46 protein-coding genes and 2 tRNA genes are annotated in these 44,063 nt (G+C 67.1%); 11 read left to right on the top strand and 37 right to left on the bottom strand.

All coding sequences use genetic code 11. From position 1 onward, the window contains the following. The 7 genes from KJ554_15350 to KJ554_15320 all read right to left on the bottom strand — a co-directional run. The coding region (locus tag KJ554_15350) for a flagellar basal body protein (protein ID MBU0743706.1) at positions 1–196 on the bottom strand (196 nt) is incomplete at its 3' end. Between the two features lie 15 nt (positions 197–211). Next, positions 212–625, bottom strand: a complete 414-nt coding sequence (gene flgB / locus KJ554_15345) for a flagellar basal body rod protein FlgB (GenBank protein MBU0743705.1) — start codon at positions 623–625, stop codon at positions 212–214. Positions 626–757: 132 nt separating this feature from the next. Then, positions 758–1,147: a hypothetical protein gene (locus KJ554_15340; GenBank protein MBU0743704.1), complete on the bottom strand. Its 390-nt coding sequence runs from the start codon at positions 1,145–1,147 to the stop codon at positions 758–760. Continuing rightward, positions 1,119–2,186, bottom strand: coding sequence for a hypothetical protein (locus KJ554_15335; GenBank protein MBU0743703.1), 1,068 nt, complete (start codon positions 2,184–2,186; stop codon positions 1,119–1,121). Before KJ554_15335 ends, KJ554_15340 begins: the two co-directional genes overlap by 29 nt. Positions 2,187–2,336: 150 nt before the next feature. Continuing rightward, on the bottom strand, positions 2,337–3,770 hold the full coding sequence (locus tag KJ554_15330) for a sigma-54 dependent transcriptional regulator (protein ID MBU0743702.1): 1,434 nt from the start codon (positions 3,768–3,770) through the stop codon (positions 2,337–2,339). Continuing rightward, a complete protein-coding gene (locus tag KJ554_15325) occupies positions 3,767–6,022 on the bottom strand; it encodes a hypothetical protein (protein ID MBU0743701.1) in 2,256 nt (751 codons plus the stop codon). The genes KJ554_15330 and KJ554_15325 overlap by 4 nt, the downstream gene beginning before the upstream one ends. Before the next feature lie 154 nt (positions 6,023–6,176). Beyond that, complete coding sequence (locus tag KJ554_15320) at positions 6,177–6,551, bottom strand: flagellar biosynthesis anti-sigma factor FlgM (protein MBU0743700.1); 375 nt, start codon at positions 6,549–6,551, stop codon at positions 6,177–6,179. Positions 6,552–6,983: 432 nt separating this feature from the next. Between KJ554_15320 and KJ554_15315 the strand changes: the two genes are divergently transcribed. From KJ554_15315 to KJ554_15300, 4 genes are all read left to right on the top strand, one after another. Beyond that, the gene (locus tag KJ554_15315) at positions 6,984–7,814 is read left to right on the top strand and encodes a flagellin FliC (protein ID MBU0743699.1); all 831 of its coding nucleotides are present in this window, start codon (positions 6,984–6,986) and stop codon (positions 7,812–7,814) included. 76 nt (positions 7,815–7,890) lie between these two features. Beyond that, positions 7,891–9,192, top strand: coding sequence for a flagellar filament capping protein FliD (gene fliD, locus KJ554_15310; protein ID MBU0743698.1), 1,302 nt, complete (start codon positions 7,891–7,893; stop codon positions 9,190–9,192). A gap of 27 nt (positions 9,193–9,219) precedes the next feature. Then, positions 9,220–9,732 carry a flagellar export chaperone FliS gene (gene fliS / locus KJ554_15305; protein ID MBU0743697.1) on the top strand — a complete coding sequence of 171 codons (513 nt, stop codon included), beginning with the start codon at positions 9,220–9,222 and terminating at the stop codon, positions 9,730–9,732. A 1-nt stretch (position 9,733) separates the two neighbouring features. Continuing rightward, positions 9,734–10,063 (top strand): hypothetical protein, encoded by a 330-nt coding sequence (locus KJ554_15300; protein MBU0743696.1) that lies wholly within the window; start codon positions 9,734–9,736, stop codon positions 10,061–10,063. A 12-nt stretch (positions 10,064–10,075) separates the two neighbouring features. Here the strand turns inward: KJ554_15300 and csrA are convergent, their stop codons facing one another. From csrA to KJ554_15225, 15 genes are all read right to left on the bottom strand, one after another. Continuing rightward, entirely contained in the window at positions 10,076–10,342 is a 267-nt protein-coding gene (gene csrA / locus KJ554_15295) for a carbon storage regulator CsrA (protein MBU0743695.1), read from the bottom strand. 66 nt (positions 10,343–10,408) lie between these two features. Then, entirely contained in the window at positions 10,409–10,981 is a 573-nt protein-coding gene (locus KJ554_15290) for a flagellar assembly protein FliW (GenBank protein ID MBU0743694.1), read from the bottom strand. A gap of 30 nt (positions 10,982–11,011) precedes the next feature. Beyond that, a complete protein-coding gene (locus KJ554_15285; protein MBU0743693.1) occupies positions 11,012–12,562 on the bottom strand; it encodes a hypothetical protein in 1,551 nt (516 codons plus the stop codon). A 14-nt stretch (positions 12,563–12,576) separates the two neighbouring features. Continuing rightward, complete coding sequence (gene flgK, locus KJ554_15280) at positions 12,577–13,950, bottom strand: flagellar hook-associated protein FlgK (protein ID MBU0743692.1); 1,374 nt, start codon at positions 13,948–13,950, stop codon at positions 12,577–12,579. A gap of 11 nt (positions 13,951–13,961) precedes the next feature. Then, positions 13,962–14,489: a flagellar protein FlgN gene (locus tag KJ554_15275; protein ID MBU0743691.1), complete on the bottom strand. Its 528-nt coding sequence runs from the start codon at positions 14,487–14,489 to the stop codon at positions 13,962–13,964. A 31-nt stretch (positions 14,490–14,520) separates the two neighbouring features. Then, on the bottom strand, positions 14,521–15,453 hold the full coding sequence (locus tag KJ554_15270) for a transglycosylase SLT domain-containing protein (GenBank protein ID MBU0743690.1): 933 nt from the start codon (positions 15,451–15,453) through the stop codon (positions 14,521–14,523). An 8-nt stretch (positions 15,454–15,461) separates the two neighbouring features. After that, complete coding sequence (locus tag KJ554_15265; protein MBU0743689.1) at positions 15,462–16,577, bottom strand: flagellar basal body P-ring protein FlgI; 1,116 nt, start codon at positions 16,575–16,577, stop codon at positions 15,462–15,464. Between the two features lie 10 nt (positions 16,578–16,587). Beyond that, positions 16,588–17,172, bottom strand: coding sequence for a flagellar basal body L-ring protein FlgH (locus tag KJ554_15260; GenBank protein MBU0743688.1), 585 nt, complete (start codon positions 17,170–17,172; stop codon positions 16,588–16,590). 5 nt (positions 17,173–17,177) lie between these two features. Next, a complete protein-coding gene (gene flgA, locus KJ554_15255) occupies positions 17,178–18,116 on the bottom strand; it encodes a flagellar basal body P-ring formation chaperone FlgA (protein ID MBU0743687.1) in 939 nt (312 codons plus the stop codon). Between the two features lie 3 nt (positions 18,117–18,119). Then, positions 18,120–18,905, bottom strand: coding sequence for a flagellar basal-body rod protein FlgG (gene flgG / locus KJ554_15250; protein MBU0743686.1), 786 nt, complete (start codon positions 18,903–18,905; stop codon positions 18,120–18,122). A gap of 18 nt (positions 18,906–18,923) precedes the next feature. Then, the gene (locus KJ554_15245) at positions 18,924–19,670 is read right to left on the bottom strand and encodes a flagellar hook-basal body protein (protein ID MBU0743685.1); all 747 of its coding nucleotides are present in this window, start codon (positions 19,668–19,670) and stop codon (positions 18,924–18,926) included. Between the two features lie 302 nt (positions 19,671–19,972). Next, positions 19,973–20,368 (bottom strand): PilZ domain-containing protein, encoded by a 396-nt coding sequence (locus KJ554_15240; protein MBU0743684.1) that lies wholly within the window; start codon positions 20,366–20,368, stop codon positions 19,973–19,975. A gap of 362 nt (positions 20,369–20,730) precedes the next feature. After that, a complete protein-coding gene (locus tag KJ554_15235) occupies positions 20,731–21,039 on the bottom strand; it encodes an integration host factor subunit beta (GenBank protein ID MBU0743683.1) in 309 nt (102 codons plus the stop codon). A gap of 498 nt (positions 21,040–21,537) precedes the next feature. After that, positions 21,538–22,941, bottom strand: coding sequence for a hypothetical protein (locus tag KJ554_15230; GenBank protein ID MBU0743682.1), 1,404 nt, complete (start codon positions 22,939–22,941; stop codon positions 21,538–21,540). A gap of 13 nt (positions 22,942–22,954) precedes the next feature. Beyond that, complete coding sequence (locus KJ554_15225) at positions 22,955–23,311, bottom strand: hypothetical protein (protein ID MBU0743681.1); 357 nt, start codon at positions 23,309–23,311, stop codon at positions 22,955–22,957. Positions 23,312–23,531: 220 nt separating this feature from the next. On the opposite strand from KJ554_15225, the gene KJ554_15220 reads away from it, so the two are divergent. The 5 genes from KJ554_15220 (at position 23,532) to KJ554_15200 (ending at position 28,876) form a co-directional block, all read left to right on the top strand. Beyond that, the gene (locus tag KJ554_15220) at positions 23,532–24,029 is read left to right on the top strand and encodes a DUF4402 domain-containing protein (protein ID MBU0743680.1); all 498 of its coding nucleotides are present in this window, start codon (positions 23,532–23,534) and stop codon (positions 24,027–24,029) included. A 179-nt stretch (positions 24,030–24,208) separates the two neighbouring features. Further along, positions 24,209–24,643 (top strand): DUF4402 domain-containing protein, encoded by a 435-nt coding sequence (locus KJ554_15215; protein ID MBU0743679.1) that lies wholly within the window; start codon positions 24,209–24,211, stop codon positions 24,641–24,643. Between the two features lie 128 nt (positions 24,644–24,771). Further along, positions 24,772–25,638: a fimbria/pilus periplasmic chaperone gene (locus KJ554_15210; GenBank protein MBU0743678.1), complete on the top strand. Its 867-nt coding sequence runs from the start codon at positions 24,772–24,774 to the stop codon at positions 25,636–25,638. After that, positions 25,638–28,349 carry a carboxypeptidase-like regulatory domain-containing protein gene (locus tag KJ554_15205; GenBank protein MBU0743677.1) on the top strand — a complete coding sequence of 904 codons (2,712 nt, stop codon included), beginning with the start codon at positions 25,638–25,640 and terminating at the stop codon, positions 28,347–28,349. Before KJ554_15210 ends, KJ554_15205 begins: the two co-directional genes overlap by 1 nt. A gap of 149 nt (positions 28,350–28,498) precedes the next feature. After that, the gene (locus KJ554_15200; GenBank protein MBU0743676.1) at positions 28,499–28,876 is read left to right on the top strand and encodes a hypothetical protein; all 378 of its coding nucleotides are present in this window, start codon (positions 28,499–28,501) and stop codon (positions 28,874–28,876) included. 91 nt (positions 28,877–28,967) lie between these two features. Here KJ554_15200 and KJ554_15195 read toward each other — a convergent pair. Further along, a tRNA-Ala gene (locus KJ554_15195) sits at positions 28,968–29,043 on the bottom strand. A gap of 106 nt (positions 29,044–29,149) precedes the next feature. Between KJ554_15195 and KJ554_15190 the strand changes: the two genes are divergently transcribed. Further along, positions 29,150–29,236, top strand: a tRNA-Leu gene (locus KJ554_15190). A gap of 66 nt (positions 29,237–29,302) precedes the next feature. Here KJ554_15190 and pruA read toward each other — a convergent pair. Then, positions 29,303–30,937, bottom strand: a complete 1,635-nt coding sequence (pruA, locus tag KJ554_15185; GenBank protein MBU0743675.1) for an L-glutamate gamma-semialdehyde dehydrogenase — start codon at positions 30,935–30,937, stop codon at positions 29,303–29,305. A gap of 214 nt (positions 30,938–31,151) precedes the next feature. Between pruA and fbp the strand changes: the two genes are divergently transcribed. Then, on the top strand, positions 31,152–32,180 hold the full coding sequence (gene fbp / locus KJ554_15180) for a class 1 fructose-bisphosphatase (protein ID MBU0743674.1): 1,029 nt from the start codon (positions 31,152–31,154) through the stop codon (positions 32,178–32,180). A gap of 27 nt (positions 32,181–32,207) precedes the next feature. Here fbp and KJ554_15175 read toward each other — a convergent pair whose 3' ends face one another. The 13 genes from KJ554_15175 to lpxK form a co-directional block, all read right to left on the bottom strand. Then, the gene (locus tag KJ554_15175; protein ID MBU0743673.1) at positions 32,208–32,531 is read right to left on the bottom strand and encodes a cupin domain-containing protein; all 324 of its coding nucleotides are present in this window, start codon (positions 32,529–32,531) and stop codon (positions 32,208–32,210) included. Between the two features lie 22 nt (positions 32,532–32,553). Next, positions 32,554–33,330: a tetratricopeptide repeat protein gene (locus KJ554_15170; protein ID MBU0743672.1), complete on the bottom strand. Its 777-nt coding sequence runs from the start codon at positions 33,328–33,330 to the stop codon at positions 32,554–32,556. Between the two features lie 9 nt (positions 33,331–33,339). Continuing rightward, positions 33,340–33,879, bottom strand: a complete 540-nt coding sequence (locus tag KJ554_15165) for an OmpA family protein (GenBank protein MBU0743671.1) — start codon at positions 33,877–33,879, stop codon at positions 33,340–33,342. Positions 33,880–33,950: 71 nt separating this feature from the next. Next, positions 33,951–35,246, bottom strand: a complete 1,296-nt coding sequence (locus tag KJ554_15160; protein MBU0743670.1) for a hypothetical protein — start codon at positions 35,244–35,246, stop codon at positions 33,951–33,953. Positions 35,247–35,250: 4 nt separating this feature from the next. Continuing rightward, the gene (locus tag KJ554_15155; protein ID MBU0743669.1) at positions 35,251–35,955 is read right to left on the bottom strand and encodes a TonB family protein; all 705 of its coding nucleotides are present in this window, start codon (positions 35,953–35,955) and stop codon (positions 35,251–35,253) included. Further along, on the bottom strand, positions 35,952–36,368 hold the full coding sequence (locus tag KJ554_15150) for a biopolymer transporter ExbD (protein ID MBU0743668.1): 417 nt from the start codon (positions 36,366–36,368) through the stop codon (positions 35,952–35,954). The genes KJ554_15155 and KJ554_15150 overlap by 4 nt, the downstream gene beginning before the upstream one ends. After that, on the bottom strand, positions 36,365–37,087 hold the full coding sequence (locus KJ554_15145; protein MBU0743667.1) for a MotA/TolQ/ExbB proton channel family protein: 723 nt from the start codon (positions 37,085–37,087) through the stop codon (positions 36,365–36,367). Before KJ554_15145 ends, KJ554_15150 begins: the two co-directional genes overlap by 4 nt. Before the next feature lie 135 nt (positions 37,088–37,222). After that, a complete protein-coding gene (gene bshA, locus KJ554_15140; GenBank protein MBU0743666.1) occupies positions 37,223–38,353 on the bottom strand; it encodes an N-acetyl-alpha-D-glucosaminyl L-malate synthase BshA in 1,131 nt (376 codons plus the stop codon). 5 nt (positions 38,354–38,358) lie between these two features. Beyond that, positions 38,359–39,126: a PIG-L family deacetylase gene (locus tag KJ554_15135; GenBank protein MBU0743665.1), complete on the bottom strand. Its 768-nt coding sequence runs from the start codon at positions 39,124–39,126 to the stop codon at positions 38,359–38,361. Continuing rightward, positions 39,123–40,682: a bacillithiol biosynthesis BshC gene (gene bshC / locus KJ554_15130; GenBank protein MBU0743664.1), complete on the bottom strand. Its 1,560-nt coding sequence runs from the start codon at positions 40,680–40,682 to the stop codon at positions 39,123–39,125. The genes KJ554_15135 and bshC overlap by 4 nt, the downstream gene beginning before the upstream one ends. 10 nt (positions 40,683–40,692) lie before the next feature. After that, positions 40,693–41,487: a methyltransferase domain-containing protein gene (locus KJ554_15125; protein ID MBU0743663.1), complete on the bottom strand. Its 795-nt coding sequence runs from the start codon at positions 41,485–41,487 to the stop codon at positions 40,693–40,695. Then, positions 41,484–43,217, bottom strand: a complete 1,734-nt coding sequence (nadB, locus tag KJ554_15120; GenBank protein MBU0743662.1) for an L-aspartate oxidase — start codon at positions 43,215–43,217, stop codon at positions 41,484–41,486. The genes KJ554_15125 and nadB overlap by 4 nt, the downstream gene beginning before the upstream one ends. After that, on the bottom strand, positions 43,141–44,063 hold a 923-nt coding region (gene lpxK, locus KJ554_15115), incomplete at its 5' end, for a tetraacyldisaccharide 4'-kinase (protein MBU0743661.1). The genes lpxK and nadB, both read right to left, overlap by 77 nt.

The following is a 44,063-nucleotide window of genomic DNA, read 5'->3' as shown; positions in this document are numbered from 1 at the left end:
GGGGCAGGGCCCGCAGTCCCAGCTTCTCGGCGAGGGTCTGGGAGAACACCACCCGCTCCCGCCGGTAGGGCGTTCCCTCGGTGGTGCGCGTGGTCTCGGCGTTGGCCAGATTCTTGGCAACCGTGTCCATTTTCGTCCGCATGCCCGACAGGCCGGACGCGCTGATCTTGATGGAACCGAACAGGCCGTCACCCATCACCATCCTCCTTCACTAGCGAACGCGGCCCGACACGGCCTCGCGGAGCTGGTTGTATTTCATGCTCAGGACGCGGGTGGCGAGCCGGTACGAGAGCTCCGTGGTGGCCAGGCTCGTCATTTCCGAATCGACGTCCACGTCGTTGATCCCGTTGTCGTAGCCGCCGTCCTGCGCAGCCGTCTCGCCTTCCGTGTCGCGGAGGCTCCGTGCGCCGATGGGCATATGTGCGGCATGGGTTTGCGTTCCCCGCAGCCCTCCCCGGCCGGCCTTGCGCAGGAGTTCCTCGAAGCGGTATTCCTGGGCGCGGTAGCCCGCCGTTTCCACGTTGGCGATGTTCTCGGACACGACGCGGTGACGCCGGGTATATACCGTGAGCGCTTTCTTGAGATGGTCGAGGTGGGCATGGTCAAAGATGGTGATGTCGAACATGATCCCGCCGTAGCCTCCGTGCTGGGTTCGTCGCGATCGGATGGCCCCGGCCCTGGCGGAGCTCCTTCCCCACCGACCGGGTCTTTTTCACCATCAAGAATCATTCCAGTCCGGCCGTACCCGGTCGCAGGTTCAGCGGGCCATCGACATGAACAGCCGGTCGTTCTCCGCCTCGACCTGCAGGATCTTCTCGATGAGCGCCCCGACCGCCTGCAGGGATTGCTGCAGCCGGGCCGGTTGAGTCCCGCCGGGTCCCAGTCGCCGCTGTTCCCACGCGTCGCGCGCCGCCGTGCTGACGCTCTCCAGACGGGAGATCTCGTCGAGCCGCTCCCGCTTGGCATCCAGGATGAGGCGGATTCCGGCCAGCCCTTCGCCCCTGCGCACCAGCTCCGCCTGTTCGCGCGACAGCTGCAGCACTTCCTGATACAGGACCCGCTCGCGACCGTAGATATCGATCAGGCCTTCCAGGAGGTCGGGGCCCCCGGCAGGCGCCTCAACGGGCATGGATGTCGCCGGTGTCATACCGATCACCCTCCTTCCGGATCTCGTCCAGGGCAGCCGCCGTTTCCGCCAGCGCGCAGGACCGGATCTGCCAGAAGACCGGCTCGGTCGCCTCGCACGCTTCCGCGAACAGGGGCATCGCCTGTGCGTAGTTCCCGTCCAGCAGATAGGCGGTGGCGAGCTGGTAACGCGCCCAGCTGCCGGCCGCGGTCTCGGGCAGGGCGCCCAGCAGCCGGTAGAGGCGCAGCGCGTCCCGGACCCTGTCCAGCAGCAGCAGGTTGTCGGGCAGCGCCTGTACGAACCAGGCCACCTGCTCGCGGTTCAGGGTCGCGGCCAGGCGGCCGTTGCGGGCCAGCTGCTCCAGTAGCGGCCCGGCCTCGGCGCGGCGTCCGAGATGGATCAGGGCGAAGGCGTGCCAGTAGACGATCTCCGCCGGCATCTGCCCCAGTTGCGACGCCACCTTCTCCATCAGCAGGCCGAGATTGATCGCGTCCCGCTCGTGCAGGTAGTGGCGATAGGCCAGCACGACGGCCTCGGCCCTGTCCTTCAGGTCCGTCCCGCCGACCACGTTCAGCAGCTGCTCCAGCACCAGCAGCGAGTCGCCCGACATGACGGCGGTGGCGAAGATCTCGCGGGCGAGCATTCCGTCGGCAGCGACGGGCTCGCGCGCGCGCAGGGCGGTCCGGTACCACTGCATGGCCCCCGCGAAATCCAGGATCTCCCGGGAGCCGCGCGCGTGGTTGAGGGACTGAAACTCGCTCGTGAAGTCGACGGCGTTCCAGGCGCGGATCGTCGTCTCGTCATAGTCGATCAGGGCCCGCGCGGCGGTCAGGCGCCTGTCGAAGCTGTCGGCGACGATCTCTGCTTCGGTCTTGCCGAGGGGATACAAGCGCGGCGTCTCATCTTCCTGGGCCATCGCCTGCAGCCACTGCGTGTACCCGATCATCTCGGAGCGCGACAGCCCATCGGCCGCCCGGACCACTCCGACCCGGAAGACGGCGAGAAAGGCGATCCAGACCCAGATCACCGGCAGCAGGCCATTTTCTTGTCGCGTGCGCATGTTTTCCTTGCTCCTCGGGGTCCCTTCACCGGGTTCCGGGGACAGGTCGCAATGCGCATGCCGATGGGACCGCCGCCGGCTGCGCGACACGAAAAACCGGGAGGCGCTCGGCCCCCCGGTCTTCCGCACGCGTTCTGCGACGCCGGCCCGCTAGGATTCGGCCTCATCGCTGTCGAGATCCGTAGCCTCCTCGTATTGCCGCAGTTTCTCGCGCAGGGTCTGGCGCGAGATGCCCAGGATCCTGGCGGCCTTCGACTTGTTGTTGCTCGTCTTGTCGAGCGTGTAGACGATCTGGCGCTTTTCGACCTCCGACAGCGAGACCAGGCCGACGGCCGCGCCGTGGGTTGCTTCGGCCGCCGCGCGCGGATCGCGTCCTTCGGCGATGTGCAGCGGGAAATGCTCCAGCTTCAGCACGGACGGTTCCTCCAGGATCATGATCCGTTTCAGCACGTTCTTCAGCTCGCGCACGTTGCCCGGCCAGGGATAGCGCTGCAGGGCCGCCACCAGCTTCGCGTCCGGCGGCGCCGTGGCGAGGCCCAGCTTGGCGTTCAGATCGGCCACGAAATGTTCCAGCAGCACGCCGACGTCGTCGGGTCGCTCGCGCAGCGGCGGTATGTGTACCTCGACCACCTGCAGGCGGTAGTAGAGATCGTTGCGGAAGGCGCCGGCCTGGATCGCGGCGTCCAGGTCGCGGTTGGTTGCTGCCACGATCCGGGCGCTCACGCTGAGCTCCTCCTTGCCGCCCACGCGACGGAAGGTGCGGTTGTCGATGACCCTCAGCAGGCGGCTCTGCAGCAGGATGCCCATCTCGCCGATCTCGTCCAGGAAAATCGTGCCCTGTCCCGCCAGTTCGAAGAGGCCTTCCTTGCGGGCCTTGGCGTCCGTGAAGGCGCCTTTCTCGTGACCCATCAACTCGCTCTCGAGGAGGGTCTCGGGCACGGCGGCGCAGTTGATCTCCATGAACGGTTCGCCGTGCCGGTCGCTGGCCTCGTGGATGGCCCGGGCGATGATCTCCTTGCCGCTCCCGGACTCGCCCTGTATGAGCACGGAGGTGTCGTTGCCGGCGCGGCTCGAGCCGACCTTGTCCAGCAGATCCGCGATCCCCGTCAGGCCGGGACAGGCTTGGATCAGGCTCATGTAATAGGCCCCGCCGGAACGGGATGCGGGCCTGGGGTGCCGCGGGGCGGGCCGTGCGTCGCCGGCGTCGGTGTCCGGGACCGTGGTGGCGCGCAGCGCGGCCGAGACCTGCCTGCGCATGTCGCTGAGCTTGAAGGGCTTCTGGATGAAGTCGTACGCGCCCAGTCTCATGGACTCCACGGCGGTATCCACGTCGCCGTACGCGGTCATCATGATGACCGGGGTCTGGCGGTCCTGGTGGCGCAGGGCCTGGAGCAGCTCGAGTCCCGAGACGTTCGGCATCTTCAGGTCGGTGACCACGAGGTCGTAGGTCCCGGTGTTGAGCTTGGCCAGGGCCTCTTCACCGGTCTCGGCCGAGTCCGTGTCGAAACCCTCGTCGGCCAGGGATTCGGCGAGCGACTGGCGAATGGCCGCCTCGTCGTCGACGATGAGGATGCGTTGCGTCATGACATCTCCTGTTCACGGTCGCATGTTGCGGTCCTCGCCGGGTCGGGCAACAGGACGGCGAAGACGGTGCCCTCCGCATCGCAATCGACGTGGATGCTGCCGGCGTGTGCCGCCACGATCTTGCGGCTTATCGAAAGCCCCAACCCCGTGCCGGCGCTCTTGGTGGTGTAGAAGGGACGGAAGATGCGGTCCAGCTCGGCGGGATCTATCCCGGGCCCCCGGTCGGTGACGGCGATGCGGAAACCCGGCTGCACGCGTGCCGAGCCGCTGTCGGGATCGCTGATCACCAGGTCGTGCTCGCGCGTGAGCGATACCGATACGGTGGTCGATTCCGGCGCGGCGTCGATGGCGTTCAGCAGCAGGTTGAGCACGACCTGTTTCAGCTGGGTGCCGTCGGCGAGGGTCATCCCCGCGACGCCGCGCGGGGCGTCCGACTCCAACCCCAGGCGGACGTTCTTCGCGTCGGCGCGGGGACGCGCCAGCATCAGGCAGTCGCGCACCAGCTCGCCCAGAGCGAGCGGCGCGCGCTGCGGTTCGTAGGGACGCACGAACTGGAGCATGCGCGTGATGGTATCGTTGATGCGGTCCACCTCGCCGGTGATCACGTCGATGTAGCGGCGCCGGTCGTCGGAGGAGTCCAGGCTCTCGCTCAGCAGTTCGGCCTGGGCGCTGAGCCCCATCAGCGGATTGCGTATCTCGTGGGCCAGCGTAGCCGACATCTCGACCAGGCTCTGCAGGTTGTCGGCGCGACGCTTCTCCTCGACAAGGCGCTTGGCGGGGCGCAGGTCTTCGAGCACCACCACGCGCCACATCTCGTCGCGGCCGCGGCCGGGCATCAGGGAGGATTGCACCATGACCGGAACGGCTTTCCCGTCGGCGCGCACCAGGCGCCCTTCCCCGTAGAAGGGGTCGGGATCGACGCGGGTCAGGGCACTCAGCGCCGGCCCCTGGATGTCCTCGAGCCGCAGGATGGCGTCCAGCAGGAGTTCGGGCAGACCCTCGAGATGGAAGGTGTCGCACCTGAAAAACGAGGCCGAGGGACCGGTCGCGCCGGAACTGCGGCCGCGACCGATTATCGACGAGGGTTCGGTCACGATCTGCGGCGACTGCTTGCGGCCGGTCAGCATCTCGCGGCCGCCGCGATTGCAGTAGATGGTGCGCCCCATCTCGTCCAGCACCCAGATGCCGCTGCCCACCGATTCCAGCACACGCGAATTGAACGTGCCGAGTTCGCGCATGCGGTCGAGCATCTGGGCGGAGGCCACTTCCTCGGCGAGGATGATCTGGGCCGTGCGCAGAAAGGCCAGCTGGCCGCTCGAGGCCTGCCGGGGCGGGAAATCGAGCAACAGCAGGTAGCCGAGACACGTGTGCATGTGTTCGAGCGTCAGCGCAGCCACCACCGGGAGCGCGCCGCTCTCGGTGGGCGCGTCAGGCTCCAGGGTGATGATGGCGGACTCCTCGGACTCGACGGCGCAGCGCCGGCGTTCCTCTTCGAGCCGGGCGAGGACCTTGTCCCAGGCCTCCTCGCGCCAGTGGAAGGTCTGGCGGGGCGCGAAAGGCGCGCCGGGAGCCGGCCGCAGCACCAGGGCCGCCCCCTGGGCGCCGACGAAATCCGCCATGGTCCCGAGCAGCGATTCGAGCGTGCTGTCCCAGTTGGGTGACGTGCTCAATTCCCGGCCGATGGTGTAGAGGAGCGACAGCTGGTCCATGTGCTCGGTCAGGGCCAGGTTGACCTGTTCGAGACGCTCGTGGGATCGGGCCAGGTCGTCGCCCGCGCGCGCCAGCTGTTCCTGCAGACGGCGTTTGTGCTCGCGCAGACGCGAGGTCGTCTCGCGTTGCTGGAGGCCCAGCCGCGTCGTCTCGGTGAAGACCCGCAACCTCTCGGCGGCCCGGGCCCGCATCTTCGCCCAACCCTGCGCATCGCCGATGCGCACGGCGTCGAAGAGACCGGCGCGAAAACCATCGGTCAGCAGGTCGTCGTCACAACCGTCGTGCAGCAGGACCGGCAGGGCTCCGGAATTCACGCCCCGCAACGCACGCACCAGGCCGGGCAGATCGCTGACGTCTCCCCCCGTCGCAGGGGCGACCGGCAGGACGACCAGGACGCCCACGGGCGAGCGGTCGCGCTCCGGCGTGACCGCGCTCAGCAGATCCGCGCAGGTCGGATGGAACGTGATCCCGGTGGGTGCGGCCAGCCCATGGCCCTGCCAGGACGGATCCGCGACCATGAGAATGGGATAGCTCTTCGACACGCCGTCCCCCGGAACGAGAAGGGTCCATGCGGGCTAGCGGACACGGTGCGGCACATAGAATAATGGCCGGAGTGTAAAGTTTCTTACCAGCGGCCACAAGTCAATAGATATCTAAAAAGAAACGCGAAGCACAAGAGTGCGCGCGGCGGCGCGGTCATTCGAGCAGTGTATCGAGACCTCGCATCAGACCCGTCAGCTTGCCGGCGACCTGGTTCCTTATCTCCACCGAGGTGTAGACGCCCGACTGCAAGCGCTGCCTGACGGTCGCCAGCTTCTCGGTCCTCTCGGGCGTCTCTTCCGCCAGCTTGGCCCTCCCCGCCTGTATCAGATCCCGCAATTGAGCCAGCTTGCGGGCCGAGGCAGAGATCTCGAGCTTCTCGCCGGTCGGCACGGCAGCCTGTCCGTCGACGGCCTTCCCTTCGATCTTGGCGCCACGCTCGTCGTTGGGCGCGGTCGCCCGCGACTGCTGGAAACGGGCCAGGACCCTGGGATCTCCGAGCAGGCTGCGATCGATCTTGTTGGCGCTCATGGAAGACGCTCTCCTCGCGTGACGTATCTGGTGTGTTCTCTCGCCGGATTCAGGCTAGCAAAGCGGATACCACTCGGCAAGCGATGCCCATCCGACGCTTTTTAATAATTTCGACCGCAGTCAGAAAGATCTTTAATAAAAAATGATGTATCGTGCCTATTGATGACCTTATTATGTTCGACCTGCACTCAGAATCGCCGCGGCCGCTACGTACTGGGGCGCCTCGTTTCTCCTGCATAAATGCGGGCTAAAGGTTTCCGGGGGCCGGGCCGATAACTCACGCACATGCAATTCGTGTCAGGCGGAAGAAAGGGCCGGGGGCCAGTTCGAGGAGGGATGGCGAAGGCCGATTTTCCACCGAAGCAGCGGGAGGTTGACGACTCCCGCGGGTCAGGCAAGGACGTCTGACAGTACCAATGGAAGGAGCTAGACATGACTCTGCGCATCAACACCAACGTCGCTTCGCTCAACGCCCAACGGAACCTCTACAACACCACCATGAAGCTGAACAAGTCGCTGGAGCGGCTGAGCTCGGGTCTGCGCATCAACCGCGCGGGCGACGACGCGGCCGGCCTGGCGATCAGCGAGAGCCTGAAGTCCGACATCCGCGCTCTCGAGCAGTCCTCGCGTAACGCGGCCGACGGCATCTCCATGGTCCAGGTGGCGGAGGGGGCCATGAGCGAGGTGAGCGACATCCTCATCCGCATGCGTGAGCTGGCCCAGCAGGCCGCGAACGAGACCCTGGGTGCCTCGGAGCGGGGCTACCTGGACGACGAGTTCCAGACCCTCGAGGCCGAGATCAACCGTATTTCCGACTTCACCGAATTCAACGGGTCCAACCTGTTGGACGGAACGGATACGGCTGCCCGCGAGATCCAGGTGGGTCTGGTTGCCACCGATGTCATCACGATCGACTTCACCGACGACATCGACTCGACAGGGTTGGGAATCAACGCCGATGTTCTGACCGGCGCTGACAATACCAACGCTTCGGCCGCCATCGCCAACATCGAGGCCGCGATCAGCGACCTGAGCAGCTACCGCGCTGGCTACGGCGCCTCCCAGAACCGCCTCGAATCCGCGGTCCGGAGCATCAACAACGCCGTCGAGAACCTCTCGGCGGCAAACTCCCGCATCCGGGACGTGGACATCGCCGCGGAAACGTCGTCGATGACCAGCTACCAGATCCTGCAGCAGGCCGGCGTGTCGGTCCTGATGCAGGCCAACATGACGCCGCAGATGGCGCTCATGCTGCTGCAGTAACCCTGACGGCAGATCCGGCGGGGCCCAATCCCGGGCCCCGCCGGTTTCAACGACGCGAACGGGAGGGCGTCTTGACATGATCACCTTCAGCGGACTGGCCTCGGGTCTGGACACCGGTTCCATCATCGCCCAGCTGCTCGAGTTGCGCCGGCAACCCATCTATGCCCTCGAGCAGAAGAAAACCCAATACAACCAGCAGAACACCGCCTTGTCCGGCGTGGAAAGCCGGCTGTCGGATCTGCTCGGCGCGATCCAGGGGCTGGACTCCAACCACGAATTCGCCTCGTTGAGCGCTACCTCGTCCGACGAGGACTACCTGACCGCCACCGCCGGCGCCCTGGCCGCGCAGGGCAGTTTCGACATCACGGTCAACGCCCTGGCCTACGCCCAAAAGTCCATGACCCAGGGCTACGACACCGCCAGCACCAGCATCGGCACCGGCACCTTCTCGATCACCGTCGGCGGCGAGACCACCGACATCACCATGGTCGAGGGCGCGAGCGGCCTGGGCGACCTGGCCACGGCCATCAACGGTTCCAGCGCCGGCGTCACCGCGACCGTGCTGTTCGACGGGTCCGAGACCGGCGGCTTCCATCTGGTGATCTCCGCCGAGGAGACAGGCACCGAATCCGCCTTCACCGTCGACGCCAGCGGCCTGAGCGGCGGCACCGCCCCCGTCTTCACCACGACCCAGGCGGCCGCCAACGCCCAGTTCGTCATCGACACCCTGACCGTGTACTCCCAGACCAACGAGGTGTCCAACGCCATCCAGGGCGTGACGCTGAACCTGGAGCAGGCGGACGCGGGCGTCACCGTCAACCTGGAGATCGGCGTCGACGGCGAGGCCCTGCAGGGAAAGGTGCAGACCTTCGTCGACGCGTACAACGCGCTGTTCAACTACATGAACGAACAGTCGGCAGACGGCAAGGTGCTGCAGGGGGATTCCCTCGTCCGCAACATCTCTTCCCGCGTGCGCATGGCGCTCACGTCCAGCCTGGGTTCCGGGGATATCACCACGCTGTACCAGATCGGCATCCGCCAGGAGAAGGACGGCATCCTCAGCTTCGACACCTCCGCCTTCCAGGCTCAGGTGGCCGAGGACTACACCGGCGTGCGCGATCTCTTCGTCGGCACCGACACCCACTCCGGTATCGTGTATCTGCTGGGCCTGTCGCTCGACGACATGACCGACTCGGTGGACGGGATCTTCAAGCTGCGCAGCGACTCCCTCGAGGACCGCATCGAACACATCGACGACCGGATCGCGAGATACGAACGCAGCATCGAGAGCTACGAGACGACCCTGAACAGGAAGTTCACGGCCATGGAGCAGCTGATCGCCGCCATGCAGGCGCAGAGCGGCTTCCTGTCCGGCTAGAGGCTTCGCCAAGCCCGGGAGTGCCAGATGTACAACGACGGGATCCGCAAGTACCAGGAGACCATGATCCGCACCATGGGCCCGGAAAGAATGATCGTGATGCTCTACGAGGGCGTCGTCCGGCATCTGCAGGGCGCCAGGGCCGACCTGGCCGGAGGAGACATCGCCGGCAAGGCCACGCACCTCCAGAAGGCCCAGGCCATCGTCACGGAACTCAACCACAGCCTCGATCACGAGAGAAACGCAGAGATAGCCGCCAATCTGTCATCAATTTACACCTACATCTTCAACGAATTGATAAACGCGCAGATCGGCGGCGACGTCAAGCACATCGACGATGTCCTGCGGGTGCTCGCACCCCTGATGCAGGCCTGGCAATCCATCCAGCCGGGCACGGCCGAGAGCGCCCGGAGATCCGCACGCACTAGCGGTGCAGAAACTGGCCCCGAACCTGCACGCACACCGGCTGCGGCCGTGCCCAGCGGGAGTGCGGCGGCCCCGGCGTCGGACGAATCCCGCGACCTGTGCGTGGCGGTCTGAAATGGAACATGACATCGCTGAATTGATGCGGCTCACGCGCGGGATGTCGGACGCCCTGGACCGGGACGCCCTGGATCTCTGCGCCGACTTGCTGGCCGAGCGAGGGGATCTGCTCGCAACCCTGGCGGTGAGGTACGGGTCCGGCGACGAGGCGGTCATGCCCGACGACCTGCGTGAGGCGCTGACGAGCGTCCGGGCGCAGGACGACGCGCTGGAGGCGCGGCTGGCGGGCGCCATGAAACGCCTCGGCCGTCAAATCGGTGGCCTGAAAGAAAAAACCCGCCAAAACCATGGCGGGAACTCACCAATATGCCTCAACAGGCGCGTCTGATGGCGGTTGGGCCTATTCCTTCTCCTTGTCCTCTTCTTTCTTGTCCTTCTTGTCCTTCTCTTCCTTCGGCGCGAATTTCGAGGGGTCCGGCTGTTCCGAGTCGGCGGCTCTCATGGTGATGTTCTTGATCTCCTCGTATATCTCGTGGCGGTGGACGGGTATGGCCCGGGGGGCGTCGATGCCGATCTGAACCTGATCACCCCGAATATCGACGATCATGATCGAGATGTCGTCCCCGATCATGATCCTTTCGTTTCGCTTCCGGCTCAGGATTAGCACGGGACCTCCATGTCTCCACGGTCCGCCGCGGTGCCCGGTCGTGGCGTACGGAAACCATCGCCAGCCCTAGCGGGCGTCGATCAGTTCTTCATCCAGCTCCCGCTCGCGCGGATCCGCCGCACGTGCTTGATCATAGCTGGCCTGCATCACCTTGTCTACCGCTGTTCCAACCACGTTTTCCGGATGCCCGGCGGCGTAGGCCAGGCACGCATCCCCGAAGCGCTGGCTGTGTATCTCCTGGCGTAGACTGTAGTTACCGATTTCCAGTACGCACTGGACACCGATCCGATTGGTCACGTTGACCACCAGTGGGGCCGACAGGTTGCCCGTCACGCGGCTGCCGCCCGCATGCACGGTGGAGATGATCATCACCACGACGTCGTCGATCCCCTCTGCCTGCACCACCTTCTGGGAGGCATCGTCGATCTCGAAACTGTATTGCTCGGTAAAGAAGCCGGGGTCGGTGACCGGCACCCTGAATCCTTCCCGATCCAGGGATTTCAGCCATTTCATGGGCAATGGCGGCTCCATGTCAACGAGAATCCAGCGCCGCATCTCCGGTAGCCCCACCAGCCCGGACGGAAAGGTCAAGACCTCGCTTTCGCCCGGCACCCGGTTTTCAACGTAAGGTTGCTGCATGTCCACTCCTTTTCGGACGATGTCCCGACATCAGAGGTAATCGAAGAGAGTCATCTTCAGCATCTCGCTGGAAACCAGCAAACTCGCCTGATACGTGACCTCGGCCTGCTTCAGGTCCGATGTCACCTGGAAGAGATCGGCGTCGCGCACGTCCGACAGATTGCGGTTCAGGTTGTAATCGCGATCGGTATTCAGGCCTTCCATCCAGTCCAGCAGGTTCTCCCGCGCGCCGATCGTCATTTCCAACTCGAGCAGGTGGTCCTCGATGGCCAGGAGCTCGGCTGCCGCCCGACGCATGCCGGTCTCGTCCGTGGCCTGCAGCGCGTCGCCCAGGTTCTGCAGGACGTCGAACAGACGGTGCGGCGCACCCGTACCGACGAGGCCCAGCGCGCGCGCGGTGTCGTCTCCGGGCAGCTGCCGGATCTCGAAGACATCGGCGTTGTCGGAGAGAATCTGCAACGTGTTCCCCCCCAATTCCATGGTCAGGGGCGGCAGGCCGGCCGCCGCGACCGCCGCCTCGAAGTCGTTCTTGAGATCGTTGAGGGTCACCGCCCCGGACAGATCGATGGAGATGGCCGTGCCGTCTATCGACAGCTCGAGCGAACCCAGCGGCAAGCTGCCGACGAGGCTCTCGATCTCGGTCAGGTTGACCGTCCAGTCCGGCGAGACGCGTATGTCGCTGCCGACGATCGAACCTTCGGCCGATGTGCCGACAAGGCCCAGCGAGAGGGCGGTGTCTCCCCCCGCGGGGTCGGATATCGTCAGGGGGCCTCCGCCGGGATCGGTCACGGTGAGGCCGCTGCCGTCCGCCGAGATGGCGGCGTTCAGACCGGCCGCGTTCAGGATGTCGATCACGTCCGAGACGGTGCCCGCCCCGGACAGATCCACTTCCAGGGGCACGCCGACGCTGTCCGTCCAGTTTATGATGCCCGGCTGCCAGCCAGCCCCGTAGCCGATGCCGGAGAGCGCGTCGGCGAGGGTCAGGCGCGGGGCCAGATCGGCGTATCCGTAGAGGCTCGAGACGTTCGAGCCCATCAGTTCGCTGCCCGGGATGTTCACCGCCATGTTCGTGTTCGGTCCGATCTGCGCGTTCATCACGCCCAGATCGCCCTGGTAGATGATCTCGTCGCCGCTCTCCACGAAGGCCTGCAGATCGGTGCGATAACCCGCGAAGACGGAGTTGCCCTCGAGACTCTGGTTCATGATCGCCAGGGCGTGCTCGATCATCGCGTTGATCTCGGCGGCGCCGATCCTGTTGGTGAGATCCGAGGCCGAGGCGTTCAACTCGCGCTGCACCACCTGGCGCGCGTCCCGGACCAGTTCCACGAGGTCGAGCAAGGCCACGTCGGTCTGCAGGACCATCGTCCGGGCCCTGTCGATGTTCGAGAGATACTGGTTGTTCTCCTCGATCAGGAGCTCGTAGCGCTGCATGAGCCCGACGGCCTGCGGATCGTCCGCGTAGCTGTTCACGCGCCGGCCCGTCGAGGCCATCTCCTGCAACTCGCTCATGCGCCCCAGGTTGGAGTGCGTATGCTGGTAGATCAGGCTGGCGATCTGGTTCTGGGTGACTCTGGTCAGCATCTGCTCTCCTCGGATCAGACCATGGTCAGGACGGATTCGAACATGTCCTGGACGGCGGCGATCACCCTGGCGTTCGCCTGGTAGGCGTTCTGGTAAAGCGCGATGTTCGCTGCTTCCTCGTCCAGACTGACGCCGCGTATGCTCTCCAGCCGCGAAGCCAGCGTGTTGACCATCTGCTGCTGACCGTCGACCCGGTAGCGGCTGGCGGCGCTATCCGAGGCGATCCCGACCACCAGGGCGGTGAACAGCTCCGTCATGCTCCGGCCAGCGGCGACGTCGGTGCCGGATTGGCCCAGCGCGGCGATCTCCGCGGCGATGTCCGAGTCGCCGGGCAGATTCGAGCGCGAGGTGGCGATGTACGCCGGGTTCTCGGTCAAGGCCGTGTTGATGGCGATGTCGGCGGCGGATCCGCCGGTGAAGAAGACCATGCCCCGTCCGCCGTCGCTGCGCCCCTGGACATGGAGCTCGTTGACCCGATCGATCAGGGTGCGGGCCAGCTCGTCCAGCTGCTCCCGGTTGTGCACCACCTGCTCCTCGCGAGCGCGCTGCAGCCCGAGCAGTTCGCCCGGGGGCAGCTCCAGATCGTAACGACCGCCGTGCACGGTGACCCGGGCGCCGCCCGGCCTGCCGTCCGTGCTTTCCTGGCGCGTCACATCGAGGTGCTGGACGTGGTCGCGCGTGAGCAGCGTCCGGCCGGAGATGATCACGTCCACGGTGCCGTCCTCGCGCTCGATGACGTCAGTGCGGGCCAGGCTCGCGATCTGGGCGAGGACGATGTCCCGCTGATCGCGCAGATCGTTCGCCGAGGTCTGCGCGGACTCGCCGAGCAGGATCTGCCGGTTCAGGTCCGCCACGGCCGACAGCATCATGTTCAGGTCGCCCACGCGCGCCGATATCTGCTCGTCCAGATCGTTCGCCAGGTCCTCCAGCGCGTCGGACATGGCCTGCAGATCGAGGGCCAGGCGCTCCGCGCTGCCCAGTACGTCCAGCCGGAGGGCGTCCGTGTGCGGGGGCGTGGCCAGGCTGCTCCAGGCGTTGAAGAACTCGGAGATGGCGTCGCCGAGGTGGTTGTTTCCCACCGAACCGAAGATCGCCTCCACGCTGCCCAGGGTCATGTCCGCGGTCTCGTACTGGGTGAGCAGCGACGTCTGGTCGTTCAGCCTGCCGACGAGGAACTGGTCAGTCTGGCGGCGGATGTCCAACACCTGCGTGCCGCTGCCCAGCACGCCGAATCCCATGTTCACGCCGCGCCCGCTGCCCGTGATGGCACGCTGGCGCGAGAAGCCAGGCGTGCTGGCGTTCGCGATGTTGTGGCTGGCCGTCTGCATGGACGCACCCGCGGCGAACATGCCGGTCAGGCCGATGTGCATAATGCTGGATAGACCCATCACATCTCCAATCAGGCCTTGCGTATGATGACACCCGCGCAGGCGCCCTTCCGTTCGCCTCCGCGCGCGTCGTAGCAACCGTCCCGGCCGGTCATGCCGCGGCACAGGATCGCCGTCTCCTCGTCCACCAGACCGAGGCAGAATCGCGCGAGCATGCCGTTCAGCGAGTTCTGGCGCATCAATTCGCCGGTCGTCTCCTCCCAGACGCGCAGACCGTCGCGCAGATCGCGGCCGTGATCGCCCCGGGTGTTCCGGGCCAGCCGACTCATGCTCAGCCAGCTCCGGCCGATATCGTGCCGCTCGCCGAGCCCGACCAGGTAGCTCTCGCGCGACGCGCGCGCCGTCTCTGCGCGCGGCAGGAACCGGCGCCATTCCGCGGCGTTCGCTTCGAGCCGAACGAGGTCCTGCTGGCGCAGATAGCGGTTCTGGCGCACCGCCAGCCTGAGCAGACGGCGGTAGGCCCCCTCCTCCTCGGCGAGCAGGGCCTGGAGGGAGCTCGCCTCAGCGGGCTCGAGTCCCGGCGGCTTTCGGTTGCTCATCATGCGGACTCCTTGCAGACCTCTCGGTCGATCAGGGACTGAACCCGAGCGTCGACGAACCGTCCAGGTCACCGTACAGGGCGCTCACCTTCCGGACGTATTCCCTCGTCTCCGGGAAGGGCGGGACGGCGTTGCCGGTTCGGGTCACGATGCCGGGACCGGCGTTGTAAGCCGCCAGCACGAGTTCGAGGTCGCCGGCGAAGCGCTCCCGCAGCTTCGCCAGGTAACGCGCGCCGCCCTCGATGTTCTGGCCGGGATCCAGGGGATCGGCCACGCCGACCTCGTGCGCGGTCCCGGGCATCAGCTGCATCAGACCGGTGGCGCCCCGCGGGGAAACCGCATCCGCGCGACCGGCCGACTCCTGGACGATGACCGCCAGCAGCAATTCGGGCGCCAGATCGTTCGCCCGGGCCGACGTTTCGATCCGGTCGCCCCAGCGCTGGACCGTATCCGCGGCGGCCCCGCCCAGGTAGGCCGCCCTGGATCCGAAGCTCGGACGCGCGCCACCGGCTTCCGCGTAGGCCGCGAGAGCCCTGTTCAGCGCGGTCGCCGGCCGGCGCGCGGCGCCCGGCGTCAGGGTCCTCATCTCCGCGGGCGTCGCTGCGCCGCCCCGCGAGGCGGGCAGCGGCGCCATGCCCGGCGAGCCTCTGGTGTCCGGGGGCCCCTCCCCGTTCACATGGGGCAGGTACTGCCGTGTGATCTTCTCCGCGATGCCCAAGCCGCCGCCGCTGCCGATCCGCTCGGCCATGGCCTCGTCGAGCATCTGGCGGTAGGTATCGATCTCGCCGCTCTTGGTCAGTTCGGACTGCGGAACCGTCTGTCGCATGGCCTTCATGAGCGTCTGGACGAACAGGGACTCGAACTGCTCGGCCGCGGCCCGCAGCTTGAGCTCCCCTTCCGACGGCTGTCGCGGCGCGCCCGCGGGGTGCGCCGGCTCGTTGCGGATCTGACCTGACAGCTCCACGGCGCCTCCTACATGATGATCAGTTCGGCCTGCAGGGCGCCCGCTTGCTTGAGGGCCTGCAGGATGGCGATGATGTCGCGGGGGCTAGCCCCCACCTCGTTCAGCACGGCCACGACGTCCGCCACGGTGCCGGTGCTCGGCACGTGGATCACCGACGCCTCCTTCTCCTGGACATCCGTGATGACCGAGGGCGTGACCACCGTGCGTCCGCTCTCGTTGAAGGAGTTCGGCTGCGAGACGTCGTAGCTGGTCTTGATCACGACCTTCAGATTGCCGTGGGCCACCGCCGCTTCCTTCAGGACGACGCCCTCGCCCACGATGATCGTGCCGGTCCGCTCGTTGATGACGACGCGCGCCGCCTGGTCGCTGACGGCCGCCAGTTCTCCCATGCGGGCGATGAAGTCTACCGGCTGCTCGTGGAACGAGACGGGTACGTTCACGTCCACGCGCTGGGAGCTGACCGCGCGTGCGGTGCTGCCGCCGAAGACGAGGTTGATGGCGTCAGAGACCCGCTGCGCGGTGGCGAAATCGGGGTTGTGGAGCAGCCACGCCATCCGGCCGTCGCTGTAGAAGCCGCCGGGCAGGGGGACCTCGATCTTGGCGCCGTTGGGTATCAGCCCCACCGTCGCGTGGTTCTTGCGGAAGGAATTGTTGGCGCCGCCCGCGACGTTGAAGCCGCCGATCGATACGGGACCCTGGGCGATCGCATAGGCGCGCCCGTCGGCCCCCTTCAGGGGGCTCATGATGAGCATGCCCCCTTCGAGGCTGGAGGCGTCGCCCAGGGACGAGACCGTCACGTCGATGCGCGCGCCCGGGGACATGCCCGGCTCCGCGCTGGCCGTCAACAGCACCGCCGCCACGTTCTTGAGCTTGATCAGAGAGGGATCGACGGTCACGTCCAGCCGCTCCAGCATGGCGACGAGGGAGTTGGTGGTGAAGGCCGCGCTCTGGCCGTCGCCGGTGCCGTTCAGCCCCACCACCAGGCCGTAGCCCAGCAGCGGTTCGCGCTCGGCGCCGGCCAGGGTGGCCAGATCCTTGATGCGGGAGGATTGTCCGGCCGCGGCGACGCCCGCCTGGAGCAGCAGGAGTATCGTTACCGTCGTGCGAATTGCCAGCTGCCTCATGCCCGTACTCCTAGAACAGCCAGTTGACCAGCTTCGTGATCACGCCAGGTTCGCTGGCGGCGTTCACCACGCCCGTGCCGTTGTAGGCGATGCGGGCGTCGGCGATGTAGGTCGAATAGATGGTGTTGTCGGGGCGGATGTCGCGGCCACGGCAGATGCCGCTGATCTCGATCAGCTGGCGCTCGCCGTTGATGTCGACCATGCGCGTGCCGGCCAGGCGGTAATCGCCGTTGTGCATGACCTCGACGACCCGCGCGGTGATCTCGGCGTTCAGGTTGCCGGTGCGCTGGGTGCGGCCGTCCCCTGTGTACTTGTTCTCCGAGTTGATGCCCCAGTTGGTGAGGACGTCCAGGAAGCCGAGCCCCGGACCGCCTTTCACCTCGGACTTGTTGTTGGCGTCGGTCTTGGCCGTGGCGTTGGCCGTGGACTCCTCGACGATCAGGATCGTGATGATGTCGCCGACGCGATGGGCCTTGTAGTTCGAGACCAGGGAACCGCCGCTCTCCAGGTCGATCAAGGGCTCACCGGCTGCGCAAAGCGCGGCCAGCGCCAGCGCGGCCAGCGCGATCAACCACCCGTACTTGCTCATGCGCATGACACTCACCTGCTCCAGGACACCCGGCCCTGCCCGGTGACCCGGGCGCGTATCAGCCGGCCGTCCAATTCGTTGCGTACGTAGACCATTGCTCCCTGGACGCCGTCCTCGCGCGCCGTCCCGCGCAAGGTCACGGCGACACCGCCGCGGTCCAGGCACAGTTCCACGGTCTCCCCCTGCCGGACCAGCGGCTCGGAGTGGATGTCCGCCAGGCGCAGGGGCTCGCCGGCGGCGAGGTGACCGCGAGCCGACATGCCGGCGACGGCGCCGCGTCCCACGACCCGGCCTGGCGCCACCTGCGTGAGATCCCGCCACTCCCAGACGAACAGCCCCTCGGCGAGGGGATCGTCCTCGTTCACGTTGGTCAGCACCCGCGCCACCTCGCCGTAGATATGACAGGTCACGGTGGCCGTGAAACGGATCACCCGGCCGCCGCCGACGATGCGGCAACGGACCAGGTTGCGGCCGGGGTCCAGGCGGGCCGGCTCGACGAGCTCCAGCCGCCAATCGCCGTCCATCGTGGCACCCGGCAACTCGCTGTTCACCTCGACCCAGCCGGCCGGGGCGCGGTCGGGATCGCTCGGGAGCCAGTTGCCGAGCTCGGCCAGCAGGCACTTCTCCAGTTCTGCGACTGCGATCTGCCGGCCGGCGAAGGTGATCCTGCAGCTCTCCGGTCCCCGGCAGACGACGTCCCCGGCCAGGCGTTCCGACACCAACCTGCGCAGTATCGCGGCGCGGCTGATCTCGACGACCTCGCCCGGTTTGCCGCCGGTGCGCAGCACCAGGGCGCCGGCGGTCGTCGGCGCCTCCGCGGCCAGCACGTCCGCCAGGCGGACGACGGGCCGGTCCAGCGTCACGTGCGGCGCCAGTTCCAGCACCCACGCCTGCGCGGTCTGGGCTGTCAGCAGGCTCGCTGAAAAGAGAAATATGAACAGGCGCAACACTGCCTACCTCTTCATCTGGTTGACCGTCTGCATCATCTCGTCGGCCATCGAGATGGTGCGCGCGTTCAGCTCGTAAGCCCTCTGTGCGGTGATCATCTTGACCAGTTCCTCGACCGTTTCCACGTTGCTCATCTCCAGGAATCCGGAGGCGATCTCGCCCAGACCATCGCTGCCGGCGCGGCTTACCAGTGCCTTGCCGCTGTTGGGCGACTCCTGGTAGATGTTGCCGCCTCGGCTGGACAAGCCCGCGGCGTTGGCGAACTTGGCCAGTTCGATTTGCGCCAGGTCCTGCACCGTCGAGGTGTCACCGGCCAGCAGCACCGACACGGTGCCGTCGCGCGCCACGTAGATGTCCGTGGCGTCCAGCGGCACCTGGACGGCCGGTTCCAGCCGGTAGCCGGTCGAGGTCACGACGTTGCGGTCCGCGTCCAGCTTGAAGGAGCCGTCGCGCGAGTAGCCGATGGAGCCGTCGGGCAGCCGCACCTGGAAGAAGCCGTCGCCCTCGATCATCAGGTCGAGCGGGTTCTGGGTCTGGGAGATCAATCCCTGGGTGAAGATCTTGTTGGTCGCCACGAGCTTCACGCCGTGGCCCACTTCCACGCGCGTCGGTTCCGATTCACCCGAGCCGCGTCCCGCCGGCACCACGGATTCGTAGAGCAGGTCCTGGAATTCGGCATGGCTGCGCTTGTAGCCCACGGTGTTGACGTTGGCCAGGTTGTTGGCGATGGCGTCGATGTTGGTCTGTTGCGCCTTCATGCCCGACGCCGCGCTGGTCATGGCTCTCAACATACGTGCCCACCCTTCCTTCTATGCCTTGCGGCTGAGTTCATTGACGGCCTTGTCCAGGGTGCGGTCGGCGGCCTGCAGGACCTTGGCTTCGAGCTCAAAGGCGCGTTGCGCGGCGATCATGCCGATCATGGTGTCGATCGCGTTGGCGTTGCTGCCCTCGATCGCGCCCTGCACGACTTCCACCGCGTCCGCGGCGAGCGCCCGCGCCGGCATGTCCGGCGGCGCGGCGAACAACGAACCGCCCACGTGCCGCAACAGGCCGCTGTCCGCGAAGTCGACGACGGCCAGCCGGTCGGTTTCCGCGCCGTCCACGAGCACCAGGCCGTCCCTGCGCACGAGCACTTCACCCTCGGGGATCTCGAGCGGCCCCCCGGCGCCGAGCACTTCCGCGCCGTCCGACGTAGTCAAGCGCCGCTGCGCGTTCAGGGAAAAGGAGCCGTTGCGCGTGTAGTACTCGCGGCCGTCCTTGCTGACCTTGAAGAGGCCCGCGCCCCGCAGGGCCACGTCCAGGGGCCGCCCCGTCTCGCGCAGCGTGCCCTGGGTCATGTCGAGGGGAGAGCGCAGATCCAGGATCTGATCGATGATGCCGCGCGCGGCGAAGGAGCGCGTCGGCGACCCGGCCCCGGCAGCGCCCTTTTCGGTGACCTGGGTCAGCACCTGTTTGAACCCGGCCGTATCGACATTGGCCAGGTTGTTGGCCAAGACGTTGGTCTTGGTCAACTGGATGTTCATGGCGGTCTCTGCCGCCCGCAGCCCCTTGAGCACGAGGACTCCTCACGGTCTGGGTACTTCGTCGCGCCGAACCCATCCGCAAGCGACATGCCATACCCGGCGCCGGCAGCCACCGTCGGAGGACGGAGCGCGCGAATACGCCGCGTTGCATGCCGGCCGTGTCGGCCCACGCAATGCCTGGTTCGGGAAGCCGGGATCGGCGATCGCGCAGCGGGACGGGGGATCTACGGGGATTGGAAGAAACGTTGGCAACACTGTCCAGGTATCGACCGCAGCCTGTCGGCTGACGCGGCCGAGTGAGGCCGCGTCAAACGGTCCGGGGATTCGATTGCCGGCTAACCGACGGCCAGCAGCATGTTGATATGATCCGACAGGTGGCTCAAGCCCTCTTCGTTGATCTGCGTGAAGAAGACGGCCACCTCGTAGTGGGCGACATCGGGTCGATCGGTCTCCGGCAGCACACGCACGACGATGCCTTCGCAGCGGGCGGTCGCGATCTGGTCCGTGCGGCCCTTTTCGTCCTTGTGGGTGGGGAGTTCGAGAACCATGTCCAGCTTGGTCATGGGCTCGATGAAATGGTCGGACCTGAAGTAGATGCCCGATGAACTGATGTTCAGGGTCTCCATGGACACGGGCGCCTGGCTGCCGTCAGGCCGGGGAATGCTGACCTCCAGCTTGAGGTTGGCCTCTACTCGCTGGCCCTTGCGCCTCTCGTGCGTCGCATCGTTCATCTGGACTCCTTTCCCCCGGGGTTGTCCGGCGCCCTTGGGCGGCGGGAACGATCTGCTGGTGCACGGTCCATGCCAGCCCCAGTGCGCAGGCGGACATGAAAAACCGGCACTCCGTGAAGTGCCGGTTCAGGCATCACTTCTTCTTGTGCCTGTTCTTGCGCAGGCGCTTCTTGCGCTTGTGCGTCGCAATCTTCTTGCGCTTGCGCTTCCGTCCATTTGGCATCTCTCATCGCCTTTCCGCTCGTGCCGTTGACGCCGCCGATGGTTATGCGCAGACATCCAGGCGGTACGGAGGCCGCCTGGCCTGCCGATATATCCGCGATACTGGCGAGACGGCAATATAACAGAGAGTGGGGCGACAATCAAATGCCGGTGGTCGCTTCCACGTCTGCCGATGTCACGTTGAGCTTCGATTTAAGCTCGTTCGAAGCCTTGAAATAAGGCACCTGCTTCGACGGGACCTGCACCGCCTCACCCGTACGGGGATTCCTGGCCAGGCGGGCGCGGCGGTTCTTGACCTTGAAACTGCCGAAGCCTCGCAACTCGACCTTGTCACCAGCCTCGAGCGCCTGTCCGATGTTCTCGAGGATCAGGTTCACGACGATCCCCGTGTCCTTCTTGCTGACTCCGGTCCTTCCGGCGATCATCTCGACCAGCTCGGCCTTGGTCATCGTCACACCCCTATCTAGCGCATATTTGGCAACTTAATGCGATACAACCCTTTAAGATCTAGCATAGGGAACGGGGCCTGACAAGTCTTTTTTATGCAAACGACTGCGGTCAAAGACGATGCGGAAAAGCTGTGCCGGGCCGGGGAAAGAGGTCGGAGCAGGAAAGAGGAAATGTTTCCCGCGTTTGCCGCGTGCCGCTTCCACCTGGGATCTACAACACGGAGAGCGTAGTAGGTCGATCGGCAAGGCGCCAGCAGCGCAGGAAACATTATCTGCTGGTATCCCATCAAGACGGGTGCCAGGGCCTGGGCGCCGCACGCCTATGAGAATGAGCGCTGGTTATCGTGTTATCAGGGATAAGGATAGGTGATTATATTGAACTGAATACTCAACACCGGGACGGTCGTGTCGCGCCCGTCCGGCATTGCAAGTTGACATGGTCGCGTTGCAATCGGGCCGTCCTGCCGATCCTTCGCTCCGCCATGGGCCCGCGGCGGATCACGCGCCCGGCGCCGGGGCGGCCCCTCCGGCGAGTGAGAGGAAGAGCGCGGCCTGTGCCTCGGTGAAACGGCAGCCGCGGCGGGACATCACGATGCGCGCCACTTCCAGGGCCCGCTCGACCTCGTAGACGCGCCGGCCACGACCGTCCCCCCAGGTGAAATTCGCCAGGTACGTGCGGGGGAACCCGGCCGCGAAGACGTTGCTGGAGAAACCCACCGTCGTACCCGTGTTGAAGGTGGTGCCGATGGCGCTCTTGGCGTGCTCACCCACCATCAGGCCCACGAATCTCGATCCGGTCTCGATCGGACCGTGACCATAGTTCACCTTGATCTCGCCGTAGTTGTTCTTCAGATCGCTGTTGGTCGTGTCGGCGCCGAGATTGACCCAGCTCCCCACGATACTGTGCCCCAGGAAACCGGCGTGCTGCTTGTTCATGTAGGGCAGCAGCTGGGACTCTGCGATCTCGCCGGCCACCCGACACCCCGCACCCACGGCGGTCTCGCCGTAGAGGGTGGCGCCGGCCTTGACGCGCACGTCGCTGCCCAGGTACAGCGGACCCTCCAGGTAGACGTGGGGCAGGACCCGGACGCTGCGGTCGATGACCACGGGGCCGGCCGTGGCGTCGATCACCACGCCGGGGCCGAGGCGGATGTCCTCGCCCAGCCAGAGATTGCCGGGCGCCGCGACGGTCACGCCCGCCGGCGGGCACGCCCCGGCATGCGTAAGCACGACGCGCTCGCCCCGGTCGGTTTCGTCCGCGAGGGGGCGGACGCCGAAGAAGCTGCGGGACGGCAGGGTCAACCCGGCGCTGTTCATCAGCGCCTCCGTGTCGTCGCGGATCGCCGTGCCGATGCCGTGCACCAGATCCCAGAGATAGCCGAAGGCGGCGGACGTGTCGCCCGGTACGCCGGATCCGGGAGTCCAGACGGGGGCCGCGGCTGTGGGCGACGTCCAGACGTCTTCCCGCGCGCACGCCTCGTCCCAGCGCCGCCAGGAGTCCAACACGGTCCGGGCATTCGCGGCGCCGGTGCGCCAGGCGACCAGCCCGTGCGCGTCCTCCCGCGATGCGTCGAGGGGGAGGTCGTGCAGCAGGTCCTGCAGATCGGACCACCGGGGCGACACCCGCGCGGCAAGGAAGAGGACGTCCGAGGCCGCGGCGTCCAGACAGGCGCGGAGACCCACCTGGATGCCGGGCGGCGCGAATTCACGCTGCAGGTCGGTGAGCAGTCCGCGCGGCAGCAAGGCGATCCTGAACGGATCCCGGTCGGCGGTGGCCAGATGCTGCACACGTTCGCGCAGATTGAAGAGACCGCAGGGGATCTCGTAGACGGGCAGGCTCCAGGACAAGGGACGGAACTGTTGGGCTGTGTGATCCTCGAAGAGGATGACCGATCGAGCCAAAGCGGCGCCTCGCTCAGTTCAGGGTGATCTGCACCGTCGTGCCGGCCGGTGCGCGGTGGGTAAGCATCGAGACGGTTGCTCGTCCCCGGCCGTCGAGGCGGAACGGTGACGATGTCGGAGCGTCGTCCGGCGAGGCCGTCGGGTCGATGGCAGTCCCGGCTCCGTCAAGCCACCGCACATCCAGGCACCGATCTTGCGTACCGGACATCGCCAGAGTCGCTTGTGCGGATGCCGGATCCCCGGCGGGAGCTGCGGAAACGGATAGCGACGGCAACATCGAGACCCGGGCGGCGAAGAGGAAATCGGCGCCCATGGCCGGCGTAGACGCCAGAACTGCGCAAAAGAGCACCAGGCTAGATTTGCGGAACATGTTGCGAACTCCTCCGGTGGAAGGCGCTCCGCTGCATGGACGGCAGATCGGACACATCACCAGTTTGGCTCATGCGAAGGCAAATTGCACCCAAAAAACTGTAAAGCGGGGGGCCGCACGGTCGATGACAACCTCGAGCGAGACATCCGGAGCCAAGGCACATCACCGTCTCGACAGTTTTTCCGGGTAAGGAGACCACCGTTTCACAAGGAGTTGTATCATGCGGAAACATCTCATCCTGACCTTGGCGGCTCTGCTGGTCGCCTTCCCCTTCACTCAGGTCATGGCCCTGGATTCGCCCCAGGACGGCCGGGTCGACGTCTTCGTCGCACTGACCGTGGCCGAGACTGTCGAGATGGACTTCGGTGCCGTGATCGATGCCGACGGTACCGTGACCCTGGACGTCACCGACACCATCGCCTCCGACCCGAACGGGATCCACCAGGGCGGCACGGTCGCCAGCGGTCTGTACACGATCAACGGCCAGCCGAGCACGGCCATCGATGTGAGTATCTCGGCTCAGAACGCCAACGGTCTGCTGCTGTCGAACTTCACCACGGACGCTGGCGGCGGTGTGTTTCCGCTGGTCGGCGTCCTGATCGACGGCGTGGGCAACCTGGCCATGGCCCTCGGCGCGGACCTCCAGGTCCAGAGCGGTGTCGCCGCTCCCGGCGCCAACCAGCCCCTGAACTTCACCATCACCGTCACCTACAACTAGTCTCCACCCGGGACTGGCGGGGAGGCCTTCGGGCCTCCCCTTTTTCATGCGCACCACATACGTGTCGTCTGGCACGCCCCTTGCCGCACCCCGTTCGAGACAGCAGTATGAACTGGGGAGACCCATCGATGGATCAGCTTGTAAGACAAGCGGTTCGCCCTTTACGAGTGTGGATCGCCTTGGGCTCGGTTATCATCGCTCTGATACAAGGCGGACCGGCCAGCGGCGTGGATCTGAGCATCATCGAGACGGTGGCGCTGGACTTCGGCGCCATCATCGACGACGATGGCGTGGTCGTGCTCGGCTTGGCCGACGCCATCACCGCCGACCCGGCCGGCATCCACGTCGGCGGGGCCGTCTTCACCGGTCAGTACACCATCAGCGGCGACCCCTTCGCCGCCTTCAGCCTGTCGATCGTCGGTTCGACCGCCGCCGGGCTGACCATCGACACGTTCACCACCAGCGAAGGTGTTCCCCCCTTGCTCAGCGTGGCCCTTAACGGCGGCGGCGAGCTTGATCTCCGCCTGGGCGCGACGCTCACCATCGATTCCGGCGTAGCTGCGCCGGGCCTCGACCAGCTCCTCTCCTACGTCATCACCATCGACTACAACTAGCGGCCATCGTTGATCTTCCGTTCGCCGGGGGATGGCATGGGCGTTGCGTTGTACTTCGCCTGGAGGCCCATGCGGCTCGTCGATCGACGGGAATGCGCCCCGATATTTGCCTGCAAGGAGGATGGCTTATGGTTTGGTCGTGGTTGCGGCGTTCGACACTGCTCCTGCTGTGGTCGGCAATCGTCCTGTGTGGCGGCGTTCTGGACACTTTGGCCAACGGCCTGTCCATCGCTCCCATCAGGCTCGTCTTCGACGGACGTTCGCGCGTGGCCACCGTGTACCTGACCAACAAGAGCGATGCCGAGGCCACCTACCGCATCCTGGTGCGCGACAAGCGGATGCTGGAGACGGGTCAGATCGTCGATGCCGCCGAGGCGCTGCCCGGCGAGCGCTTCGCCAGCGACCTGCTGCGCTTCTCGCCCAGACGCGTCGTGCTGGGCCCGGGCGCGAGCCAGACCGTGCGCGTCATGCTCCGCAATCCCAGCGAAGGACGGCTCGAACACGGGGAATACCGCACCCACCTGGTGTTCCAGTCGGTACCAAACGCGCCGACACCGGAAGAGCTGGCCCAGCAGGACGGTCACACCGTCGCCCAGGCCATCATCGAGACCAGCATCCCCGTGATCATCCGGCGCGACAACCCCGACGCCGCCATCAGTTTCACGTCGGCCGCCCTGGACACCGCCCTGACCAAGGACGGTCGGCCCCAGCTCGAACTCGTGCTGGCACGCGAGGGCGAGCGCTCGGTCTACGGCGACATCACCGTCGACTGGATCGACGGCCGCGGCCGCGCCAAGACCATCGCCAGGGCCGTGGGCATCGCCGTCTACCACCCCACGCCCCGGCGCCACATCCGTTTGCCGCTGAACGTGCCTGGCCTGGAAGCCCTGTCCGATGGCCGCCTGTACGTACGCTTCGAGGAGAGCGCCCTGGGACGGGGCGACCTGTGGAGCGACACCACGGTGGACCTGGTCGCCGAGAGGATCTTCCGCTGATGGAGCACCTGCGGTACTGGACGGGTTCTCTGCGCAACATGATGTGGCTGTTGACCACTCTGCTGTGCACACTGCTCTGTCTGGCCGGAGCCTCAGACGCCCAGTCCACGAACGCGGCCGACTATCTCGGCGACGAGAACCTCATTATCCTCGAGCTGCGGATCGGCAGCGCGGTCGTCAGTCCGGGCATGATCGCCTTCCAGCATCCCGGGGGCGTCCTGATGCCCCTGGGCGCCTTGACGGATGTCCTGGAGTTCGCCATCGAGGTCTCCCCCGCACAGGGGCGGGCCGCAGGCTGGTTCATCAGCGAGTCGCGCCGCTTCTCCCTCGATCTCGCCTCGCGTGTGGTTGTCAGCGACGGCCAGACGCACGCCTGCCCGCCGGGCGTGGCGGCCTCGGACAACGACGACATCTACATCGACACCGCCCAGCTCTCGGCCTGGTTCCCCTTCACGATCGAGGTGAAGGTGGGACAGCTCCTGGCCAAGCTCACGCCCCGCGAGACGCTCCCCCTGCAGAGCCGCCTCAAGCGCGAGGCCATCCGCACGCGCCACCTGGACCGGGGCGCGCTTGCGGAACGTCTGCCGCTGCAGGTGGCGGAGTATCGCCTGTTCACGTGGCCGCTCGTGGACGCCAACTTCGAGTACCGCGGGCGCGAGCCGGACATGACGCCGCGCTTCTCGATCCAGAGCAGCGGCGACGTCGGGACCCTCGCGACAGACGTGTTCGTGACGCACACCGAGGGGGCCAAGGTCATCAACGCGACGCGGCTCCGCGCCGGCCGCACCGACGCCTACGGCGCGCTGCTGGGGCCGCTGCAGGCCACCGAATTCTCCTTCGGCGACCTCTACGCGCCCAGCACGCCGCTGGTCCTGCGGGGCAAGCTGGGACGGGGCCTGCTGCTGTCCAACCGTCCCCTGCGCCGGCCCGACCGCTTCGACAGCACGGAGATCAGCGGCGACGGGCCGCCCGGCTGGGAGGCCGAGCTCTACGGCAACAACACGCTGCTGGACTTCGGCACGATCGACGAGACGGGCCGCTACCTGTTCACCGAGGTACCGCTGGTCTTCGGCCTGAACACGTTCAGGACCGTCCTCTACGGTCCCCAGGGCCAAATGCGCGAATACACGCGCGACATGAACGTCGGCGCGAGCATGATCGCCCCGGGTCGGCTAGAGTACCGTCTGTTCGGCGTCCAGGACGAGCGCTTCCTCGTCACGGGCGACGATCTCCTGGACGACACGCCCGACCGGGGGCGCTGGACCGGGCATCTCGAGGCGGGGTACGGGCTCGGCAAACCGCTGTCGCTGCAGGGCGGCTGGACGCGCCAGCCGCTGGAGGGCGTGGAACACGACTACCTGAGTCTGAACGCCAGCGGCTGTCTGGCGGGTTACTACCTGCAGGCCGTCGGCGTGAACGCCCTCGACGGCGGCAGCGCGGGCAGCTTCTCCCTGCGGGGACGGCTGTTCGCCCGCTCGCTGACGGCCGAGCAGTTCCTCTACCGGGATTTCGTGAGCGACGCCAATCCCGTCACCCAGCAACGAACCGACGAGACCCGCGTCCGCCTCGGCGGATCCACCACCTGGGGCAACCGCAATCTCGCCTACGATCTGCAGGTACAGACGACCGGATACACCGGCCGGGGCATCACCCGCCAGGACCAGATGCAACTGCGGGCGGCCACCCTGTGGCGCGGCCTGCAGATGAGCACCAAGCTCGAGTATCGCAACAGCCGGTCTTCGCTAGGGGACTACGACCAGATCTTCCTGGATCAACTCGCGCGGGGCATCTGGGGTCCACTGCTGCTGCGGGGATCGTTGAGCAGCCGTCTGCGGCCCACCACGTCACTCAAATCGGTCTCCGGCAGCGCCTACTGGAATCCCCTGGGCAGGTTGCGGCTGGGCGCACACGCCACGCACCGTTTCGACGGCGCCATCCCCACCACCCTCGGCGGCTCGCTCGGGCTGTTGATGGACACCTTCAGCGTCGCCTTCAGCGCCAACGCCGCGGGCGAGCAGAAGCCCTACCTGAGCCTCGCCATCTCGACGTCGGTGACGAAGGTGCCAGAGACCATGCGCATGCACGTGCAGCGGCAACGCATGTCCGAGGGTTACGGCGCCTCGGCCCGCGTCTTCCTGGATCGCAACGCCAACGGCCTGTACGACGACCAGGACGCCCCCCTGCCCGAGGTCCGCATCACCGGCGCCGGCGCCTGGAACGAGGCGGTCACGGGCTCGAACGGCATCGCCTATCTTGCCGGCCTGCCCGCGCATCGCGAGCGTGATCTCTCGCTGGACCTGACGTCCCTGCAGGATCCCTTCCTGCTGCCCTCGGGCGAGGGGGTGCGCGCCACAGGGCATCCGGGCGGCCACGTCGTGCTGGAGTTTCCGGTCACATATTCCGGCGACATCGAGGGCACCGTCTACGCCCGCACCCCGGGCGGGGACATACCCCTGCGCAACATCGGCCTGGAACTCGTCGACCTGGCGCAACGCTCGGTGCGCAAGACTGTCAGCGAGTTCGACGGCTACTACCTCTTCCAGGAGATCCCCCCGGGGTGGTACGAGATCCACGTCATCCCGGAGACGATCGCGCGCAAGAACCTGCGCCTGCCGCCGCCCGTGGCCGCCGCCGTACCTCCCGAGGGCGGCGTCTCCGCCGGCAACGATTTCATCCTGCGCGCCACGGAGGTGCGCCGCGCTTCCCGATGAGGGGGCATCGTATCCTTCAGTATCTCAAATAGTTAAAGCATTTGTTGCCTCGTCTGCTATTCTATAGTTAATTGGTAGGTATTCCATGCTCCGGCGTCGCCATTTGAGGTGCGCGCCGGCGACACCTCGTGCGGCGAAGGAGATCCACCATGAACAGACGGACAACGATCCTGACGATGCTGGCGCTGGCGGCCGTGGCGCTGATCTGGGCGGCCCAGGCCTCCGCCTACTCCCGTTACAGCGGCTCCAACAACTGCAACCAGTGCCATCCGGCTTTCGAGGGCGGACCTGGCGCTCAACTGCACAACTTCCATACGTCGTTCGCCGATTGCTCCGAATGCCACGTATCGATCGGCGACAACCCCCGGACCTCCGCCTGCGCAGCATGCCACATCCCCGACCCCCTGTGGAACTTCCACCGCGTCAACGCGCCGTCCGACGGGAACGGCTTTACCTGCTCCACGTGCCACGAATTCGTGGGCAACGACGTCATGAGCTGGAGCGCGACGAAGCAGGCGTTCAGATAGAGTGGTAGTCAAGCAGCCAGGCATCAGATCCGACACCGAAACGCGAGGGGAGTTGGCAATATCACCAACTCCCCTTCTTGATGCTGATTTCTGGTGGAGCCAAGGGGGATCGAACCCCTGACCTCATGACTGCCAGTCATGCGCTCTCCCAGCTGAGCTATGGCCCCACCGAAGAGGCCATAATATGGGTCAACCGCTGCGGACTGTCAAATGGGTTTCGGCTGGCGGCCGCCTTGACGCCGTCGGCCCTGCGACTTATCATGGCCGCCCGGTGCCGGAGTGGTGGAACTGGTAGACGCGTCGGACTCAAAATCCGGTGACCTTCGGGTCGTGTGGGTTCAAGTCCCACCTCCGGCACCAGGCAGGTGAAACCAAGGGGCGGTCCGCACGGACCGCCCCTTTTCGCACTCGCTCGCCCGCCGACGGTTACTTCTTCGCCATGAAGGGGTAACGGTAGTCCCGGGGCGGATCGAAGGTCTCCTTGATCGTCCGCGGGCTGACCCAGCGGGTGAGATTCAGGTAGGAGCCGGCCTTGTCGTTGGTGCCCGAGGCGCGCGAGCCGCCGAAGGGCTGCTGACCGACCACGGCGCCCGTGGGCTTGTCGTTGACGTAGAAGTTGCCGGCGGCGCCCTCGAGCTCGGCGCGGGCCTGTTCGATGGCTGCACGGTCCCGGGCGAAGACGGCCCCGGTCAGGGCGTAGGCCGAGCCCCTGTCGCAGAGGCGCAGCGTCTTGAGCCAGTCCTGCTCGTCGTAGACGTAGACGGTCAGCACGGGACCGAAGAGCTCCTCGCGCATGGTCACGAAGTCCGGCCGGTCGGCCATGATGACCGTGGGTTCGATGAAGTAGCCCAGCGCGTCTTCGCAGCCGCCGCCGGCGATGATCTTGGCGCCGCTGTTGCGCTTGCGGGCGGTGTCGATGTAGCCCTTGATGTTCTCGAAGGCGGCGCGGTCGATCACCGCGGCCATGAAATTGCTGAAGTCCGTGACGTCGCCCATCTTGATGCTCTTGATCTCGTCGAGCAACCGGGGCCGGATCGTCTTCCACAGCTCATTGGGGATGTAGGCGCGGCTCGCCGCGGAGCACTTCTGCCCCTGGTACTCGAAGGCGCCGCGCACCAGGGCGGTCACCAGGGCCTGCGGGTCGGCCGACGCGTGCGCGAACACGAAGTCCTTGCCGCCGGTCTCGCCGACGATGCGCGGATAGCAGCCGTAGGTGCCGATGTTCCTGCCGATGGTTTCCCACATGCCGTTGAAGACCGCGGTGCTGCCGGTGAAGTGGACGCCGGCCAGCTCCGGGTGCGCCAGGACCGGGTCGCCCACCTGACCGCCGCTGCCGGGAATCATGTTGATGACGCCGTCGGGCAGGCCGGCTTCCTCGAGCAGCTGCATCAGCAGGTAAGCGGAATAGACGGCGCTCGAGGCCGGCTTCCACAGTACGGTGTTGCCCATCAGGGCGGGCGCGGTGGGCAGGTTGCCGGCGATGCTCGTGAAGTTGAACGGGGTCACGGCGAAGACGAACCCGTCCAGCGGCCTCTGCTCCAGCATGTTCCACACGCCGGGCGCCGACTCCGGCTGTTCGCCCATGATGTCGTAGGCGAAGGACACGTTGAAGCGCCAGAAGTCGATCAGCTCGCAGGCGGCGTCGATCTCGGCCTGGAAGCAGGTCTTGGACTGGCCGAGCATGGTGGCGGCGTTGACGGCGCTGCGCCAGGGGCCGGCCAGCAGCTCGGCGGCCTTGAGGAAGATGGCGGCGCGGGCCTGCCAGGGCATGGCGGCCCAGCCCTTCTTCGCCTTGCGGGCGGCGGCGGCGGCGGCCTTCACTTCCCCGGCGCCGGCCTTGTGGTAGGTGCCCAGCAGGTGCGCGTGCTTGTGGGGCATGCGGCACTCCCCCAGATCGCCGGTGTGGATGTCCCGGCCATCGATCACCACGGGGATCTCGACGATCTGCGCGGCCATCTCCGCGAGCTTGGCCTTCAATTCCGCGCGCTCCGGCGAACCGGGCAAGAAGCCGAGTACCGGCTCGTTGTAGGGCAGCGGGGGTATGGGCAGCATATTGGACATGGCTCTCCTCCAGGGATCCGGCGTACCGGGGATGGGTGGCGCGTGTCTGCGGACCACTTCGCGTCGCGGCCTCGAGAGGTCCGTCCGACGCACAGGCGAACAATGCGAAACCGGGCCCGTCTTGGCAACCCCAATCCGGCTCATCCGAACTCGCCAGACCCCGCCGAACCTGCTAGATTAGTCGGTCGGAGCCATATCACAGAGGAGCGTCCCCATGACACCAGCCGGCAACCTCATGAACGTCGAATCGCATATCCTGGACCTGCAGCGCATGCACCCCAGCGCCAGCGGCGACTTCACGAGCCTGCTCAACGACATCTCCTTCGCCGCCAAGATCATCTCCCGCGAGGTGGGCCGCGCCGGACTGGTGGAGGATATCCTGGGTTCCACCGGCGAGGAGAACGTGCAGGGCGAGATCGTCCAGAAACTCGACGAGTACGCCAACCGCATCATGCTGCGCTGCCTGGGGCGACGCGGGCAGGCCTGCATGCTGGCCTCGGAGGAGCTCGAGGAACCGGTCGTGAAGGAGGTGGGCAGCGGCAGCGGCAACTACGTAGTGATCTTCGATCCCCTCGACGGATCCAGCAACATCGACGCGAACGTGAGCATCGGCACCATCTTTTCCATCTACCGGCGGCGCTCCCTGAGTGGCGTGCCGGGAGACGCGGACCTGCTGCAGCCCGGCAGCGCGTTGTTGGCGGCCGGCTACGTCATCTACGGCTCCTCGACCATGTTCGTCTACACGACGGGCCACGGCGTGCACGGTTTCACCCTGGATCCGGGCATCGGCGAGTTCCTGCTCAGCCACGAGAACATACGCATGCCCTTCGCCGCGCAGATGTATTCCGTCAACGAGGGCTACGAGTCGCGCTGGCCGCCCGTCGTGCGCGAGATCGTGCGCCGGCTCAAGTACGGGCGCGACGACGACACGCCGGGACTTACCGCCCGTTACATCGGCTCGCTCGTGGCCGACTTCCACCGCAACCTGCTGTACGGCGGCGTGTTCCTCTATCCGGCGCACGAGGGACGCCCTGACGGCAAGCTGAGGCTCCTGTACGAGGCCGCCCCCCTGGCCATGATCGCCGAGCAGGCGGGCGGCTATGCGAGCAACGGCCAGGGTCCCATCCTCGAGATCCAGCCCACAGCTCTGCACCAGCGCGTGCCCCTTTTCGTCGGCAGCCGCGAGACCGTGCTCTGGATCGAGAAGAAGATGGCCGACCCCGCGAGCGAGGCCGGCCTCTGAGGATGATCGAGGCAGGGGCGAACGGACCTATTCACGTCCTTCGATCTGCAGGCCCTTGGTCTCGGTGACCAGCGCGAGGGCCATGTTCTTGCAGCGCGGCCGATGCGGCGTGCCGGCGGGGATCAGGATCGCCTCGCCCTGCTTCACGGTCACCGTCTTGTCGTTCAGCTCGACGTCGATCATGCCCTCCATGATGTAGATGAACTCGTCGGCCGAATGGCTGTGGGCGATGTAGTCGCCGCTGTAGCGGACGATGAAGGCGTGATAGGCGCCGTCGAGTTCCGTGATCTCCACCGGACGGAAGGGTTGGGACAGGTCGCGCGCCATCTTCAGGACTGGGATCTTGTTCATCTCGCCTCCGTTCCAAATTTCCTCACGGCCTCGACATCTCCGCCTCGGCCAGGGCGGCTTGTTCCGAATCGGGGAAATCCCTCCGCAGCGTCTCCAGGAAGCTCCGGGCCGCCGCTTCGTCGCCCTTGGCCTGGGCGGCGAAGACGGCCTTGAGCAGGGCGTCGGCCCGCCGGTCTGCGTCGCGCGGGCCGTCGATCACGCCTTGCAGGTGTGCCAGGGCCTGCTGGTACTCGCCGTCCGCGTAGGCCATCTCGCCCAGCCAGTAGCCGGCGTCGTCGGTCAACTCGGAGCGGCCGTAGCGCTCCCGGAACTCCCGGAAGCCCTCGGCGGCCGCGGCCATGTTCCCGCGGTCGCGGTCCAGCAGGGCGGCGTTGAAGAGGGCGCGTCCCTCCTCCGGCAGCACGTCCAGTTCGGCGGCATCGCCCGAGACGGTCTTGTACTCGCCGAGAGTCGGCAGGCCGAGACGGGTGGCCAGCAGGTCGACCCGGGCGGAGAGGCTGCGCATGAACTCGTTGTTGTCGTCAAGCTTGCGATCGACCCGGTCCAGCTTGCTCAGCATCTGCGAGATCTTGGCCTGCAGGATCGCCGAGGACTCCAGGCCGGTGCCCTGGTCCGAGCGCAGCACCGCGTTGAGGCTCTCCACCTCCCGGCGGATGATCATCTGCTCGTCGCGCACGAGACGAATCTCGTCGCGGTTGCGCTCGACCGCGGATTCGATGTGTTCGAACTGCGGGCTGCAGCCTGCTGCCAGTAACAGAATCGGCAGCAGGCCCAATGCCCGGCGGTAGCCTCTGCCCATCACGGACTCCTAGGGACGCGAGAAGTGGCCCCGGCGATTCAGCGCCCAGGCGCTCTCGTTGCTGCCGAACGCGAAGGGGCGTTCCTCGCCGTAGGAGGTGATCCGCAGCTGGCGGGCCGGCATGCCCAGCGAGACCAGGTAATCACGGACGGCGACGGCGCGTCTCTCGCCCAGCGCCAGGTTGTATTCCACGGTGCCGCGCTCGTCGCAGTGGCCCTCGATCATGTAGACCAGGTCGGAGTGCTCCCGCATGATCCTGGACGCGGCGTTCAACGTCCTCATGGCTTCGTCCGTCAGGCTGTACTCGTCGAAGGCGAAGAACACGTCTTCGATCCCGTACTCCTGGGGCGTCATGCTCGCGTAGTCGATCGGCGCGGGTGCGGGAGGCACCTTGTCGGTGGGCTCCTCGACGACGGGTTCCGCCACGATAGGCTCGGTGACGACCGGCGTGGTATCGGTCACCACGGGGGGTTCTTCCTTGGAGCCGCAGCCCGCGAACACGAGCAGGGCGACCAGCATGACACTCACCATCAATAATGTCCGGTACATGATGACGAGACTCCTTTCCAGCAATCGCTGTCTTGGTCGGTTCAAGTACCCGCGAAATCTAACACGCAATGTCAAGGAGACCAATCAGGAGTTTTATCCGACTCGGCGCCAAAGGTCAACTGGCGACTCGCGCCGTCCCGGACATCCATGACGTAGAGCTTGAAGACGCCCGTCCGGTCGGAAGCGAAGACGATGTGGCGTCCGTCGGGAGCCCAGCTCGGATCCTCGCAATTCCGCCACGACGTGTCCGTCAGGACACGCCTGTTCTCCCCGTGGGCCTCGATCAAAACGATCTGCGTGATGTCGTCATCGCGGCAGGCGTAGATGATCTGTTCGCCGCTCGGGGACCAGTCCGCGGCGTCGTTGTAGCGGCCCTCGAAGGTGAGGCGACGACGACCGGAACCGTCTGCGTCCATTATATATAGCTGGGGAGAACCGGTCCTGTCGCTGGTGAAGACCACGTCCCGGCCCGTGGGGGACCACGACGGTGAGATCTCGATGGCCGGCGAGACCGTCAGGCGGCGGATGATCTTGCCGGCGAGGTCCATGCGGTAGATCTCGTGCTGTCCCACCTTCGACAGCGACACCAGCACCTCCTCCCCTTCCGGGTGCCAGGCGGGCGCCAGGTTGGAACCGATCGTCTCGTTCACCAGCCGGACCTTGCCCGTGCCGGTGTCCAGCAGGTAGATGCCCTGTTGTCCATCCCGGTAGGACATGAAGGCCACGCGGTCGTTGTCGGGCGCCCAGGCGGGAAACAGGTTGAGGGTGCGGTTGGCCGTCAGGCGCAGCAGGTTCTCGCCGTCGTAGTCGACGCAGTAGATGTCGCGCCGCTCGCCGGTGCCCCGCGCGAAGACCACCTTGGTCAGGCTGATCCCCGCCTCCATGTTCAGGAACAGGTGCAACTCGTTGACGAAGTGATGCGCGGTGGCGCGCAGTCGGTCCCAGGTCGGACGGTAGCGCTTGCTCAGCAGGAGCTGCCGCCCGGGATACGCCACGAGCTTCAGGGTCAGCAGGGGGGCGCGCTCCTGCGCGGTGACGCCCGTCCCCGGCAACCGCCCCTCCAGCAGTCCTTCCACGGCGTACTGGACCTGGGTGGTGTCGCTCATGTCCTCGACCGACAGGGCCCGGAAGAAACCGCTGTAGTCCAGGTCGATGCGGATGACCGACTCGACCAGCCAGGCCGCCTCCTGGGCCTCGGTCCCGCCCGAGACCACCTCCAGGGGCTGCACCAGCATGTCGAGCCGGTCGATCGAGGCCCGTGTGGTGCCGAGGTTGATTTCCGGATCTCCCGCCCGGGCCGGCGCCGCGACCAGGACCAGCGCAGCGGTCAGCATCATCTGCAGGGACATCATGTCGTGTCGGGTCATGGAGTCAATTCCCTGAAGTGAGGGTGAAGGTATAGGTCACGCCCAGCGCGTTGTCGGCCAGACCGCGCGGCAGGGGCATGAAATGTCCGACGGATCTGACCGCCTTGAGGGATTCGCGGTCCATCAGCGGGACGCCCGAGGACTGGACGATGGTCTCGCGGGTGATCAAGCCGTTCTGCTCCACATGGAAATGGATCTTGCAGACGCGGGCCGAGGCCTCCCGGAAACCGAGCTGCTTGGGATGCCAGTTGCGCGCGATGCGGGACTCGAGCAGATCGATGTAGTACGCGAAACGTGGCGGGATGGCCACGTCCGTGCCCACCACGGGTTGCGGCGCCCTGGTTTCCGGTTGCGTCACAGGCGCGGCGGCGTCGCTCACGTCCGGTGCGGGATCGTTCCGCCGCGCCGCGGGCTCGGGCTCCTTGGTCTCGGCCACGACCCGCCGCTCAGGTTCCTCGGGCACGACGGCCGGTGTCTCTCTCCGTTCCTGCTGGACGACCGGCTCGGGGATCTGATCCTCCTCCTGCAGCGGCGGCTGCACTGGCTCGTCGCGCGCGACCTCGGGCCGGGGCTGCGGCAGCCTGGCCAGGCGGACGGAGATGTTGTGCTGGCGCGGCAGCACCTGACGTGTGACGTGCGATCCGAACCAGACTATCGTCGCCAGGACCAGGAAGTGGCAGAGCAGCGAGACCGGGAAGGCGCGAGTCACGGCAGGGCCGCCTGCGCGAGTTCCTGGTCGGCAACCAGGCTGAGGTTGGAGAAGCCGAGACGTTCGATCGCCGCCATCACCTGCAGGGCGAAGCCGTAGGGCACTTCGGCATCGGCGCGCAGGTAAACGGGCAGTTCGTCGCGCCGGTCCAGGAAGGCGGACAGCCGGTCCGCCAGACCGTCCATGTCCACGGGATCCTCGTCGAAGTAGATCTCGCGGTTCTTGGTCACGGTGACGATCGGCCCCTCCTCCACCACGACCTCGCGCGTCTCCGTGCGGGGCAGGTTCACCTCCACGCCGCCCTGGATATAGGGCGCGGTCAGCATGAAGATGATCAACAGGCAGAGCGTGACGTCCACCAGCGAGGTGATGTTGATCTCCGAGAGGCTGCGGTACGCCGACCGCCTTTTCATCGGATCCGCTCCTTCTCGTGGGTCTCGGGCCGGCGGGGAGCATGGTCGCGTTCCGTGTTTCGCGCGGTTTGCGGCGCGGCTTCCTCGAGCAGGGTGCGCAGGCGCTCCAGCTCGTTCCCGATCAGGTCGATCTTGCGCACGAACAGGTTGTAGAAGACCACGGCCGGAATGGCCGCCGAGAGCCCGGCGATGGTCGTGATCAGCGCCTCGGCGATGCCGGGCGCCACCACGGTGAGATTGGCGCTGCGCATGGCCGCCATGTCCCAGAAGGCCTGCATGATGCCCCAGACGGTGCCCATGAGGCCCAGGAACGGCGCGATGGTGACCGTGGTCGACAGGACGATCAGGTAACGCTCGAGCGCCTCGATCTCGGCGTAGGCCACGCGTTCGGCGGCGCGGCGCACGGCGGCGGGGGACTGCTGGCTGCGCCCCTCCAGCCAGAGGTTGGCCAGGGGCAGATCCTCGCGCCCGCGGCACCATCCGTCGAGGTCGGCGGAGCCCCCGCCGCGCTCGAGCCATGTTTCGCAAAGACGCCAGAACTTGGCGTGCCCCTTGCGGATCGCGGACAGGGTGCGGGCCTTGTCGATCATGACCGCCCACGACATGACCGACAGCAGGAACAGGATGAGCAAGATGGTCTTGCCCAGCAGGGTCGTGTCGCGCAGCAGGCCCATCATCTCCGAGGCTCCCAGCGCGGCCAGGAAAGCGGTATGAACCATGTCAGCTCCTTCTGGCAGGGACGACCGTTGCACCGGTCCGTCCCCAGCAATGTACCACCCCGGCCCCCGGCGGCAAGGCCGGATTGCGCGGCCGTCGCGGTGAAACGGGAGCGGCCGCCGGGAGTTCCCTGCGGCTCAGGCGCCCCGCTGCGCGAGCAATCTATCGTAGAGCTGAACGTAGAGCTTGATCACGCAGGGTGTTCCGAAACGCGCCACCGCGTCGCGCAGCCCGTCGTCGGCGATCTGCCGGTACAGCGCGTCGTCCCGCAGCAGCCGCGTCGCCGTGGCGACCCAGAGATCGATCTCGTCCGGGTCGCACAGGAAGCTGTTGTGCCCATCCTCGATGAACTCGCTTGTGCCGCCGACGTTCGTCGCGATGACGGGCGTGCCGCAGGCCATCGACTCCAGCGCCACCAGGCCGAAGGACTCGTGCCGCGAGGGCAGCAGGGTCAGATCGGCCACTGCCAGCAGATCCTCCAGGTTCTCGAGCTGGCCCAGGAAGGTGACCCGGTCCCTCACGCCCAGTTCCACCGCCAGCCGCTCGGCCGGGCCCCGCTCGGGTCCCTCGCCCAGCAACAGCAGCCGGCTGGGCACCTTGGCGGTGATCCCGGCGAAGACGCGCAGCACGTTGGGAATGTTCTTCACCGGGCGGAAATTCGAAGCGTGCAGGATAAGCTTCTCGTCCCGGGAGGCGTACGCGCCGCGATCGAGGTCGAGGCGGGGCCTGAAGCGCCGCGGGTCGACGAAGTTGGGAATGACCTCGATCTCGCGCGCGCAACCGAAAATGCGGGCGGTCTCTTCCCTCAGCGAGGTGCTCACGGCGGTCACCGCGTCGCTCTCGGCGATCAGGAAGCGGGTCATCTCGAAATAGGACGGCTCCTGGCCGACCAGGGTGATGTCGGTACCGTGCAGCGTCGTGATGATGGCGATGTTCTCCCGGCCGAGCATGCAGCGGGCCAGGTAGGCGCTGGCGGCGTGGGGGATGGCGTAATGGACGTGCAGGATGTCCAGGCCGTGGTGACGGGCCACCTCGCACATCTTGGTCGCCAGGGCCAGGGTGTAGGGCGTGTGCCGGAAGACCGGGTAGGAGACCGCTTCCACCTGGTGGAAGAAGATGTTCCGCTCGTACCGCTGCAGCCGGACCGGCATGGCGTCGGTGATGAAGTGCACCTCGTAGCCGCGGCGGGCGAGGTTGAGCCCCAGCTCGCTGGCGACGATGCCGCTGCCGCCTGCGGACGGATAGCAGGTGATTCCGATCACCGGCAAGCGGTTCACGACCAGCGCTCCGTCGGCAGGTCCCTGTACACGGGAGCGGCTTCGACGCGCAGGGCCTCCGCCAGTTCGACGCCCGCACGGAAGCCCCACCCGCGCGCCCAACGCTCGACCTCCTGCAGGAACGCGGGATCGTTGATCAGGGTGGTGCGAGCGCCCGCTCCGGGCTCGAACTGGCTGGCGTAGCAACGCAGGGCCGCGATCTTGGCCTCCCACACGCCGCTCACGTCGAAATAGGCGTCGGGTCTGTCCCCGGGGGGACAGACCGTGCAGACAGCCTCGCATTCCCAACGCCCTGCCGGTTCCGGCAGAGGCGTCCCCTCCGGCCAGACCCGAGCCCCGGACCCGGCGGGCAGCCAGGCGGCCAGGCGCGCCATGAAGGCCCCCTTGCGCACCAGGCCGGGAACCGCCCGGTGGTCCGGGTGGCGGTTGGGCATGGGGGCGGCCACCACCCAGCGCGGGCGCAGCCTGCGGATCACGTCCGTCACGACCGCCACCTGTGACGCGTCGTGTTCCGAGATGAAACCGTCGGGCAGGTCGTACTGGAGACGCCCGGCGACGCCCAGGATCTCCGCGGCGGCGGTCGCCTCGCGCCATCTGAGCTCCGGCGTGCCGTTGGAACCCAGTTCGCCGCGCGTCAGATCGCAGAGCCAAACCGCTCGGCCGGCGTCGGCCAGACGGCGCACGGTCCCGCCCAGAGCGATCTCGGCGTCGTCGCTGTGCGGTGAGATGCAGAGCAGATCGCAACGTGCCGCGACATCGTTCATGTCTCGTTCCTTTCGCTTCCGGCGGCGCCGACGACGATTCGCCAGTCCGCCCACTCCCCTGCCGCCCCGGAGGCCAGATGAGCCTGCGCCGCCGCCAGCACGGCATCCGTCAGCGTCTCCCCCCAGAGGGCCGTGGCCCAGTGCATGGCCAGCACGCGTTCCTGGCGTCGCGCACCGGGCGCGACCCACGCCGGGCGCCCGTCCGGTCCGTCGCCCGTCCCGGCGAGCCGGTCGAACAGTGCGCTGTTGCGCGCGGACCAACGCTTCAGGTTCGGCGCTGCGACGTCCCGGGCCTCGGCCGCGGTGAGACCGAACGTCTCGCGCAACACGTCCGTGAGAGACTCCGCCGCCACGCCGTCCACGCGTGTGAGCGCGGCCGCCGAGGCGGCCCCGTGGACCGGCGCGTCGGAACGGGATCCCGCCGCCGCATCCTGGGTCAGTGTACAGAAGAGACGCGGCACCAGCGGCGGCCGTGGCATTTCCAGCGCCTCGTACACGGGCTCCGTCTGCTTCAGGTACGACAATTCGCCGGGCCCCACCACGACGCCCGCCGGACGGAAGAGCCAGTCCTGTACGGGAGAGCGGAACAGCACGCCTGGTCGCAGCGACGCCGGGTCCGAGGGGCGGGCGTTCTTATCGCCCAGGCGCCGGCGTTGCCCGTCGACGGCAACGCTGAACGGTCTCGCCAGGGACCCCTCTGCGATCTGGGCGTGGTATCCGTCCGCGACGAGCCGATCTCCCCTCTGCGCGGCGCGGGCCGCCAAGCCGGCCTCGTCCTGCAGGATCCGTGCGTACAGTGGTGCCGCCGCGGCATGGAGGCGGGCGTCGCCGCCGGAAAGCGCCAGCATGCCGCTGCGACCGAACAGCAGCAGCAGGGCGCGCCGGTGGAGACGGCCCCAGGTTTGTCGGCCGGCGATGGCCGACTGCCAGATCCCGGCGAGACGGCGGGCCAGCGGTTCATGCGCGGCCCGTTCCGCGAGCCACGCGGCCTCCCCGGCGCCGGCCAGCGAGGCCGGCAGGGCGCCCACCGACAGGGACGCCGCCGGGATCGGCGCGACCGGACGCAGGATGGCCCGGCGACGGGGATCGTAGAGACGTGGCGCGAACGCCTCGCGCAGATCGTCGTCGTCGTCGCCGGACCAGAAGAGCGGCACGGTGGGGCGTCCGGCGGCACTGCGCGCCTCGGCTGCGGCTATGCATGCCGCCGCCTTGTACAGCGTGTAGAGCGGCCCGCCCAGAAAACCGGGTTGCTGCCCGGTGACGATCACGTCGGCCGCGCCGGCGGCCAGCGCCGCCACGTTGCTGCGGCAGATCGACACGGCTTCGTCGTCGGGCAGATCGGCCGCGAAATCGTCCCACCAGGCGTCTCGCCACGCTGTGTCGGACCAGGCCGGCGCCGGAGTGGACGGCGATGGGGATTCCAGACAGGTGCGCCACTCCGCGGTCGCACCGACTAAAGAGGCGGCGCCCGTCACCCAGTCGATCATCAGGCTCGGCAAGTCCGGCACTGCCGCGAGCGGGGCGCCGCGCGCGACGGGATAAGTCCGGCCGGTCATGTACTCATCCTCACGACAGACGGTCCTTTCCGTAGACCAGGATCCAGCGCGCCGCCGCATCGGGCGCGAAGGCGCGGCCGTCGTAGCCGCCTAGGGCACCGCACCGCTCCAGGCCGACGCTCGAAGCCAGGGCGTCCAGCTCCTCGGGCTCGAAGAGCGCGACCGCCTCGGTGTATGCGAGGCCCGTTTCCGGAATGCCCAGGGCGGCGGCCTGGTCCCGCCGGCCAGGCAAGGGGGCGATCTCGACACGCTTGAGGATGCGGTCGCCGTCCGGGTCCAGGCGCTTGGTCTCGGTCACCCGGCAGGGTCCCGCCTCGCGCACGGTGGCGGTCCGCGGCTCCGCCATGTCCCGCCGCACCTGGCGGCAGTTCAGGTAATCCAGGCACCAGCGCCCGCCCGGTGCGAGGACGCGGGCGATGCCGGCGAGCAGGTCCCGGTGATCTTCGAGACCTCCGAAATAACCGAACGATGTGAACAGGGACACCACCGTCCGGAAGACGCCGCCGCCGAAGGGCAGGCTCCGCATGTCGGCACGTATCAGGCCCAGAGGCGGCGCGCCGACCGTCAGCGCCCGGGCGTTGCGCAGCAGCGCGGGCGAAAGATCGACGCCGACGGCCCCGCGCGGGCAGCGTTGCCCCAGCGGGGCGAGATGGCGGCCTTCCCCGCAGCCCAGGTCCAGCACGATCCCCTCTGCCAGCGGCAGGATCCCGGCCAGGGCGTCGATGCAGGCCGCCGCCTCCGCCGCATCGCGGTGGGCGTAGAGCCAGGCGTAGTGGCTCCCGAATGCTGTCTCGTGCCAGCTCATCCCGGCGTGGTCCCGTCGCAGGCCATGGCCTGCAAGGCGGTACCGGCGCCCACGAGCGTATCCGCGGCGACGTCCGACTTGCCCGGATGATCCAGCGTGTAATGCAGCCCGCGGCTCTCCTGCCGTGACAGCGCGCTGATCACGATCAACTCGGCGTTCAGCGCGATGTTCCGCAGCTCGACCAGGTCCGGGCTGGGCAGGGCGGCGCGGTACACCGCCTCCACCGTGGCCCGGATGTTGCGGATCCGGTCCAGCGCGATGTCGAGCCGGTTGCGGGAGCGTACGATACCCACATAGTCCCACATGACCCGCCGGACCACGTCCCAGTCGTGTTCTAGGACCATGGCTTCCGGCCCTTTTTCGACCCCGAGGCTTCCGTCCACGCGCACGGAGCGGGCACCGGATGACGCTGTGACGTCCGCTGCGATCTCCACCGCCGCCCGGGAAGCCCGCTCGGCGAAGTAGACGGCTTCCAGCAGTGAATTGCTGGCCAGACGGTTGGCGCCGTGGACGCCCGAACAGGCCACCTCGCCGATGGCCAGCAGACCCGTCAGGCTCGTCCGGCCGTCGGGGTCGATCCTGACGCCCCCGCACATGTAATGGGCGGCCGGCACGACCGGCACGGGCTCTCCAGCCATGTCGATGCCGAAGCGGCGGCAGGTCCGGGTCAGATTCGGGAATCTCCCGTTCACGAAATCCCTGTCCAGGTGGCGCAGGTCCAGGTACACGCAGGGTTCGCCGGTCAGCTTGAGCTCCTGGTCGATCGAGCGCGCCACGACGTCCCGGGGCGCCAGTTCCTGCCGGGGATCGTAGCGGGACATGAACCGCTCGCCGCGGCTGTTGACCAGATGGGCGCCTTCCCCCCGGACGGCCTCGGAGATCAGGAAGCTCTTGGCTTCGGGGTGATAGAGACAGGTCGGATGGAATTGCACGAACTCCAGGTTGGACAGGACGGCGCCGGCGCGATAGGCCATGGCCATGCCGTCGCCGGTGGCGATGTCCGGATTCGACGTATAGGCGTAGACCTTGCCGCAGCCGCCGGTAGCGAGCGTGATCACATCAGACAGGTAGGGCGTCGAGGTCAGGGACTGACGGTCCAGCACCCAGCAGCCCGCCACCCGATCCGCCGGCAGTCCCGTGCCGGCCAGGTCGCTTCCCATGATCAGGTCGAGACCCACGTGGTTCTCGTCCAGCTTGATACGGGGATGATTGCGGCAGGCTTCGAGCAGGCACTTCTCCAGCTCGCGGCCGGTGAGATCGGCGGCGTGGACGATGCGGTTGCGGGAATGGCCGCCCTCGCGGCCCAGCGCGTAGGAAGCGCCCCCCTCCGTCCGGGTGAAGCGTACGCCGTACTCCAGCAACCGCTCGATGAGCCGCGGCGCGGCGTTCACCATGGCGCGCACGACCGCCTCGTCGCACAGGCCGTCCCCGGCGACGAGGGTGTCCTGGACATGGAGCTCGAAATCGTCGAGGGGGGAGAGCACGGCGGCGATCCCGCCCTGGGCGTAGTTGGTGTTGCTCTCGAAGGATTCCTTCTTGGTCACGACACGCACCTCGCCCTGCTCGGCGGCGAGCAGGGCGAACTGCAGGCCCGCGATGCCGGACCCGATCACCAGATGTCGCGAGATGACGGGTTCGCAGCGCTGCACGGTATCAAGCCTCCAGTCGCGACAGGACCGTTTCGACGAGGATGGACGGGCTGCGCCAGACCAGCTCCAGCGCCACGACATGCAGCTGCGGAGCTCGCAGAGGCCAGAGCGGGGACAGCTTCACGCGGTCCTTGGCCGTGGTCAGCCAGCAACGTGCGCCGGCCCCTGCCCCGACCGCGAGCAGATCGTCGACATCGCCGCCGGAAAATGCGGCGTGATCGTCGTATCTCGCGATCACCGCCGGCTCCCCTCCGCACAGGAACGCGCAATCCGCCTCGAAACGCTCCGGCGCGGCAATCCCGCTCACCACACCGTACGGCATCTCCGCCGGCGTCGCTACGCCTCCCGGCAGCGACGCGCGGCGGACGAAACCCAGCATGTCCGGACCACCTTCAGGCTGCGCGGGGGACGCCTCGCCTTCCCGCAGGGACAACAGCCAGACGGCCGCCCGGGCTGCGCCGGTCGCATCCTCCCGGTAGGGTCCCCAGGGTAGACGCAAGCCGGTTTCTGGCACGAGCCCGCGCCCCACCGTGCGCCAGCGGTCCAGGATCAACACGTCCAGATGGCGCCCCGCGCCGGCGCACTGGTGGCCGTCCTCGAGCACCACGATCTCGGTGTCCGGCCGCCGTTGCCGCAGCATACGCAGTCCCGCAGCCATGTCGCGCGCCTGCACGACGGTGCAGCCGGACAGGCTGCCGGCGAGCATGCGGGCCTCGTCCCCGCAGCTCGGGTCCGCGGCGTCGACGATCAGCGGCCCGGCCGCGCCGGAACCGTATCCCCGGGAAACGATCGCGGTACGATATCCGCGTGCCAGCAGGCCCTCCGCCAGGGACAGCACGACGGGCGTCTTGCCGCTGCCGCCGGCGGTGAGCGCGCCCACGGAGACCACCCGAGGCCGCGCCGGCGGCGCCTCGCGGCTCACCGGCC

The sequence above is a fragment of the bacterium genome (genome assembly GCA_018814885.1).
In the GTDB taxonomy this organism is placed as follows: domain Bacteria; phylum Krumholzibacteriota; class Krumholzibacteriia; order LZORAL124-64-63; family LZORAL124-64-63; genus JAHIYU01.
This window is presented reverse-complemented; position numbering and strand designations above follow the sequence as displayed.

Bases quoted from the DNA above. Each gene is read 5' to 3' on its own strand.
- KJ554_15205 (MBU0743677.1), top strand. From the start codon at position 25,638: ATGGAGCACCTGCGGTACTGGACGGGTTCTCTGCGCAACATGATGTGG.
- KJ554_15285 (MBU0743693.1), bottom strand. From the start codon at position 12,562: ATGCTGACCAGAGTCACCCAGAACCAGATCGCCAGCCTGATCTACCAG.
- KJ554_15160 (MBU0743670.1), bottom strand. From the start codon at position 35,246: ATGACCCGACACGACATGATGTCCCTGCAGATGATGCTGACCGCTGCG.
- KJ554_15225 (MBU0743681.1), bottom strand. From the start codon at position 23,311: ATGTTCCGCAAATCTAGCCTGGTGCTCTTTTGCGCAGTTCTGGCGTCT.
- bshC (MBU0743664.1), bottom strand. From the start codon at position 40,682: ATGACCGGCCGGACTTATCCCGTCGCGCGCGGCGCCCCGCTCGCGGCA.
- KJ554_15290 (MBU0743694.1), bottom strand. From the start codon at position 10,981: ATGCAGCAACCTTACGTTGAAAACCGGGTGCCGGGCGAAAGCGAGGTC.
- KJ554_15125 (MBU0743663.1), bottom strand. From the start codon at position 41,487: ATGAGCTGGCACGAGACAGCATTCGGGAGCCACTACGCCTGGCTCTAC.
- flgB (MBU0743705.1), bottom strand. From the start codon at position 625: ATGTTCGACATCACCATCTTTGACCATGCCCACCTCGACCATCTCAAG.
- KJ554_15265 (MBU0743689.1), bottom strand. From the start codon at position 16,577: ATGAGGCAGCTGGCAATTCGCACGACGGTAACGATACTCCTGCTGCTC.
- nadB (MBU0743662.1), bottom strand. From the start codon at position 43,217: ATGTCGTGGCGCTGGAGCTGGTCTGGCGCAGCCCGTCCATCCTCGTCG.
- KJ554_15340 (MBU0743704.1), bottom strand. From the start codon at position 1,147: ATGACACCGGCGACATCCATGCCCGTTGAGGCGCCTGCCGGGGGCCCC.
- KJ554_15335 (MBU0743703.1), bottom strand. From the start codon at position 2,186: ATGCGCACGCGACAAGAAAATGGCCTGCTGCCGGTGATCTGGGTCTGG.
- KJ554_15175 (MBU0743673.1), bottom strand. From the start codon at position 32,531: ATGAACAAGATCCCAGTCCTGAAGATGGCGCGCGACCTGTCCCAACCC.
- KJ554_15145 (MBU0743667.1), bottom strand. From the start codon at position 37,087: ATGGTTCATACCGCTTTCCTGGCCGCGCTGGGAGCCTCGGAGATGATG.
- KJ554_15135 (MBU0743665.1), bottom strand. From the start codon at position 39,126: ATGAACGATGTCGCGGCACGTTGCGATCTGCTCTGCATCTCACCGCAC.
- KJ554_15200 (MBU0743676.1), top strand. From the start codon at position 28,499: ATGAACAGACGGACAACGATCCTGACGATGCTGGCGCTGGCGGCCGTG.
- KJ554_15210 (MBU0743678.1), top strand. From the start codon at position 24,772: ATGGTTTGGTCGTGGTTGCGGCGTTCGACACTGCTCCTGCTGTGGTCG.
- fliS (MBU0743697.1), top strand. From the start codon at position 9,220: ATGTACAACGACGGGATCCGCAAGTACCAGGAGACCATGATCCGCACC.
- KJ554_15260 (MBU0743688.1), bottom strand. From the start codon at position 17,172: ATGCGCATGAGCAAGTACGGGTGGTTGATCGCGCTGGCCGCGCTGGCG.
- fliD (MBU0743698.1), top strand. From the start codon at position 7,891: ATGATCACCTTCAGCGGACTGGCCTCGGGTCTGGACACCGGTTCCATC.
- KJ554_15275 (MBU0743691.1), bottom strand. From the start codon at position 14,489: ATGAGCAACCGAAAGCCGCCGGGACTCGAGCCCGCTGAGGCGAGCTCC.
- KJ554_15235 (MBU0743683.1), bottom strand. From the start codon at position 21,039: ATGACCAAGGCCGAGCTGGTCGAGATGATCGCCGGAAGGACCGGAGTC.
- pruA (MBU0743675.1), bottom strand. From the start codon at position 30,937: ATGTCCAATATGCTGCCCATACCCCCGCTGCCCTACAACGAGCCGGTA.
- KJ554_15315 (MBU0743699.1), top strand. From the start codon at position 6,984: ATGACTCTGCGCATCAACACCAACGTCGCTTCGCTCAACGCCCAACGG.
- KJ554_15220 (MBU0743680.1), top strand. From the start codon at position 23,532: ATGCGGAAACATCTCATCCTGACCTTGGCGGCTCTGCTGGTCGCCTTC.
- KJ554_15300 (MBU0743696.1), top strand. From the start codon at position 9,734: ATGGAACATGACATCGCTGAATTGATGCGGCTCACGCGCGGGATGTCG.
- KJ554_15330 (MBU0743702.1), bottom strand. From the start codon at position 3,770: ATGACGCAACGCATCCTCATCGTCGACGACGAGGCGGCCATTCGCCAG.
- KJ554_15320 (MBU0743700.1), bottom strand. From the start codon at position 6,551: ATGAGCGCCAACAAGATCGATCGCAGCCTGCTCGGAGATCCCAGGGTC.
- KJ554_15240 (MBU0743684.1), bottom strand. From the start codon at position 20,368: ATGAACGATGCGACGCACGAGAGGCGCAAGGGCCAGCGAGTAGAGGCC.
- fbp (MBU0743674.1), top strand. From the start codon at position 31,152: ATGACACCAGCCGGCAACCTCATGAACGTCGAATCGCATATCCTGGAC.
- KJ554_15165 (MBU0743671.1), bottom strand. From the start codon at position 33,879: ATGTACCGGACATTATTGATGGTGAGTGTCATGCTGGTCGCCCTGCTC.
- KJ554_15150 (MBU0743668.1), bottom strand. From the start codon at position 36,368: ATGAAAAGGCGGTCGGCGTACCGCAGCCTCTCGGAGATCAACATCACC.
- KJ554_15170 (MBU0743672.1), bottom strand. From the start codon at position 33,330: ATGGGCAGAGGCTACCGCCGGGCATTGGGCCTGCTGCCGATTCTGTTA.
- flgG (MBU0743686.1), bottom strand. From the start codon at position 18,905: ATGTTGAGAGCCATGACCAGCGCGGCGTCGGGCATGAAGGCGCAACAG.
- flgK (MBU0743692.1), bottom strand. From the start codon at position 13,950: ATGGGTCTATCCAGCATTATGCACATCGGCCTGACCGGCATGTTCGCC.